Origin of the sequence: Nonomuraea dietziae (genome assembly GCF_014195505.1) — a bacterium.
In the GTDB taxonomy this organism is placed as follows: Bacteria; Actinomycetota; Actinomycetes; order Streptosporangiales; family Streptosporangiaceae; genus Nonomuraea; species Nonomuraea roseola.
The window spans coordinates 1,730,735-1,786,105 of sequence record NZ_JACIBV010000001.1; the positions used below are offsets into that span (position 1 = coordinate 1,730,735).

General features: G+C 71.8%; 54 protein-coding genes, 2 tRNA genes and 2 pseudogenes (2 of these 58 only partly in view). 29 read left to right on the forward strand and 29 right to left on the reverse strand.

Translation table 11 applies throughout. The features are described 5' to 3' along the window. The 10 genes from FHR33_RS49970 to FHR33_RS08505 all read right to left on the reverse strand — a co-directional run. Positions 1-85 carry the 5' portion of a carbohydrate ABC transporter permease gene (locus FHR33_RS49970; RefSeq protein WP_221241012.1) on the reverse strand. It extends 851 nt beyond the left edge of the window, so the window shows 85 of its 936 coding nt (coding positions 1-85); it begins with the start codon at positions 83-85; its stop codon lies beyond the left edge, outside the window. Next, complete coding sequence (locus FHR33_RS08465; protein WP_183645417.1) at positions 82-1,176, reverse strand: ABC transporter ATP-binding protein; 1,095 nt, start codon at positions 1,174-1,176, stop codon at positions 82-84. Before FHR33_RS08465 ends, FHR33_RS49970 begins: the two co-directional genes overlap by 4 nt. Continuing rightward, a complete protein-coding gene (locus FHR33_RS08470) occupies positions 1,169-2,260 on the reverse strand; it encodes an ABC transporter ATP-binding protein (protein WP_183645418.1) in 1,092 nt (363 codons plus the stop codon). The genes FHR33_RS08465 and FHR33_RS08470 overlap by 8 nt, the downstream gene beginning before the upstream one ends. A 110-nt stretch (positions 2,261-2,370) precedes the next feature. Then, positions 2,371-3,399 (reverse strand): 2-hydroxyacid dehydrogenase, encoded by a 1,029-nt coding sequence (locus FHR33_RS08475; RefSeq protein ID WP_183645419.1) that lies wholly within the window; start codon positions 3,397-3,399, stop codon positions 2,371-2,373. After that, positions 3,396-4,001, reverse strand: a complete 606-nt coding sequence (locus tag FHR33_RS08480) for a histidine phosphatase family protein (protein ID WP_183645420.1) — start codon at positions 3,999-4,001, stop codon at positions 3,396-3,398. The genes FHR33_RS08475 and FHR33_RS08480 overlap by 4 nt, the downstream gene beginning before the upstream one ends. Next, complete coding sequence (locus tag FHR33_RS08485) at positions 3,998-5,461, reverse strand: FGGY family carbohydrate kinase (protein WP_312895421.1); 1,464 nt, start codon at positions 5,459-5,461, stop codon at positions 3,998-4,000. Before FHR33_RS08485 ends, FHR33_RS08480 begins: the two co-directional genes overlap by 4 nt. Beyond that, positions 5,458-6,885, reverse strand: a complete 1,428-nt coding sequence (locus FHR33_RS08490) for an FGGY-family carbohydrate kinase (protein ID WP_183645421.1) — start codon at positions 6,883-6,885, stop codon at positions 5,458-5,460. Before FHR33_RS08490 ends, FHR33_RS08485 begins: the two co-directional genes overlap by 4 nt. Before the next feature lie 14 nt (positions 6,886-6,899). Beyond that, the gene (locus FHR33_RS08495; RefSeq protein ID WP_183645422.1) at positions 6,900-8,138 is read right to left on the reverse strand and encodes a sugar ABC transporter permease; all 1,239 of its coding nucleotides are present in this window, start codon (positions 8,136-8,138) and stop codon (positions 6,900-6,902) included. Continuing rightward, entirely contained in the window at positions 8,135-8,902 is a 768-nt protein-coding gene (locus FHR33_RS08500) for an ATP-binding cassette domain-containing protein (protein WP_183645423.1), read from the reverse strand. The genes FHR33_RS08495 and FHR33_RS08500 overlap by 4 nt, the downstream gene beginning before the upstream one ends. After that, complete coding sequence (locus FHR33_RS08505) at positions 8,903-9,964, reverse strand: substrate-binding domain-containing protein (protein ID WP_183645424.1); 1,062 nt, start codon at positions 9,962-9,964, stop codon at positions 8,903-8,905. Between the two features lie 179 nt (positions 9,965-10,143). On the opposite strand from FHR33_RS08505, the gene FHR33_RS08510 reads away from it, so the two are divergent. Continuing rightward, positions 10,144-10,929, forward strand: coding sequence for a DeoR/GlpR family DNA-binding transcription regulator (locus FHR33_RS08510; RefSeq protein ID WP_312895422.1), 786 nt, complete (start codon positions 10,144-10,146; stop codon positions 10,927-10,929). Between the two features lie 517 nt (positions 10,930-11,446). Here the strand turns inward: FHR33_RS08510 and FHR33_RS08515 are convergent. Then, entirely contained in the window at positions 11,447-13,207 is a 1,761-nt protein-coding gene (locus tag FHR33_RS08515; protein WP_183645425.1) for an alpha/beta hydrolase, read from the reverse strand. Positions 13,208-13,365: 158 nt separating this feature from the next. Between FHR33_RS08515 and FHR33_RS08520 the strand changes: the two genes are divergently transcribed. The 3 genes and pseudogenes from FHR33_RS08520 (at position 13,366) to FHR33_RS49975 (ending at position 15,166) form a co-directional block, all read left to right on the forward strand. After that, positions 13,366-13,998, forward strand: coding sequence for a DUF2278 family protein (locus FHR33_RS08520; RefSeq protein ID WP_183645426.1), 633 nt, complete (start codon positions 13,366-13,368; stop codon positions 13,996-13,998). 234 nt (positions 13,999-14,232) lie between these two features. After that, positions 14,233-14,520 (forward strand): annotated as a pseudogene (locus FHR33_RS53205) (hypothetical protein); the annotation flags it as partial. Positions 14,521-14,617: 97 nt separating this feature from the next. After that, positions 14,618-15,166: a GNAT family N-acetyltransferase gene (locus FHR33_RS49975; protein ID WP_246451712.1), complete on the forward strand. Its 549-nt coding sequence runs from the start codon at positions 14,618-14,620 to the stop codon at positions 15,164-15,166. 127 nt (positions 15,167-15,293) lie between these two features. Here the strand turns inward: FHR33_RS49975 and FHR33_RS08530 are convergent, their stop codons facing one another. From FHR33_RS08530 to FHR33_RS08545, 4 genes are all read right to left on the reverse strand, one after another. After that, entirely contained in the window at positions 15,294-15,977 is a 684-nt protein-coding gene (locus FHR33_RS08530) for a 2OG-Fe(II) oxygenase (protein ID WP_221241014.1), read from the reverse strand. Positions 15,978-15,997: 20 nt separating this feature from the next. Continuing rightward, positions 15,998-16,486, reverse strand: coding sequence for a methylated-DNA--[protein]-cysteine S-methyltransferase (locus FHR33_RS08535; protein ID WP_183645428.1), 489 nt, complete (start codon positions 16,484-16,486; stop codon positions 15,998-16,000). Between the two features lie 88 nt (positions 16,487-16,574). Then, positions 16,575-17,417 (reverse strand): NAD-dependent protein deacetylase, encoded by an 843-nt coding sequence (locus tag FHR33_RS08540; RefSeq protein ID WP_183659952.1) that lies wholly within the window; start codon positions 17,415-17,417, stop codon positions 16,575-16,577. A 101-nt stretch (positions 17,418-17,518) separates the two neighbouring features. Beyond that, a complete protein-coding gene (locus FHR33_RS08545; RefSeq protein WP_183645429.1) occupies positions 17,519-18,073 on the reverse strand; it encodes a TetR/AcrR family transcriptional regulator in 555 nt (184 codons plus the stop codon). A 54-nt stretch (positions 18,074-18,127) separates the two neighbouring features. Here FHR33_RS08545 and FHR33_RS08550 point away from each other — a divergent pair, with 54 nt between their 5' ends. Beyond that, positions 18,128-21,238 (forward strand): bifunctional cytochrome P450/NADPH--P450 reductase, encoded by a 3,111-nt coding sequence (locus FHR33_RS08550; protein WP_183645430.1) that lies wholly within the window; start codon positions 18,128-18,130, stop codon positions 21,236-21,238. Here the strand turns inward: FHR33_RS08550 and FHR33_RS52485 are convergent. Beyond that, positions 21,217-21,837 (reverse strand): TetR/AcrR family transcriptional regulator, encoded by a 621-nt coding sequence (locus FHR33_RS52485; protein ID WP_221241015.1) that lies wholly within the window; start codon positions 21,835-21,837, stop codon positions 21,217-21,219. The genes FHR33_RS08550 and FHR33_RS52485 overlap by 22 nt on opposite strands. Positions 21,838-21,905: 68 nt before the next feature. On the opposite strand from FHR33_RS52485, the gene FHR33_RS08560 reads away from it, so the two are divergent. Next, positions 21,906-22,493 (forward strand): hypothetical protein, encoded by a 588-nt coding sequence (locus FHR33_RS08560; protein ID WP_183645431.1) that lies wholly within the window; start codon positions 21,906-21,908, stop codon positions 22,491-22,493. 18 nt (positions 22,494-22,511) lie between these two features. Here the strand turns inward: FHR33_RS08560 and FHR33_RS08565 are convergent, their stop codons facing one another. Next, positions 22,512-23,684 carry an MFS transporter gene (locus FHR33_RS08565; protein WP_183645432.1) on the reverse strand — a complete coding sequence of 391 codons (1,173 nt, stop codon included), beginning with the start codon at positions 23,682-23,684 and terminating at the stop codon, positions 22,512-22,514. Between the two features lie 108 nt (positions 23,685-23,792). Here FHR33_RS08565 and FHR33_RS08570 point away from each other — a divergent pair, with 108 nt between their 5' ends. Next, positions 23,793-24,488 carry a TetR/AcrR family transcriptional regulator gene (locus FHR33_RS08570; protein ID WP_183645433.1) on the forward strand — a complete coding sequence of 232 codons (696 nt, stop codon included), beginning with the start codon at positions 23,793-23,795 and terminating at the stop codon, positions 24,486-24,488. On the opposite strand, the gene FHR33_RS08575 is transcribed toward FHR33_RS08570, so the two are convergent. The 6 genes and pseudogenes from FHR33_RS08575 to FHR33_RS53210 form a co-directional block, all read right to left on the reverse strand. Next, positions 24,481-26,502 carry an acetate--CoA ligase family protein gene (locus FHR33_RS08575; RefSeq protein ID WP_183659953.1) on the reverse strand — a complete coding sequence of 674 codons (2,022 nt, stop codon included), beginning with the start codon at positions 26,500-26,502 and terminating at the stop codon, positions 24,481-24,483. The two genes, FHR33_RS08570 and FHR33_RS08575, sit on opposite strands and share 8 nt — an antisense overlap. A gap of 5 nt (positions 26,503-26,507) precedes the next feature. Continuing rightward, the gene (locus tag FHR33_RS08580) at positions 26,508-27,671 is read right to left on the reverse strand and encodes an acyl-CoA dehydrogenase family protein (protein ID WP_183645434.1); all 1,164 of its coding nucleotides are present in this window, start codon (positions 27,669-27,671) and stop codon (positions 26,508-26,510) included. Positions 27,672-27,682: 11 nt separating this feature from the next. After that, positions 27,683-29,053, reverse strand: a complete 1,371-nt coding sequence (locus FHR33_RS08585; RefSeq protein ID WP_183645435.1) for an aminobutyraldehyde dehydrogenase — start codon at positions 29,051-29,053, stop codon at positions 27,683-27,685. After that, on the reverse strand, positions 29,050-30,450 hold the full coding sequence (locus FHR33_RS08590; RefSeq protein ID WP_221241016.1) for an aspartate aminotransferase family protein: 1,401 nt from the start codon (positions 30,448-30,450) through the stop codon (positions 29,050-29,052). The genes FHR33_RS08585 and FHR33_RS08590 overlap by 4 nt, the downstream gene beginning before the upstream one ends. Positions 30,451-30,507: 57 nt before the next feature. Then, a complete protein-coding gene (locus FHR33_RS08595) occupies positions 30,508-30,888 on the reverse strand; it encodes a TetR family transcriptional regulator C-terminal domain-containing protein (protein ID WP_221241017.1) in 381 nt (126 codons plus the stop codon). A gap of 52 nt (positions 30,889-30,940) precedes the next feature. After that, positions 30,941-31,108, reverse strand: a pseudogene (locus FHR33_RS53210) (helix-turn-helix domain-containing protein); the annotation flags it as partial. A 116-nt stretch (positions 31,109-31,224) separates the two neighbouring features. Here FHR33_RS53210 and FHR33_RS08600 point away from each other — a divergent pair. The 8 genes from FHR33_RS08600 (at position 31,225) to FHR33_RS08635 (ending at position 37,943) form a co-directional block, all read left to right on the forward strand. Further along, entirely contained in the window at positions 31,225-32,604 is a 1,380-nt protein-coding gene (locus FHR33_RS08600) for an APC family permease (RefSeq protein WP_183645436.1), read from the forward strand. 14 nt (positions 32,605-32,618) lie between these two features. Beyond that, positions 32,619-34,235 carry an amidohydrolase gene (locus FHR33_RS08605; protein WP_183645437.1) on the forward strand — a complete coding sequence of 539 codons (1,617 nt, stop codon included), beginning with the start codon at positions 32,619-32,621 and terminating at the stop codon, positions 34,233-34,235. A 71-nt stretch (positions 34,236-34,306) separates the two neighbouring features. Next, positions 34,307-35,164, forward strand: a complete 858-nt coding sequence (locus FHR33_RS08610) for a polysaccharide deacetylase family protein (RefSeq protein WP_183645438.1) — start codon at positions 34,307-34,309, stop codon at positions 35,162-35,164. Between the two features lie 25 nt (positions 35,165-35,189). Further along, positions 35,190-35,262: transfer RNA gene (locus FHR33_RS08615), tRNA-Gly, on the forward strand. A gap of 12 nt (positions 35,263-35,274) precedes the next feature. Continuing rightward, positions 35,275-35,348: transfer RNA gene (locus tag FHR33_RS08620), tRNA-Ala, on the forward strand. 18 nt (positions 35,349-35,366) lie between these two features. Beyond that, positions 35,367-36,608 carry an SDR family NAD(P)-dependent oxidoreductase gene (locus FHR33_RS08625; RefSeq protein ID WP_312895424.1) on the forward strand — a complete coding sequence of 414 codons (1,242 nt, stop codon included), beginning with the start codon at positions 35,367-35,369 and terminating at the stop codon, positions 36,606-36,608. Beyond that, a complete protein-coding gene (locus FHR33_RS08630) occupies positions 36,602-37,723 on the forward strand; it encodes a leucine-rich repeat domain-containing protein (protein ID WP_183645439.1) in 1,122 nt (373 codons plus the stop codon). The genes FHR33_RS08625 and FHR33_RS08630 overlap by 7 nt, the downstream gene beginning before the upstream one ends. 46 nt (positions 37,724-37,769) lie before the next feature. Further along, entirely contained in the window at positions 37,770-37,943 is a 174-nt protein-coding gene (locus tag FHR33_RS08635) for a hypothetical protein (RefSeq protein ID WP_183645440.1), read from the forward strand. 13 nt (positions 37,944-37,956) lie between these two features. On the opposite strand, the gene FHR33_RS08640 is transcribed toward FHR33_RS08635, so the two are convergent. After that, a complete protein-coding gene (locus FHR33_RS08640) occupies positions 37,957-38,106 on the reverse strand; it encodes a hypothetical protein (RefSeq protein ID WP_183645441.1) in 150 nt (49 codons plus the stop codon). Between the two features lie 64 nt (positions 38,107-38,170). Between FHR33_RS08640 and FHR33_RS08645 the strand changes: the two genes are divergently transcribed. The 5 genes from FHR33_RS08645 to FHR33_RS08665 all read left to right on the forward strand — a co-directional run bounded on the left by FHR33_RS08645 (position 38,171) and on the right by FHR33_RS08665 (position 44,108). Continuing rightward, positions 38,171-39,220: a sigma-70 family RNA polymerase sigma factor gene (locus FHR33_RS08645; RefSeq protein ID WP_312895425.1), complete on the forward strand. Its 1,050-nt coding sequence runs from the start codon at positions 38,171-38,173 to the stop codon at positions 39,218-39,220. 59 nt (positions 39,221-39,279) lie between these two features. Further along, on the forward strand, positions 39,280-39,912 hold the full coding sequence (locus tag FHR33_RS08650; RefSeq protein ID WP_183645443.1) for a dihydrofolate reductase family protein: 633 nt from the start codon (positions 39,280-39,282) through the stop codon (positions 39,910-39,912). 158 nt (positions 39,913-40,070) lie between these two features. After that, positions 40,071-41,726, forward strand: a complete 1,656-nt coding sequence (locus FHR33_RS08655) for a serine/threonine-protein kinase (protein WP_183645444.1) — start codon at positions 40,071-40,073, stop codon at positions 41,724-41,726. 84 nt (positions 41,727-41,810) lie between these two features. Beyond that, positions 41,811-43,511 (forward strand): carotenoid oxygenase family protein, encoded by a 1,701-nt coding sequence (locus FHR33_RS08660; RefSeq protein ID WP_183645445.1) that lies wholly within the window; start codon positions 41,811-41,813, stop codon positions 43,509-43,511. A gap of 75 nt (positions 43,512-43,586) precedes the next feature. Next, positions 43,587-44,108: a hypothetical protein gene (locus FHR33_RS08665; RefSeq protein ID WP_183645446.1), complete on the forward strand. Its 522-nt coding sequence runs from the start codon at positions 43,587-43,589 to the stop codon at positions 44,106-44,108. Between the two features lie 83 nt (positions 44,109-44,191). On the opposite strand, the gene FHR33_RS08670 is transcribed toward FHR33_RS08665, so the two are convergent. Further along, the gene (locus tag FHR33_RS08670) at positions 44,192-45,382 is read right to left on the reverse strand and encodes a DUF418 domain-containing protein (protein ID WP_312895426.1); all 1,191 of its coding nucleotides are present in this window, start codon (positions 45,380-45,382) and stop codon (positions 44,192-44,194) included. A 335-nt stretch (positions 45,383-45,717) separates the two neighbouring features. On the opposite strand from FHR33_RS08670, the gene FHR33_RS08675 reads away from it, so the two are divergent. Continuing rightward, positions 45,718-46,191 carry a hypothetical protein gene (locus tag FHR33_RS08675; protein WP_183645447.1) on the forward strand — a complete coding sequence of 158 codons (474 nt, stop codon included), beginning with the start codon at positions 45,718-45,720 and terminating at the stop codon, positions 46,189-46,191. Positions 46,192-46,204: 13 nt separating this feature from the next. On the opposite strand, the gene FHR33_RS08680 is transcribed toward FHR33_RS08675, so the two are convergent. Continuing rightward, positions 46,205-46,795, reverse strand: coding sequence for a TetR/AcrR family transcriptional regulator (locus tag FHR33_RS08680; protein ID WP_183645448.1), 591 nt, complete (start codon positions 46,793-46,795; stop codon positions 46,205-46,207). An 87-nt stretch (positions 46,796-46,882) separates the two neighbouring features. Here FHR33_RS08680 and FHR33_RS08685 point away from each other — a divergent pair, with 87 nt between their 5' ends. Both FHR33_RS08685 and FHR33_RS08690 read left to right on the forward strand, forming a co-directional pair. Further along, positions 46,883-47,917, forward strand: a complete 1,035-nt coding sequence (locus FHR33_RS08685) for a saccharopine dehydrogenase NADP-binding domain-containing protein (RefSeq protein WP_221241018.1) — start codon at positions 46,883-46,885, stop codon at positions 47,915-47,917. After that, positions 47,914-48,747: an NAD(P)H-binding protein gene (locus FHR33_RS08690; protein WP_183645449.1), complete on the forward strand. Its 834-nt coding sequence runs from the start codon at positions 47,914-47,916 to the stop codon at positions 48,745-48,747. Before FHR33_RS08685 ends, FHR33_RS08690 begins: the two co-directional genes overlap by 4 nt. On the opposite strand, the gene FHR33_RS08695 is transcribed toward FHR33_RS08690, so the two are convergent. After that, entirely contained in the window at positions 48,687-49,640 is a 954-nt protein-coding gene (locus tag FHR33_RS08695) for a LysR family transcriptional regulator (protein ID WP_183645450.1), read from the reverse strand. The two genes, FHR33_RS08690 and FHR33_RS08695, sit on opposite strands and share 61 nt — an antisense overlap. Before the next feature lie 72 nt (positions 49,641-49,712). On the opposite strand from FHR33_RS08695, the gene FHR33_RS08700 reads away from it, so the two are divergent. From FHR33_RS08700 to FHR33_RS08710, 3 genes are read left to right on the forward strand one after another with little or no spacing between them, the layout of a single operon-like run. Continuing rightward, complete coding sequence (locus FHR33_RS08700; protein WP_183645451.1) at positions 49,713-50,558, forward strand: NAD-dependent epimerase/dehydratase family protein; 846 nt, start codon at positions 49,713-49,715, stop codon at positions 50,556-50,558. After that, complete coding sequence (locus tag FHR33_RS08705; RefSeq protein WP_183645452.1) at positions 50,549-51,391, forward strand: aldo/keto reductase; 843 nt, start codon at positions 50,549-50,551, stop codon at positions 51,389-51,391. Before FHR33_RS08700 ends, FHR33_RS08705 begins: the two co-directional genes overlap by 10 nt. Before the next feature lie 52 nt (positions 51,392-51,443). After that, positions 51,444-51,836: a hypothetical protein gene (locus tag FHR33_RS08710; RefSeq protein WP_183645453.1), complete on the forward strand. Its 393-nt coding sequence runs from the start codon at positions 51,444-51,446 to the stop codon at positions 51,834-51,836. A gap of 4 nt (positions 51,837-51,840) precedes the next feature. Here the strand turns inward: FHR33_RS08710 and FHR33_RS08715 are convergent, their stop codons facing one another. Next, positions 51,841-52,206 carry a YybH family protein gene (locus FHR33_RS08715; RefSeq protein ID WP_183645454.1) on the reverse strand — a complete coding sequence of 122 codons (366 nt, stop codon included), beginning with the start codon at positions 52,204-52,206 and terminating at the stop codon, positions 51,841-51,843. A 71-nt stretch (positions 52,207-52,277) separates the two neighbouring features. On the opposite strand from FHR33_RS08715, the gene FHR33_RS08720 reads away from it, so the two are divergent. The 3 genes from FHR33_RS08720 to FHR33_RS08730 all read left to right on the forward strand — a co-directional run bounded on the left by FHR33_RS08720 (position 52,278) and on the right by FHR33_RS08730 (position 54,365). After that, positions 52,278-53,195: a LysR family transcriptional regulator gene (locus FHR33_RS08720; RefSeq protein WP_183645455.1), complete on the forward strand. Its 918-nt coding sequence runs from the start codon at positions 52,278-52,280 to the stop codon at positions 53,193-53,195. Further along, entirely contained in the window at positions 53,192-53,875 is a 684-nt protein-coding gene (locus FHR33_RS08725) for a class I SAM-dependent methyltransferase (protein ID WP_183645456.1), read from the forward strand. The genes FHR33_RS08720 and FHR33_RS08725 overlap by 4 nt, the downstream gene beginning before the upstream one ends. Positions 53,876-53,936: 61 nt before the next feature. Then, the gene (locus FHR33_RS08730; protein ID WP_183645457.1) at positions 53,937-54,365 is read left to right on the forward strand and encodes a hypothetical protein; all 429 of its coding nucleotides are present in this window, start codon (positions 53,937-53,939) and stop codon (positions 54,363-54,365) included. 70 nt (positions 54,366-54,435) lie between these two features. On the opposite strand, the gene FHR33_RS08735 is transcribed toward FHR33_RS08730, so the two are convergent. Then, on the reverse strand, positions 54,436-55,371 hold the final stretch of the coding sequence (locus FHR33_RS08735; RefSeq protein WP_183645458.1) for a discoidin domain-containing protein. It continues 2,205 nt past the right edge of the window; only the last 936 of its 3,141 coding nucleotides appear in the window; its start codon lies beyond the right edge, outside the window; it ends in the stop codon at positions 54,436-54,438.

Genomic DNA, 55,371 nt, shown 5'->3' on the forward strand with positions numbered 1-55,371 from the left:
TCGGCTTCAGGTCGGCCTGCCTGCCGCGGGCCTCCTCTCGTGGTGAGGTCTCGGCGCCGGCGTCCTCGGCTAACTGGCTGGTCACGCTCCCTGGCCCCCTTCGAGCGGCGCTATGGACCCGCACCTCACCTCGTCCCTGAACAGGAACGCCCCGTCGGCGGCGAAGTGGAAGAACTCGACCGCGCCAGGCGTGTGGTGGGAGCCCGCGTCCACCTTGGCGACCAGGTCGTGGCCGTCCACGTCGGCGCGGACCAGGTGGTAGGCGCCCATGCGGTCCACGCCCTTCACCCGCGCCTTCACGCCGGGCGTCTCCCGCGCGGCGCTGACGCGCACGAACTCGGGCCTGACGCCGACGCGCACGGGACCTGGCGGCAGCTCGCCGACCGCCCTGCCGATCACCGCCTCCCCCACTCTGACCAGCCCGCCGGCGACCTCGGCCGGCAGCACGTTCATGCCGGGCGATCCGATGAAGTGGCCGACGAACTCGTGGGCGGGCGACAGGAACAGCTCGGCGGGCGTGCCTGACTGGACGACCTCTCCGTCCTTGAGCACCACCACCTCGTCGGCGAAGGTCAGCGCCTCGGTCTGGTCGTGCGTGACGTAGATGAGCGTGTGGCCGGTGTCGCGGTGGATCTCCTTCAGCTTGCTGCGCAGGGTCCACTTCAGCGCGGGGTCGATCACCGTGAGCGGCTCGTCGAGCAGCACGGCGGCGACCTCGGAGCGGACCAGGCCCCTGCCCAGGCTGACGATCTGCTGCCGGCCCGGATCCAGCCTGCGCGACCTGCGGTGGAGATGCTCGTCGAGCCCCAGCAGCTGCGACACCCTGCGGACGCGCTGGTCGATCTCCGCCTTGGGATACCTGCGGTTGCGCAGCGGGAAGGCGAGGTTGTCGTAGACCGACATCTGCTCGTACAGCACGGGGAACTGGAAGACCTGCGCGATGTTGCGGCCCGCCGTCGGCACCGAGGTCACGTCGCGGTCGCCGAACCAGATCCGCCCCACGGTCGGGGAGAGCAGGCCGGAGACGATGTTCAGCAGGGTGGTCTTGCCGCACCCGCTCGGCCCGAGCAGGGCGTAGGCCCTGGCCTCCCGCCAGGTCCAGGTCATCGGCTTGAGCGCCCAGGTTCTGCCGCCGTCGTAGCTGTGTCCCACGCCCTCGAGGCGGATGTCAGCCATGCAGATCGACCTCCGCCGTCGACGAGGCCAGCAGGTCCCCGCCGGCCTCGTCGAAGACCAGGACGTGGGCGGGGTCGACGTAGGCGGTCGCCTGCTGGCCGGGGGTGAACAGCCGGGTGCCCGGCAGCTGGGCGACGAGGTGGGTGCCGCCCCGCAGCAGCAGGTGCAGGAAGGTCGCGCTGCCGGTCACCTCTGCCAGGCGGATCTCCGCCGGGAAGGCGAGCGCGCCGGGCCCGGCCCCCTCGATGCTCACCTGGTGCGGGCGGACGCCGAGGACGACGCGCTCGGCCCGGGCGTGCGCCCGCGGAGCTTCGAAGGAGGCGCCCATGCACTCGATCCATCCGTCGCGCACGACGCCGGGCAGGAGGTTCAGCGGCGGATCGCTGAGCGTCGCGGCGACGGCCAGCGTGGGCGGCCTGTCGTACATGTCCGCGGCATCGCCGACGTGCCGTACCCGGCCCTCGCCGAGGACCACCGTGGGCGCCGCGAAGCCGAGCGCCTCCGCGGGATCGGACGTCGAGTAGAGCACCACGCCCTTCGACTGCCCGAACATGCTCTTGAGGTCGCCCCTGAGCTGCTCCCTGAGCTTGTAGTCGAGGTTGGCGAGCGGCTCGTCGAGCAGCAGCACGTCCACGGGCCTGGCCAGCGCCCTGGCGATGGCGGTGCGCTGCTGCTGGCCGCCCGACAGCTCGGACGGCCTGCGTGGCAGCAGGTCGCCGATGCCCATGAGCTCGGCGACCTCGCCCACCCGCCGGTCGACCTGGTCCTTGGGAAAGGCGCGGTCGAGACGCAGCGGGGAGGCGATGTTCTCGTGGACCGTCAGCGAGGGGTAGTTGATGAACTGCTGGTAGACGAAGGCCACGGAGCGTTTTCGCACCGAGATCGAGGCGACGTCTTTTCCGTCGACAATGACCCGGCCCGCACCCGGCGGGTGCAGGCCTGCCACGACCCGCATCAGCGTCGTTTTCCCCGCGCCCAGCGGGCCGATGAGCACGGTCATTCCGCTGGATAATTCGAGGTTTATGTCGTCGAGCCAGATCTCGTCACGTTGTCGTACGCAAACACCGTCAAGAACCAGCGCCATCGAGCCCGGTCCTCTCTCCCGGTGCAAGATTGTTTACTGGGTGCCGCTCCTCCATCTAACATGACAAGCAAGTGCGTGCCTAGAGTAAATGTCTGGCGCGAAATCTCCGGTTAACTGAGCCGGAATACCTCCGGGTTGGCGCAGTGGGCGAGCGGCTCTCCGCGCAGGTAGCGGCCTACTTCGGCGGCCACGATGCGGGCGGCGTTGCCCGCCGTCTCCTTGCTCGCCCCCGCCAGGTGCGGCGTCATGACCACGTTCGGCGCGGTGAGCAACCTGGAGTCCTTCGGCAGCGGCTCCTCGGGGAAGACGTCGAACGCCGCGGCGAACAGCTGTCCCGACTCCAGCGCGTCGCACACCGCCTCGTAGTCGACCAGGCTGCCCCTCGCGCAGTTGACCAGCACCGATCCTCTGGGCATGACGGCCAGCTGCCTCGCGCCGATCATGCCGGCGGTCTCGGGGGTGGCCCTGGCGTGCAACGACACCACCAGCGACCTCGACAGCAGCTCCTCCAGCGACGCGACCCGCTCGGCCGGGCCGTCCAGCTCGGCGTAGGGGTCGAAGACCAGCACCCGCGCGCCGAACCCGGCCAGCATCCTGGCCACCCTGCGGCCGATGGCGCCGTAGCCGACCAGGCCGACCGTCGCGCCTTCCAGCTCGGGGCCGACGCTGTCGTAGGTGTAGTAGTCGCCGCGCCAGACGCCGGAGACGAGCTCGCCGTGGGTGGCGGGGATGCGCCGGATCGCGGCGAGGATCATGCCCATCGTGTGCTCGGCCGTGGCGGTGGCGTTGCGGCCCGGGGCGTAGCAGACGGCGACGCCGTGCCTGGTGGCCGCCTCCAGGTTGGCGTTGACCGGCCCGCCTCTCCCCACGCAGAACAGGCGCAGCTCCGGTGAGGCGGCGAGGATCCGCTCGGTCAGCGGCGCCATCTGGGTGAGGCAGATCTCCACCCCGCGCAGCGCCTCGATGAGCTCCTCCTCGCCTCCCGACGCCTCGCGCACCTCGGCGACCGGGCCGAACGGCTCGACCGGCCACGGCAGGGTCAGCTCGGAGATCTCCAGGTCGCCGACGCCTTGGAGAGCTTCGGAAAACAGGCGGTTGAGGACGAAGTGGTCGCCTGCGGCGAGGACACGGGTGGTCATGAGAGGGCTCCGTTGAACTGGAGGAGGGCGATGTCGCCGTCGCGGAGGGCGATCTCGGTCAGGGCCCCGTTGCTCAGGAACGGGAACAGCCGCCGGTACTCGCGCAGCGGCACCCCGATGAGCCCGCACAGCGCCAGCCTGATGATCGTGGTGTGCGCGACCACCAGCACGCGGCCCTCGGGATGCTCGGCGGCGATGTCGTGCAGGCATTCGGTGAAGCGCTGGGCGGCCTTGACGGGGTCCTCGCCGCCCGGCAGGTGGTGGGCGACGGGGTCGGTGGTGAACGCCTCGCGCGCCTGCGGGAAGCGGCTGCTCATCTCGGCGGCCGTGAGCCCCTCGGCCTCGCCGAAGGCCAGCTCGCGCAGCCGCTCGTCGACGCGCAGCGGGACACCGACCGCCTCGGCGCACGGCTCGGCCGTGAGCCTGGAGCGCGACAGCGTGGAGGCCCACACCGCCGACAGCTGCGCGCCCCCGGCCCATGCGGCGAGCCTGGCGGCCTGCCGTACGCCCAGCGGGGTCAGCGCGATGTCACTGATGCCCGCGTAGCGGTTCTCGGCGTGCCACACCGACTCTCCATGACGGACCAGGACCAGGCGGGTCATCGGGTTGTCCTCTCGTGTGCGTGCGCGGCGACCTCGGCGGGCAGCCACTGTCTGCGCGCCAGCTCGTCGACCAGGCGCAGGTAGGCCTCGTCGAAGCGGTCGGCAGAGCCGGGGCGGGGGTCGATCGTGTCGCGGACGCGGACCATCTCCGCGGCCACGTCGGCGACCCTGCGGCCTGGCGAGGCGGCCAGCACCGCCATGCCGAGCGCGGGTTCGGCGTTCTCGGGGAGCGTGACCTGCCTGCCCAGCACGTCGGCGCGCAGCTGACACCAGTACGCGCTGCGCGTCGCGCCGCCCGTCAGGGTGAGCGCGCCGTCCACGGGAGCGCCGAGCTGGTCCAGGTAGTCGAAGCAGAGCCGTTCGACGAAGGCGACACCCTGCAACAACGCCGCGAAGTGCTCGGCCTCGTCGGCCACCTCGCCGAGGAGGAACTCTCTGGCCTGCGGCGCGACGAAGGGGAAGCGCTCCCCTGCCGAGACGAGCGGGTAGGCGAGCGGCCCGGCCGGTTCGCGTCCTGCGGCCGCGGCGCTCAGCTCGTCGAGGTCGCGGCCGGGGAAGTCACGGGCGATCGCGCCCGAGCCCGTGCTCGACGCGCCGCCCGGCAGCCAGGCGCCGTCGGGGGCCCTGTGCGAGTAGACCGCGCCCAGAGGGTCGCGGACCAGCTCGCGGGTCACCCCCTTGATCACCAGGGTGGTGCCGAGCACGGAGTTCCAGCTGCCGGGGGTGAGCGCGCCCGCGCCGAGCTGGGCGGCGCAGCCGTCGGTCGCCCCCGCGATGACGGGGGTGCCCTCGGGCAGGCCGGTGAGCTCGGCCGCGGCGGCGCAGACCGTGCCGAGAACCGTGCCCGAACGGACCAGGAAGGGCAGCGTCTCGCCCGGCACACCGAGGGTGGCGAGCACGTCCGAAGGCCAGTCCTCCTCGATCAGGTGCGCTCCTGTCTTGAGCGCGCTGCTGAGGTCGGTGGGCACCTCGTGGCCGACCAGGCGGCGGTTGACGAAGTCGCTCTGGTGCAGCAGCCTGACGCCGCTCCAGCCGTACTCGTCGAGCAGCCAGAGCAGTTTCGGCAGCGCCCACGCGGCCTGCATGCGGCGGTAGCCGAGCTGGGACCAGACATGGCCGCCCACCTCGTTGATCTTGTCCACCTGGGCGGCGGCGCGGGTGTCGTCGTACATCAGGCCGGGCGTGAGCGGGCGGCCCTGCGTGTCGGCGAGCAGGACGGTGCCGGAGGTCGCGTCCACCGCCACGCCGCGCACCTCGGCGTCCGGCACGTCGGCCAGCGCCTCGGCGCAGGCCAGCGCGGTCGCGTGCCACCACTGCTCGGGGTCCTGCTCGTGCCGCTCGCCTTCGCGGTGGCTGGTCAGCTTGCGCGTGCCCATGCCCGCGACCCTGCCCTCGCCCGTGACGGCGAGCGCCCTGACGCTCTGCGTGCCGAGATCCAGCCCGACCCAGACGCCGCTCACCTGCCGCTCCTGACGCTCTCCCTGACGCGCAGGAACCGGTCGAACAGCTCGTCGTACGGCCCCGCGGCCGGGTCGAGCGCCTGCCGTACCCGGGGTTCGGGCACCTTGGCCAGCGCACCGGTGGCCAGGCCGCCCATGACGTAGGCGCCTCTGGCGCCGGCCTCCTCGTCGGCCGTGCGGAGCACGGGCAGGCCCGTGACGTCGGCGATGAGCCGCGTCCACACCTCGCTGGCCGCGCCGCCTCCGCAGACGCGCAGCTCGGTGGGTCTGACGTGGGAGGCGGTGAGGCAGTCTCTGATGACCATGCTGAGGCCTTCCATGACCGCGCGGGCCAGATGCTCGCGGCGGTGCTCGAAGGAGAGGCCGACGAACGCGCCTCTCGCGAACGGATCGAGGAAGGGGGCGCGCTCTCCGGCGGGCGACAGATAGGGAAGGAACACCAGACCCTCCGCGCCCGCGGGCGCCAGGGTGGCCAGCTCGCCGAGGTCGGCGGGATGGCTCAGGCCGAGCATCTCGCAGGCCCAGCCGATCACCTCGCCGCCCGCCAGCGTGGGGAAGGCCCGCAGGTGGAGCCCGGGCAGCCCGAGTGCGACGGTCAGGCCCGAGGCCCGCTCCCCCAGCTCCACCCGGTCGGTGACGATCTCCGTGCACAGCGTCGTGCCGAGGATCGTGCACGCCTGACCTGGGGTGACGGCGCCGACGCCGACCGCGGTGGAGGCGATGTCGTAGGAGGACAGCACGACGGGGGTGCCCGCGGGCAGGCCCAGCCCCTGTGCGGTCAGCGGCGCGGCCCTGTCCTCGTCGTCGAGCTGCTCGGGCAGCAGCGGGGCGGCCCACTCCAGGTCGTAGAGGGCCAGCAGCTCGGCGGAGTAGCGCCCCGTGGCCAGGTCGGTGAAAGGCGCGGAGGCGTCGGAGCTGTCGACCGCGACCCTGCCGGTGAGTTTGGAGAACAGCCAGCCGCCGCAGGTCAGCGCGGTCGCCGAGCGGTCGAGCCGCTCCGGGTCGTGCAGGCGCAGCCACGCCAGCACGGCGTTGGGCAGCCCTGCGAAGGTCAGCGAACCGTTGCGGTGAAAGGCCCGCTTCAGCACGCCCGCCTCGGTCCAGTCCGCGACGAAGGCGGCCGCGCGGGCGTCGTTCCAGAGGATGGCGGGCCCCGTCGGCTCGCCGTCGGGGCCGACCAGCCAGCAGCCGTCGCCCTGCGCGGTGACCGCGACGTAGTCGACGGGCCCGGCCATGCCCTCGACCACCTCGCGCACGCAGGAGACGACCGCCTCCCACACCGCGTTCATGTCCTGCTCGGCCCAGCCGGGACGGGGCCTGGTCACGGTGGTGGCCCTGCGCGCCACCACGGCCTCGGCGCCCTCCTCGTCGTAGCCGACCGCCTTGATCATCGTGGTGCCGGCGTCGACACAGACCACTGCCATCGCTCGCTCCCCCCCTACGCCCTGCCGTGGGAGACCCGCGACCTGCGAGCCACCGAGTCCACGGCCACCGCGAGCAGCAGGACGGCGCCGGTGACCATGAAGCGGAAGGAGGAGTCGAGGTTGAGCAGGGTCAGCCCGCTGGAGATGGACTGGATCACCACGATGCCCAGCAGCGCGGCGAAGGCCGTACCCCTGCCGCCGAACAGGCTGGTGCCGCCGATGACGGCGGCCGCGATGGCGTTGAGGTTGACGTCGCCGCCTCCGCTGCTCTGGTTGACCGCCGCGAGCCTGGCCGCGGCCAGCACGCCGCCGACGGCGGCGAGCGTCGTGCACAGCACGAACGCGGAGGTGTAGACGGCCCTGACGTTGATGCCCGCGCGCCTGGCCGCCTCGGCGTTGCCGCCGACCGCGTAGATCGACTTACCGAACTTGGTACGGCCCAGCACGTAGTGCATGACCAGCACCAGCGCGAGGAACAGCACGAACATCCAGCCCACGCCGCGGGTCTGGTTGAGATACCAGACGACCACGCCGAGGCCGATGAGCACCAGGACGCTCCTGGCGACCAGCAGCTGGGTGGAGACCGCCGACAGCGAGGCCTTCCTGCGCCGCCTGGCGTGGGCGTACCCGCTGGCGAACAGGCCCGCGGCGGCCACCACGACGAACACGTACGACAGCCACACCGGCACGAAGGCCAGCTGCGCGAAGGCGACCAGGCCCGAGTCGAAAGGCAGGTTGATCGAGCCCTTAGCGCCCAGCATCCACAGCTGCACGCCGAGCAGGCCGAGCAGTCCCGCCATGGTGATGACGAAGCTCGGCACGCCGAACCTGTTGAAGATCTGCCCGTAGACCCAGCCGATCGCGCAGCCGATCACGATCGCGGCCAGGATCGCCAGCCAGACCGGCAGCCTCCTGTCCACGAAGAACACCGCCATGACCGCGGAGGTCAGGCCGCTGACCGAGCCGACCGACAGGTCGATCTGGCCGACGAGCAGCACGACCACCACACCCAGCGCGATGATGCCGACAGGGGCGCACTCCAGTGTGAGGTTCACCAGGTTGACGCTGGACAGGAAGATCGGGTTGAGCGCCTGGAACACCGACCAGATCACGATCAGCCCGATGACGACGGGCAGGACGCCCAGGTCGCCGCCGCGGACCCGGTCGAGCAGGCCCTCGGCGGCGCCGCGCAGGCCCTGCCTGCCGATCAGCCGCTCGTCCTTCAGGTCCGTCGGAGTCTCGAGATCGGTCATTGGCGGAGCCTTTCCTGCGATTGCGCGCGGCGGGTCACCACGTTGTCGGTGGCGCCGGTGATCGCCGCGATGATGTCCTCCTGGGACACCTCGCCGACGGCGAAGGTCCCGTTGTTACGGCCGAGCCGCAGCACCGCCACCTTGTCGGCGACGGCCTTCACGTCGGCCATGTTGTGGCTGATCATGATCACGCCGAGACCGCGGTCGCGCAGCCGTTCGATCAGGTTGAGCACCTCCGCCGTCTGCGCGACGCCCAGCGCGGCCGTCGGCTCGTCCAGGATGACCACCTTGGGATCGGCCAGCAGCGACCTGGCGATGGCCACGGTCTGCCGCTGTCCGCCCGAGAGCGAGGCCACGGGGGTGCGCACCGAGGGGATCTTCGCCGAGAGCTGGCGCAGCAGCTCCCACGAGCGGACCTCCATCGCCACGTCGTCCAGGCGCAGCGCGCGCAGCTCCTGGCCGAGGAAGAGGTTCTCGATCACGTTGAGGTTCTCGCACAGTGCCAGATCCTGGAAGACCGTGGCGATGCCGAGACGGTGGGCGTCGGCGGGGGTGGCGATGTGCGCCTGCCCGCCCTCGAAGGTGATCGTCCCTGAGTCCGCGGCGTGGACACCGGAGAGGATCTTGACGAGGGTGGACTTGCCCGCGCCGTTGTCGCCGACGATCGCGACGACCTCACCGGCTTCGACGTCGAGGTCGATGCCGGTGAGCGCGGCGACGGCGCCGAAGGTCTTGGTGATGCCGCTCAGGGACAGGATGGGCATCTACTTGATCCCGAGCTTGTCACAGGCGGCCTTGTAGTCGGGGGTGCACACCTCCGACACCTTGAGCGCGCCGCCGGGGCCGAGCAGTTCCTTCGCCACGTTCTCCTGGGTCACCACGGTCGGGGTGAACAGCTCGGAGGGGGTGTCGAACAGCGTGGTCTTACCCGCCGGCTTCTTGCCCTGGGCGAACTCGTTCGCGACCACCGCCGCCGCCTCGGCCACGATCTTGATCGGCTTCGAGATGGTGTTGTACTGGTCGCCGTTGATGATGCGCTGGACCGCGGCCAGCTCGGCGTCGTTGCCGCTGACCGGCGGCACGGGAGTGTCGGCGGCCTTGAACGCGGCGATCGCGCCGCCGGCGGTGCCGTCGTTGGCGGCGACGACTCCGCCGATCTTGCCGGGGAACTGGGCGATCTGACCGCTGACCCACTCCTGCGCCTTGTTCGGCTGCCACCCTGGGGTGTCGTACTCGGCCAGCAGCTTCAGGCCGCTCGGGTCGACCGCACTGTGGATGCCCTTCTTGATCAGCTGGGCGGCGGCGTCGGTGGGCGAGCCGTTCACCACGAGCAGGCCGCCGTCCCCGCCCTTCTTCTTCACCTCGTCCACGAGGGACTGGGCGATGAGCGAGCCGATCTTCTCGTTGTCGAAGGAGACGTAGTAGTCGGCCTTGGCGGCGGGGATCGGCCGGTCGTAGGCGATGATCGGCACCTTCTGCGCCTGCGCCGACTGGACGATCGTCGCGGCGGCGGCGGAGTCGACGGGGTCGATCACGATCGCCTTGACGCCCTGGGCCAGGGCGGAGTTGGCCTGCTGCTGCTGCTTGGCCGCGTCGGCTCCGGCGTTCTGGTAGAGCACCTCGCAGGTCGGGCAGAGCTCCTTCATCTTCGCCTTGAACAGCGGCGCGTCGTAGAGCTCGTAGCGGGTGGAGGCGATGTCCGGCATGAGGAAGGCGATCTTCGCACCTTGGGCGGCGCTCTCGCCCTGCCCTGCCGACGTGGTGGTGGACGAACAGGCGGTGGCCGCCGCCAGCGCGACGGCGACCGCGAAGGTGACCCTCTTCATGACTGCTCCTTGGCTCATCGACGAGAGGTCTGGGTGTGTGTTGTGGTGTGAGGAACACAACACCCGATGGGCCAAATATGTCAAGAGTCTGATAACTACAACATGCGGACATGTGAGAACTTACGGCGACATCTCGTGTTACCTTTAGCACCGACTTCACACTGATCAGGAGGCGACTCGTGGCAGACGGCGACCCCGCGCTCGGCCCAAGGGAACGCCGCGACCAGATCCGCCAGCTCGTCGCGAGCGAGGGCTTCGTCCGCATGGAGCAGCTCGCCGAGGCCCACGGCGTGAGTCTGATGACCATCCACCGTGACCTCGACGTACTCCAGAGCGAGGGATGGCTGCGCAAGGTACGCGGCGGCGCGACGGCCCAGCCGTCCGCGCTCTACCACGGCGACGTGCGTCATCGCGTGCAGGCGATGTCCGAGGCCAAACGGCTGCTCGCCGAGGAGGCGGTCACGCTCGTCGAGCCCGGCGCCTCGGTCATGATCGACGAGAGCACCACAGGTCTGGCCGTCGCCGGACTGCTGCCGGCCAGGGGGCCCGTCACGGTGATCTCCAACTTCCTCGCGGTGGTCAACCTGCTGGCCGGCGAGGCCACCATCGACCTCATCGCGCTGGGCGGGGCCTACTACCCGGCCTACGACGCCTTCCTCGGCATGCGCACCACCGAGGCGATCAGGTCACTGCACGCGGACGTGCTGTTCATGTCGACCACGGCGGTGACCAACGGGCACTGCTACCACCAGTCGCAGGAGACGGTGGCGGTGAAGCGGGCGCTGATGGAGTCGGCGAGCAAGAAGGTGCTGCTGATCGACCACACGAAGTTCAGCAAGCGGGGGCTGCACCAACTCGCGCCGCTGACGGCCTTCGACCTGGTGATCGTGGACAGCGACGCCCCCGAATCCGACCTCGCCCCACTACGCGCAGCCGGCGTCCCCTTGAAAATCGTTTCGAACTGAACTTCATGGGTTCAGTGCTCTTGGTGTGTCAACGATCGGCCGGCGCAGGCGTCCCATCGGGCCAGACGCAGGGAGAGGTTGCCGCCAGGTAGAGATCATCTCCCTCCGCCCAGATAAGGCCCAAGAGATACCCGTCAGGCCTCGACTCGCCATGGATTGTGGGCGCTCCGGCCTGGAAGCCGCCCATTGCGGTGATCACATGGCCCTGTTCCACCCAGCGAGCCCGAACTTGGTGAGCAATGCTCATGTTCGCGCTCTGGGGAACACCTCGCAGCCAGTAGGCCCTATGAATCACCACCTGCTTCTCCGACCCCCCCTTGGCCAGACAAGTGTTGGGAGCAACCGACGAAGGAAGGAGCTCCAGCCGAGGCTGAGGCTGCAACGCGGCAGCAGTTTCGCGGATGAGTTGCTCGACCCGGCTGAGAGCATGCGACTGGGTGATAGTCGGTTGGTCCACAGTGCAGCCAATCAGAGAAACGAGGGCGAGAGCGAGCACGAGAGCGCGGAGCAATGTGGATCACCTTTGCGGGCGGAGCGCCAGGTCGGGGGCAAGTTCAGGCATCAACGGCTGTGGCTGAGCGTTGTGCGACTCTGGGGCGGCCACCTTGTCGTATTGCCCATTGATGATGCGGCCCATGTTCGCCAATGAGACTGAGGCGGGGTCCCAGTAGCTGCTGTGAGCTCTGGTGTAGACGTCTCTGCCTACGGGGAAGTGTTGGGCGCCGAAGGAGGCGTTTCCTGGGTCGGCGCCGAAGCGGCCGAGGGCGGCTACCGGGTCGTTGCCTGCCTCGCCGACCCACACATGTCCCGGAGCCACGCCCAGTTCCCTGGCGTGGTCGACGCCGACGCCAGGGCTGCCGACGAAGATGAGGTCGTCGGCCAGCCGTCCGGGGCGGAGGGTGGCGGCTTTGCCGGTGGTCAGCGACCCGTAGCTGTGGCCGACGATCACGGCGCGGGCCGTGGAGGACGGTTCGTGGGCGGCGCGCAGGCCGTCGGCGAAGGAGGCCAGGGCCGTGGCGCCCTTGGCGGCGGCGTGGCCGAAGGCGACCGACTTGGCGGGGTCGAAGATGCCCGGGTCGATCTGGGGCGCGTCGTAGCCGAGCCACGTGACGGCGGCGATGCTCCGCGAGCCACTGGTGGCGGTGGCCTGTTGCCAGAGGGCGCGGGAGCGTTGGAGGTCGCCTGGGGCGGCGTCCAGGCCTGAGGTGAGGCCGGAGACGGAGGTGACCGTGGTGTCGGCGGTGTCGGGGTCGCCCCAGGAGACGATGAGTCGTCCCTGTCCGTTCACGTCGAAGGCCAGCAGCAGGGGTGGCGGGTGGCCGGCGACCGGCTGGAGTTCCCTTTCGATGTTCTCGATGCGGCGGAGCTGGTTGGCGAGGCGTTCCCAGCCGCCGAACAGGGTGGGGTCGTCGAGGCGGTCGAGTTCGGCGGCGGCGGCGTCGAGCCGGCGCTTGAGCGCGGTCTTCTGGCTGGCGAGCCCCAGCCGGTTCGAGCGGTCGCGGACGCTCGCGGGCAGGCCGTTGAGCAGGCCGAGCCCCGGCAGGCGGATCAGCTCCTCCCGGCTGCCCTGCGTCAGCGTGTGCCACCAGGCGTGGACGCGGGCGGCCAGGCCGGGGTCCCCGCCCTGGTCCTGGAGGTCGAGCAGCCGGGTGACCGCGTCTCCGTCGCCGCCGGCGAGGCGGGCGAGCAGAGCCTGGGCGGCGGCGGGGTCCGTGGCGTGGGCGGCGAACAGGTCGTGGGCCGCGAGACCGGCGGGCAGTGACGTGCCGGGGACGGTCTGCTGGATGCGGGTCAGGCGGCGACGCAGGTCGGCGCCGTGGGTGGTGGACCAGTCGGCGATCCTGCCGAGGGAGTGCCCGGGTTCGGCGGGCAGGCCGTGGGCGGAGAGCTCCGCCGCCAGGCGGGTGCCCGCCGCCGAGAGGGTCTGGCCCGCGTGTTCGAGCGCCGAGATCAGGGCGGACATCGCCAGGGGGTCGATGCCCTGGAAGGTGCCGAGGGTAGCGCTCATGGTGGTGACCGAGGTGGTCAGCAAGGGGAGGGCGGGGGCGGCGCCGCCCTGCCGTACGACCAGGTGGGCCAGGGTGGTCAGGGCGACGGTCAGCGAGGACTGCAGGCCGGCGCGGTGGCGGGCGAGGGCGGCGGTGAAGGCTGGGGCGCCGCCGCCGACCCAGGCGTGCGTCCGCATGAGGCGCATGGCGGTGTCGAGGTGGGTGTGGTGTTCGGCGGCGAGCGCCGCTGCTCGCCCGTACGCCTCGAGGGCCGCCGTGTGATCCGCCATGACGCGGTCCAGGATGGCAGGACGGCGGGCCGCCTCTCAGGTGATCGTCGACTCACCCACATTGCTGGCGAAATGCGGTGAGTACGGCGTACTCAGGCGCGGGAGCGGTCCTGGCCCGATACTGCTGCTGAACCGTCGAGAGGAAAGGACGTGACGGCGTGCCACTCGACCGGTACGGCGTGCTCGTGGGGACCGTGCGCCGCCACTTTCGCGACAGGCCCGACACGCAGGGCCGCTGGTTCCATGTGAACATCGAGGTCAGCGCGCCGCTCGGCGTCCACCGCTGCGCGGTCGACGTCGACAGCAAGCAGTCGGCCACCGGCGTCCGGTGGAGGACGTTCACGATCTCGCCCGGCGCGCTGGGACCGGCGGCGCACCTGGCGGCGGGCTTCCACGAGCTGGCCCGCGACCGCGACTCGGGGGCGCTCGACTACTACCGGCACCCGGCCCTCGTGGAGGGCGGCGGGTCGTGGGTCTCGGGGACGAACCTGGACGCCGCGCGGGCCCTGGAGCCCCTGCTCACTCCAGGGCGGCGCGTGCTGATCTTCGGCGAGCCGTTCGACGAGGGCCTGGGCGTGCACAACATCCACCAGAACCAGGGCGACCCGTACGGCTCGCAGTGGTGGGACGAGAACGGCATCTGGCAGGACGGCGCCACACTGACCGAGCGGCCCGACGGCGGTTTCGACGTCTTCGTCTCCAGGTTCTCCACGCAGTCGGACCGCACCGACGAGGAGGGCCACCCCGTCCCGAGCGATCTCAGGCCAGCAGGACGCTCCCTGCCAGGGTGAGGTAACCGGCCGACAGGCCGACGGCGGCGCTCCAGCGTGGACGGGGGCATCGTGGTGGACCCGCTGCCCCTCGACAGCAGAGTCGCGATGGTCGACGAGCCGGGCGTGCCCGTCGTGACCATCGGCAGGGACGTCGCGCGCGCGGAGGACCCGTGGTGGGTGGCGGCCGACAGCGCGGGCAGCACGGCGACGGTGCTCGACCACCTCGCCGGGGCGGGGGCGCAGAGCATCGCGATGCTCTCCGTGGGCATCGGGTGGTCCTGGTTCGCCGATGCCCAGCAGACCTACAGGGAGTGGACAGCCGACAAGGGGATCGAGCCGATCCTGGTGCTGGCGCGGCCGGACAAGCTCGAGACGAGCGCGGTCTCGGCCGCCGCGGAGATCCTCGATCACCGCCCAGACGCCGTCTACGTGCCGCCGCAGTGGCTGGCGTCAGGCCTGCTGCGGGTGGCGCGGGAGCGTGGGTCGACGTGCCCGGCGCCCTGCTGGTCGCCGTCGGCGTCGACAGCCATCTGGCCCGCACCAGCGCCGCCGCTCACAGCGGTCGACCTCCACCCCGCGGCGACGGCGGGGCAGGCCGTCGCTCGGGGGCCGCGGTCGTCTGCTGTTGACTGCCGGGATGAACATCGACTCGACGGGCACGAGCACGCGGGAATCGGTCCAGGTGCGGCGCTTCCACGAGGGCGACTCGGTGGAGGAGGTGACCCTCCTGCTCCACCGTGCGTACGCGGACCACGCCGCTGCCGGGCGGATCTTCTTCGCCTCCTACCAGTCTCCACAAGACACCCGGCATCGCCTGAGCAAGGGCGAGTGCTGGATCGCCGTGAGAGATGACGCGCTGGTCGGGACCGTCACCGTGTCCGCCCCCCACACCGCTCCCACCGGCTACCCCGCACCCGAAGGAGCGGGGTCGTTCTGGCAACTGGCGGTGGATCCGTCGCAGCGGGGAAACGGGCTGGGACACCGGCTTCTGACACTGGCGGAGGCCAGGATGGCCGCCCTGGGTTCGACACACGCCGTCATCGACACCTCCGCGACAGCGGAAGACCTCGTGGCCTGGTACCGCCGGCGCGGATACGTGCCGATCGGGACGTGGCGGTGGGACGTCACCAACTACGACAGCGTCGTCCTCGCCAAGATCCTGCCGACGAAGCCGGATACTCCCTGAGAACCATCGTCTGGACTCGCGAGCGGCCACCGCGCTTCGGTGACCGGTCCGGCAGTAACGGCTCGATCCGCGCCCCCTGCGCATCAGTCACAGGCACATCCCGAAACAGCCGGCCTGGCCGTGGTGGTCAGGCCGCGTCGTGGAAGACCAGGCCGAGCGTGTGCCGCAGGCCCCGCCGCACGGTGCTGACGCCGTGCCGTACGGGCGCGGCAGACCAGCCGCGCGCCGAGCGCACGGGCCTGTCACGGGTGGTGAAGACCAGGCCGTGGCCCTGCCGCAGGAGCGTCACCGTGCCGCGGGACTGGGCGCGCGGACGCTGCTCCACCAGCAGGAACTCACCGCCGTCGTAGTCGTCGCCCGGCCTGTCCAGGCCGATCACGACCTGCAGAGGGAAGACCAGGTCGCCGTACAGGTCGCGATGCAGGGCGTTCCAGTCGCCCTCGCGGTAGCGCAGCAGGATCGGGGTGGGCTTGGTCTGTCCCGCCGCGTGGCACATCTCCAGCCACTCCTCCAGGCTGTCGGGCCAGGGGGCTGGCTTGCCCAGTCTCGCGGCCCAGTCCCTGGCGATGGGCAGCAACCTCGGGTAGAGCGTGCTGCGCAACTCCTGGACAAGGTCGGGGAAGGGCTGGGCGAAGTAGCGGTACTGCCCCCTGCCGAACCTGTAGCGCTCCATGTCGACCGTCGACCGGAACCGCGCGACCTCGTCGTACAGTCCGGCGATCTCGCGGCACTGCGCCTCGGTGAGGAGCGGGCCCGTGGGCGCGCATCCGTAGGCGTCCATCTCCTGTGCCCATGCCTCAGGGTTCATCATGGTCGTCCTTCCGTGGAGGGTCACACGAACAGCGGCTGGAGCGCGCCCTCGTGGGTGAGCAGGAGCCGCTTGCGCTCCAGTCCGCCCGCGTAGCCGGTCAGCGACCCCGTCGCGCCGATGACGCGGTGGCAGGGCCTGACGATCAGCAGCGGGTTGGCGCCGATCGCCGCACCGACGGCGCGGATGCGGTCCCTTGGCGCGCCGATCCGCTCGGCGAGCTGCCCGTAGGTGATCGTGGTGCCGTAGGGAACGCTCTCCACCGCGCGCCAGACCTTCTGCTGGTACGGGGTGCCCTCTCCGGCCAGGGGCAGGTCGAAGTCGCGCAGGTCGCCGTCGAAGTAGGCGCGCAGCTGGCCGGTGATCGCGGCCAACGCCGCCGCGTCCTCGGTCCACCCGGGCTGGACGGCAGCGGCCCACGTCAGCGACGTCAGCCGTACGCCGTCGGTGTCCTTGTCCCCGGTGAGCAGCAACGGGCCCAGCGGGCTCTCGGTCGTGGTGTAGACGGTCATCTCTCCTCCTCGCCTTGTATAACGCGATTCCAGCCGCCGACCTCGGCGGTTTTCGGACCTCGCGCTGGGAGGCGGGAGAGGTGACGGGCTAAGACAATCCGGCGACGCCCCCGAGCGATCCCGGCTCGCAGCCGAACCTCGCCAGCAACGCGGTGAGGGTGGGGCCGAGGGGGGCGTCGAGGGCGAGGTGGGCGTCGCCGTCGCCGCGTGTGGGGCCCTGGTTGACGATCACGACGGGGACGCCGTGGTCGGCCGCCCGCCGTACGAACCGGTAGCCGGACATCACGGTCAGCGAGGAGCCCAGTACCAGCAGCAGGCCGGCCTGTTCGGTCAGCTCGTAGCACTCCGCGACGCGGGGGCGCGGCACGTTCTCGCCGAAGAAGATGACGTCGGGCTTGAGCAGGCCGCCGCAGCCGGCGCAGTCGACGATCTCGAACGCGCCGATCTGGTCGTCGGCGAGGACGGCGTCGCCGTCGGGGTTGATGGCATCGGCGGCGCCGAGCCAGCCGGGGTTGGCCGCGTTCAGCCGCTGCTCGAGCCACTCCCTCGAGGTGCGCTCCCCGCACGACAGGCAGACCACGCGGTGCAGGCTGCCGTGCAGCTCGACCACCTGCTCCGCGCCCGCCGCCTGGTGCAGGCCGTCCACGTTCTGCGTGATGATGCCGCTCACCAGCCCCATCGACTGCAGGCCCGCGACGGCGCGGTGGCCGGCGTTCCAGCCCGCGTGCGCGATGTGCCGCCATCCCAGGTGGCTGCGGGCCCAGTAGCGCCGCCTGGCGGCGGCGCTGCCGACGAAGGCCTGGTAGGTCATCGGCTCCGCCCTGCGCCTGCGGCCTGTCTCGCCCCGGTAGTCGGGGATGCCCGACTCCGTCGACAGCCCGGCTCCGCTCAGGACGAGCACCCCGCCGTCGCCGACGAGGTCGACCAGCATGTCGAACGCGGGGACCGCCCGGCCCGCCTCATCTCGCACCGCCTGCGTCACCCTTCCATGGTGCCCGAAGGCTCGGCTCACCTGCGACGCGGCGTCCAGGCTCAGCGGTGGGTGCGCAGGCCTGCGGTGATCAGGTTGATCGCGGTGTCGAAGGCGGGCTCGCTCTCCTCCTCGGCGATGTGGCCCAGGTTCTCCGCCAGCACGAAGCCCGAGACGAAGGCGTGCAGCACGTCCGCCGTACGCTCCCGCTCCTCCTCCGGCGTCCCCGCGTCACGCAGGATCCGGTCGAGGACGTCCCACAGCCCGCCCTGTCTCGGCATGGTGACCTCGGGGTGGTGGTGCACGTATCGCCACAGCGACGGGTGGGTGCGGGCCAGCCTGCGATAGGCGTGGGCCAGCGCGCGCAGCTGGTCGGGCCACGGGGCGCCGTCGTCGGGTGGCAGCTGGAGCAGCGGCGCCACGTTCAGGCACAGCGTCCTGATGAGCTCCGTCTTGTTGGCTACGTGGTGGTAGAGGGACATCGGGTTGACGTCGAGCTCGGCGGCGAGCTTGCGCATGGACAGCGACTCCACGCCGCCCGCGTCGATCAGCCGCAGGGCGGTGCCGAGGATCTCCTGGAGGGTCAGGGGCGTCCCCCGCCGTGCGCTCACTGCCATACACCGTATGGTAGCGTCAACCATACGGTGTATGGCTACTCCTGGGGAGTGCTCATGAAGACGATTCCGGCCCCACAAGGGCTGCCGTTGCTCGGCAACACGCTGCAGGTGCCCGCGCACGCGCCCGCCCTGTACTTCGAGCAGGTCGCGAAGAGGTACGAGGAGGGCATCTTCCAGCTCGAGCTGGTCGGCCGCCGCGTGCTGTTCGTCTACGACCCCGACCTGGTCGCCGAGGTCAGCGACGAGACCCGCTTCTACAAGGGCATCGATCCCCCGCTGAGCACGGTCCGCGACTTCGCCGGTGACGGGCTGTTCACCGCCAGGCACGACGAGCCGGTCTGGGGTCACGCGCACCGCATCCTCATGCCGGCCTTCAGCCAGCGCTCGATGAAGGCCTACTTCCCGCAGATGCTGGAGGTGGCCGAGCAGCTGACCGAGTCGTGGGCGGGCCGCCAGGGCCGGGACCTGCCGGTGACCGACGACATGACCAGGCTCACGCTCGACACCATCTCCCTCACCGGGTTCGGGTACAGGTTCCGTTCCTTCGACTCTCCCGAGCTGCACCCGTTCCTGCTGGCGATGGGCGGCGCGCTGACCGAGGCCATGCTCCGCCTCCAGCAGCTGCCCATCGTCACCAAGATGAGGCGCAGGCAGGAGCTGGCCTACCGCGACGACATCGCCGTCATGCAAGAGCTGGTCGACGAGGTGATCAGGCAGCGCAGGGCCGAAGGCGGCGGCGGGACCAAGGACCTGCTCGGTCTCATGCTGGAGGCCTCCGACCCGCAGACGGGCGAGCGGCTGTCGGACGAGAACATCCGCAACCAGGTCCTGACCTTCCTCATCGCCGGCCACGAGACGACCAGCGGCCTGCTCTCCTTCGCGATGTACAACCTGCTGCGCGACCCGCACACGCTGGCTAGGGCCTATGACGAGGTCGACAGGCTGCTGCCGGGCGACGAGCCGCCCACCTACGAGACGATCATGAAGCTCGAGGTGATCCCGCGCATCCTGGAGGAGACGCTGCGGATCTGGTCGCCGATCCCCGCGTACGGCGTGAACGCCTACGAGGACACCACGATCGGCGGCTACCCGGTGCCGAAGGGTCAGAAGATCGTCGTGCTGCTGCCATCGCTGCAGCGCCACCCCAAGGCGTGGGAGCGGCCGGAGGAGTTCGACATCGACCGCTGGCTGCCCGAGAACAAGAAGAACCACCACCCCGCCGCCTACAAGCCGTTCGGCAACGGCGAGCGGGCCTGCATCGGCCGGCAGTTCGCGCTCACCGAGGCGCGGCTGGCGCTGGCGATGATCCTGCGCCGTTTCGCCGTCTCCGACCCCGCCGTCTACCGGATGGAGATCAAGCAGACGCTCACCCTCAAGCCCGACGGCTTCACGATCAGGGTGCGCGAGCGCAGGCCGCACGAGCGCTCGGCCGTCCACGTTCTGCCCGCCGAGCAGGCCGACCAGCACGACATCGCGGTCACGGGCGTGGCGCTCACCGTCGCCTACGGCTCCAACCTGGGCACCTGCGCCGACATCGCCGAACGGCTCGCCGAGCGGGCCGGCAGGTCCGGCTTCGCGACCACGCTGACCAGCCTGGACGACCTGGAGCCTCCCTCCGAGGGGCTGCTGCTGGTGGTGGCCTCCTCCTACAACGGCAAGGCGCCCGACAACGCCCAGCGATTCGACGCCCTCGAGGACCTTCCCGACCTGTCGGAGGTACGGCTGGCGCTGCTCGGCTGCGGCAACACCCAGTGGCCCACCTACCAGGACTTCCCCCGCCGCGCCTTCGACAAGCTCACGGCCGCGGGCGCCGTCCCGCTGGTCGAACGTGGAGAGGCGGACGCCGACGGCGACTTCGACGGCGACGTCTCGGCGTGGACGGCGAAGCTGTGGGCGGCGCTGGCGCAGGAGTACAGCGCCTCGGCGGCCGACGCGGGGCCGCGCTACGAGATGGAGGTGCTCACCGAGGCCGAGGTGCGGCCCGCCGTGGTGTCGGAGCGCGCCGTCCCGCTGACCGTGGTCTCCAACAGGGAGCTGACCGGCGACCCCACGGGCCTGTGGGACTTCTCGCTGGAGCAGCCGCGTCCAGGCGTCCGCTCGATCGTGGCCGAGCTGCCCGAGGGCGTGGAGTACGAGCCGGGCGACCACCTGGCGGTGTTCGCCAAGAACGATCCCGAGCTGGTGGAGTGGGCGCTGCGCTGCCTGCGCGTCCCGCGCGACAGGGTCGTGCGGCTGCGCGCCCACGGGCACACCCACCTGCCGGTGGACACCCCCGTGACGGCGGGCCTGCTGCTCACCGACTTCGCCGAGCTGCAGGAGGTGGCCACCCGCTCCGACCTGGAGGCACTGGCCGCGCACACCGGCTGCCCGTGGACCAGAAGCCAGCTGGCGGCGCTGACCGCCGACTACGCCGACGAGGTGCTCGCCAAGCGGCTGTCGGTGCTCACGCTGCTGGAGCGCTTCCCCGCCGTGGAGCTGCCGCTGCCGGTCTTCCTCGAGCTCGCGGGACCGATCAGGCCGCGCTACTACTCGATCTCCTCCTCGCCGCTGGCCGAGCCCGGCAGGGTGCGGATCACCGTGGGGCTCGTGGAGGGGCCGGCGTGGTCGGGCGGCGGCGCCTACCGCGGCATGTGCTCGGCCTACCTGGCGGGGCTGGCCGAGGGCGAGGTCTTCTACGGCTACATCAGGGTGCCCGCGCCGCCGTTCAGGCTGCCTGACGACCCGGCCACGCCGGTCGTCCTGGTCGGGCCTGGCACCGGGTTCGCGCCGCTGCGCGGCTTCATGGAGCAGCGGGCGCTGACCGGGGCCCAGGGCAGGGCCGAGGTGTTCACCGGGTGCCGTCACCCCGAGCACGACCTGCTCTACAAGGAGGAGGTCGAGGCGTGGGCCGCGGCCGAGGGGGTGCGCGTGCACACGGCGTTCTCCGCGGTCGAGGGGCATCCCTACCGGTTCGTCCAGGACGCCGTGGCGGCGCAGGCCGACGCGGTGTGGGAGCTGCTCCAGCAGGGCGCGCACGTCTACGTCTGCGGCGACGGGCTGCGGATGGCGCCGGCCGTACGGCAGGCGCTGCTGGCGATCCACCGCGAGAGGGCGGAGGGCGACGCCGAGGCGTGGCTGGCGGGGCTGGAGGCCGAGGGCCGCTATCAGCAGGACGTGTTCGCCTGATCGCGCAGCCCGAAAAGGAGGGCGCGCACGCCTTCGTCGAGCACCCGCTCGCCCTCCTCCCGCGAGTCGAGGAACCAGCCGGGCAGCGGGCTGCGCAGCGCGTGGGTGAGCTCGATGCCGACGATGCCGTGGATCGTCGTCCACACCAGGTAGGCCGCCCTGTCCGGCTCTCCCTGGCGGCCGAGCCCCGCCGCCTCCACCGCGTCCGCGAGCAGGTGGAAGGTCAACTCGAGCGCCTCGCGCCGCAGCTCGGGCGAGGGGTCGAAGTCGGGTAGCGGCCGCTCGAACATCAGCGCGAAGAGCGAGGGGTCGGCCAGGGCGAACGCGCGGTAGCCCGCCGCCACGGCCATGACGCGGTCGACGGGGTCGCCGCAGGGCGCCAGAGCGGTGGTCAGCGCGTCGCGCAGGGCGTGGAAGCCGTGCAGGTAGATGGCTTCGAGCAGCCCGGCGCGCCCGCCGAAGCAGGTGTAGATGCCCATCGTGGACGTGCCCGCGGCCTCGGCCACCCTCCTCAGGGTCAGGTGCGCGGCCCCCTGCTCGCGAAGGACGCGCACTCCCGCGTCGAGGAGTTCTTTCGAGGTTCTTACGGCCTGGCCCACCCTCTCACCCTAACGGTCAATAACACGGATGATAACGAGCGTTATGACCGAGAGAAGGGACCTGCGCCATGCAGCTCTACCGGGTCACGGCGGTGGCGGGCTTCGCCTGCGCCGTCCTGCTGATCGTCAACATCGCCCGCAGGGCGGGCCTGCTGCCCGAGACCGCTTTCACCCACGCCGTCGCCCCCTTCGCCCCGCTCACGGGGCTGTTCGCGATCACCGGGGTCTACCTGCTCATCCGCCGTACGGCAGGCGGTCTCGGCCTGGCGGGCTACCTGCTCAACGCGGCGGGGCTGGCGGGCGCCTTCGCCATCGAGTACACCCTGCACTTCGTCTTCCCGCTGCTGGCTCCCGGCGTGGTGGCAGGGCTGCTGGCAGGAGGGACGGGGCGGGCCTTCCTCGTCACGTCCGTGGTCCTGGTGGCGGGGGTGCTGGTGTTCGCGGCGGCGGCGCTGAGGGCCGGGGCGCCGCCGGCGATCGCGGTCGTGCTCTACGCCGCGGGGATGGTGCCGGGCTCGCTGCGCAACGCCGTACCTCTGCCGGTCTATCTGGCGGGCCTGGTGCTGGCCGCCGTCGGCGTGGCCTGGATGGCCTCCAGGCTGTGGTCGGGCGAGCGGGCCGCCCTGGCGCGGCCCGCCGACGCCCTCCCGTCGTAGCGCCCAACGGCTGGGGCCTCACACGGGGGCGACCGGGTGCCGCTCCGCTCCCGCCTCGCCCCTGATCGCGCCGGACCTGCGGGCGACGGCGACGAGCGGGATCACCACGGCGCAGCTGACCGCGACCAGGACGGCCGACAGCCCGCCGATCCCGCCGGCCGACAGGATCCCGGTTCCCGCGACGGGCCCCAGGGCGGTGCCGAAGCCGAACGCGGCGTTCGCCAGCACCGCCCATCGTCCTCTCGCGTCGAGGGTGGCGGCGATGGCGATCATGTAGGTGAGCGCCCCCTGGTAGGTCAGGTTCCACAGGAGCTGGCCCGTGGTGTAGATCGCGGGGGCCCCTCCCGCCGCGATCATCACCTTGGAGGCCACGCCGAGCAGCAGGAACACCGCCAGCGGCACGGCCCTGCCGTACCTGTCGCCGATCACCGCCACCACGCCGCCGCCGATCAGCCCGGCGAACAGCGACCCTGAGAGGATCAGGTTGACGACGCCCTCGTCCATGCCGATCTCGTCGACGCCGATCGTGCCCGTGACCGCCCACAGGGCGTACTCGCAGGCGCCCCAGAGGCAGATGCCCGCCACCAGGACCAGGCCCGCCCCTCTGGACCCCAGCGGGCCGGCGGAGGCGGCGCTCTCCACCGGCGCCTCCGGCATGTCGCGCATGAAGGGGACGGTCGCGGCGCACACCACCGCGATCGAGCCGACGGTCACCGCCAGCCCTCCGCCGAACAGCGGGAGCGCCATGTAGATGCCCGAGCCGATCACCGTGCTGGCGATGAGCCCGACCCCCGTGGCCCTGTCGGGGTTGGCCATGGCCGCGATTCCCGCGCTGGCCAGCGACAGGACCGCGCCGCCGCCGACCCCGCCGAGCAGGATGCCGGCGATCGCGAGGGCGGGCACGGGGACGAGCACGGCGGCCAGGAAGCCCGTGACCATCGCCGTGAGACTGACGACGGCCGCCCGTGCCCTGCCGGGTCTGGCGGCACGTCGGGTGATCAGGACTCCCGTCACCGCGGAGGCGAGCAGGGCGCCCGTGCCGACGAAGCCCGCGCCCTCCATGCTCAGGCCGAGACCGGAGCCGAGGGTCTCGATCAGGGTCGGAAGCATCGTGGGAACCATGTAGGCGGCGGTGAGAGCCATGGAGATGGCGGCCAGCGCGAACGCCGGCGACCTGGGGGGTGTGGTCACGCCGGACTCCTCAATCTGCGGAGGCTATCGATTGATAGTTGAACCTAAGCGCTGGGCCTGGCTCCCGTCCAGAGCCATTTACTATCGGGTGATATCCTCGGCCCCCATATGAGCGCGAAGCCGAGCACCGAGAGCCGTCCGGATTTCACCCAGCTCAGAGCGCTGCCCCGCGAGCGCTGGCCGCGAAGGGAGCAGATCCTCTGCGAGGCGGCCAGCCTGTTCGCCCAGCGCGGCTACCACGGCACCTCGACGAGGGACATCGCCGAGGCGCTCGGCATCCGCCAGCCGTCGCTGTACAACCACTACCCGTCCAAGCTGGCGATCCTCCAGGACCTGTGCGCCTACGACATCGGCGTCCCTGAGGAGCGGGTCAGGTGGCTGGCAGGAGCGGAGGCGAGCGCCTCCGCCAGGTTGTACGCCGCGGTCAGCCTCGACGTGGAGTACTGCCTCGAGGCGCCCATCGACATGCGCGGCCTGCCCGACGACCTGATCCGCGAGCCCGGACTCGAGTCATGGAACCGCAGGCTGCGCGCCTGGTACGGCACGGTCCGCGCGCTCGTCCGCGAGGGCGTCGAGGAGGGCGAGCTCGCCCCCATCGACCCCGAGTTCGCCAGGCAGGCGATCTGGGGCGTGGAGTGGGAGGTCATCAGGGTCTCCCACGGCGGACGCCGCCGCAGGGCCGGCAGCAGGCCAGACGACACCGCGACCTTCCTGCTGCGCGGCCTGCTGGCCGACCCCGGCCGCGTCGGCGAGGTCAGGCGGGCCGCCGCCGAGGTGATCGCCGCCTACCGCGCCGCTACGTGAGCCCGCTCGGGCCCGCGTAGCCGACCAGGGCGTCCACGGCGAGCACCCCCTCGACGCCCACCCTGACCGGGTTCACCTCGACCTCGGCGACGTCGGGCCGTTCGGACAGCAGGCGGGAGACCGCCACGATCACCTCGGCCAGGGCGCCGACCGCCAGCGCGGGCCCTGCCCTCCATCCGGTCAGCAGCCGGTGGCAGCGCAGGCCGCGCAGCATCTCCGTCGCCGCCCGCGTGGTGACGGGCGCCAGCGCGGTCACCGTGTCGCGCCACAGCTCGACCTCGGTGCCGCCGAACCCCGCCACCACGACGGGGCCGAAGGCGGGATCCCTGCGCCCTCCGACGAGGATCTCCACGACGTGGTCACGGGTGTCCATCTCCTCCACGACGTAGCGGCCAGGACCCAGCCGCCGCGCCATCTCGCGCCTGGCGCGGCCCAGGGCCGCCTCGTCGGGGAGCCCGACCACCACTCCGCCCGCCTCGCTCTTGTGCTCGAGCCAGTCGGCCTTGAGCACGTACGGCGCGCGCAGCCCTTCCACGCCCTCCTCGGCGAGCCGTCCGGGAGGGAACGGCACGCCGTATCCGGCCAGCAGCTCCCTCGCCGCCCAGTACCCCTGCGCCGGCGGCGAAGGAGCGAGAGGCCGCAGGGGCGGACAGGGCCGACGGGCCGGGGGAAGGGCGGCCGCCCGTCCGAGGGCCCAGGCGGCGCCGTCCACGCGGTCGTAGACGGGCACGCCGCACTCCCTCAGCGCCGCGAGCGCCTCCGTGCCCCTGCCCATGCTGTCGACGTGGACGGCCATTCCACGCGCCACCTCGGCGATCCGCCCCGCGACCGACACCTCCGTCCTGTCCAGCGCGGGGTTGTCGCCGCCCCACGCGCCGAAGTAGCCGGTGAGCAGGACCGCGTCCGCCTCCCCGCTGCCGGCGATCACCTCGACGACCCTGGCGTAGCTCGTCATGTCGCGCTCGCCCGCTCCCGCCAGGTCCACCGGGTTGGCCGTGGCGGCGGCCGGTGGCAGCAGGGCGGCCAGGCGCGCGGCGAGCCCCGCGGAGAAGGGCGGCACGCGCAGCCCTTCGGCCTCGGCCAGGTCGGCCGCGAGCGCGCCCTGCCCTCCGCCGTCGGAGACGACCGCGACCCTGCGTCCGCGAGGAGGGGCGGGGGCGGCCAGCGCCTGGGCGAGGTCGACCAGCCGTCCTGGCGAGGCGACCCTGATCGCGCCGCCTGCCTCGCAGGCGGCGTCCACGACCTCCATGGCCGAGGTCAGCGCTCCTGTGTGGGAGCGCGCCGCGGCCCTCGACGCCTCGCCGCCGCCGACCGTGAGGACGATCACGGGCTTGCCCGCCTCGCGCAGGGCGGCGAAGGTCTCCACCAGGGCGCGGCCGTCGCCGAAGTCCTCGGCGTACAGGGCGACCGCCCTGGTGCGGTCATGTCCCGCCAGGTCGGCCAGCGCCTCGGCCGCGGTGACGTCGGCCTGGTTGCCGAGCGAGACGAACCTGGACACGCCGAGGCCCGCGTCGGCCGCCAGCGTGCCGAGCGCCAGACCGAGCTGACCGCTCTGCGAGACGATGGCCAGGCTGCCAGAGGTGAACGAGCCCCAGGCCAGGTGCAGCTCGGTGGCCGCGTCGTACAGGCCGAGGCAGTTGGGGCCGAGCAGTCTGGCCCCCGCGGCGGCGATCCGCTGCGCGAGAGCGCGCTCGGCTCCCTCGCCCAGCGCGAGGTCGAGCCCCGCCGTGATGCCGACGAACCCTCGCGCGCCCATGCCGAGCGCCTGCTCCACCACTCCGGGCACCGCCCCCGGCGGCACGCACAGCGCGACCAGGTCGGGCGCGCTCGGCAGGTCGTGGAGCGAGGACAGGCACCGCACTCCCTCGACGACCGCGCCCTGCCGTCCGACCAGGTGGACCTCGCGCCGGTGCGCGCCCTTGATCGCCCCTCGCGCCAGCCAGTAGCCCCACTTGGCGCGGTCGGCCGACGCGCCGACCACCGCCACCGACCGGGGGTCGGCGAAGACCCGCATGCCGTTCACGACCGCAGGGACCTGGAGATGATCAGCCGTTGGATGTCGGAGGTGCCTTCCTCGATCTCCTCCAGCTTCGCGTCGCGCATCCACTTCTCCACCAGGTACTCGCGGGAGTAGCCCCAGCCGCCGTGCGTCTGGACCGCCGCCCACGTGCACCACATGGCGTGCTCCGACGCGGTCAGCTTGGCGACGGCCGACTCCTGCGTGACGCTCTCACCCGCGTCGAACAGCCTGGCCGCGCGCATCGTCACCAGGTGCGACACGTCGACCTTCGCGGCCATGTCGGCGAGCCTGAACGCCACCGCCTGGTGCTCGATGATCTTCACGCCGAACTGCTCCCGCTCGCGCGCGTAGGCGAGCGTCGCGTCGAGGGCGGCCCTCGACAGCCCCGTGCAGGCCGCGCCGATGAGGATGCGCGAGGCGTCGAAGGTGCGCATCAGCCCGCGGAAACCCTGCCCCTCCTCCCCCAGCCTGTCGGCCACGGGGACCCTCACGTCCTCGAGGAAGAGCTCGGCGCAGGCGATGCCGCGCTGCCCCATCTTCGGCATCGGCCTGCCGACCGTCAGCCCTCGCGCGCCGCGTGGGACCACGAAGGCGGTGATCCCCTTCGACCTGGTGCCGGGGGCGACCGTCGCGAAGATCACGAACAGGTCGGCGTAGGGACCGTTGGAGATCCACGCCTTCTGGCCGTTCAGGACGTAGGAGTCGCCGTCTCGCACGGCTCGCGTGGTCAGCGAGGCCGCGTCCGAGCCTGCTCCCGGCTCGGTGACCGCGAGGGCCGTCAGCGGAGGCAGACCAGAGCAGAGCGGGGCGAGGAAGCGGCGCTTCTGCTCCTCGCTGCCCAGCTCCAGCACCGGAGCGGCGAAGAAGCCCGCCGACGTGGTCAGGTTGCCGATGGAGACGTCGCCGTGGCACAGCTCCTCCTGCACCAGGCACTGCGTCACCAGGTCCGTCACCCCGCCGCCGCCGTACTCCTCGGGGATCATGAAGGAGGTCAGGCCGACGGCGGCGGCCTTCTCCCACACCTGCGAGGGCAGCGCGTGGTCGGCCTCGTCCACCTCGCGCGCCCTCGGCCTGATCTCGGCGGCGGCGAAGTCGCGCGCCAGCCTGACGAACGCGGCCTGCTCCTCCGTCATCGCCAGCCCCCCGCGCACCTCGCGCGTCATCGGCCCTCCTCCTACCATCGGATCGTCACCTGCTTGGGCTCGGCGTAGTGGTCCAGCGCGTACGCCGACATGTCCTTGCCGTAGCCCGACTGGCCGAAGCCGCCGTGCGGCAGCTCGGAGGCGGCGGTCATGTGGTCGTTCACCCAGACCGCCCCGTAGCGCAGCTCGGCGGCGGCCCTCATCGCCCTGCCGACGTCGCGCGTCCAGACGCTGGCCGCCAGGCCGTACGGCACGTCGGCCGCCATCGCGAGGGCCTGCTCGTCCGAGCCCGCCCGCTGCACGGTGAGCACAGGGCCGAAGACCTCCTCCTGCACGATCGGCCAGCGCTGTTCCACCCCGGTCAGGACCGTGGGCGGGTAGGAGGCGCAGGGACCTTCGGGCACGGTCCCTCCCGCCAGGACCTCGGCGCCGGCCGCCACGGCGGCGCCGACGTGGTCGGCCACCCTGTCGCGGTGCTCGCGGGTGACCAGCGGGCCCATCTCCGTCGCGGGGTCGGCGGGCGGGCCGACGCGCAGCGACCGGGCGCTCTCGGCCAGCGCCGAGGCGACCTCGTCGAAGCGCTCGCCCACCACGATCACGCGGGTGGCGGCCGTGCAGTCCTGCCCCGCGTTGGCGAAGGCGGCCACCCGCAGGCTCGCCGCCAGCCGGTCCACGTCGGCGTCGGGGAAGACCACGACGGGGGCCTTGCCGCCGAGCTCCAGGTGGAGCCGCTTCACCGTGCCGGCCGCGGCGACCGCGACGGCCCTGCCCGTCGCGGTGGAGCCGGTGACCGAGACCATGTCCACCCCCTGGTGCGAGGACAGGAACGCCCCCGCCTCCCTTCCGCCGGTGACGACGGTGAAGACGCCCTGGGGCAGCACCCGCGAGGCCAGCTCGGCCAGGCGCAGCGTGGTCAGCGGTGTCTGCCTGGAGGGTTTCAGCACGACCGCGCAGCCCGCCGCGACGGCGGGGGCCATCTTCCACACGGCCATCATGAGCGGGTAGTTCCACGGCGCGATGCCCGCGACGACGCCGACGGGCTCGCGGCGGATCATCGACGTGGCGTCGGGGAGGTACTCCGCCGCCGCCCTGCCCTCGCAGGTGCGCGCGGCGCCGGCCAGGAAGCGCAGGTTGTCGGCGCAGTAGGCGATCTCGCCTGGAGCGCCCGCCATGGGCTTGCCGACGTTGCGCGACTCCAGCTCCGCCAGCTCGGCGGCGTGCTCGGTGACCAGGTCCGCGAGCGCGTGCAGCGCGTCGGAGCGCTCGGCCGGGGTGGTCCTGCGCCACCCGTCGAAGGCGGCGCGGGCGCCGGCGACCGCCCGCTCCAGCTCGGCCGGCGTGGCGCGCGGCACCTCGGTGATCGTCTGCCCCGTCGCCGGGTCGACCACGGCGTCGGAGCTCATCGGCTCTCCCCGCGTACGGCCGCGCAGAGCGTCTCGAAGTTGGCCACGAAGCGCCGCGCGTCCTCCATGGTGTGCTGGACGGAGAGCGTGAACTGCTCGGTCTTGCCCCACGGCGGCAGGAAGATCCCGCCGTTGATCTGGTAGAGCCAGTGGGCGTGACCCCACTGGTCGGCGTAGCGCAGGAAGTCGCGGTAGTTGCGCAGCCGGTCGGCGAAGATCACCGATCCCTTCGCGCCGGCCGAGGCGACGTAGCCGGGGATCTCGTAGCGGGACATCAGCTCGGTGACGCCGTCGGCCATGTGGGCGCGCATCGCGTCGAGGTGGGCGTAGGCGGCGGGGGTGAGCACCTCCGTGAGCACGGCGCGCACCGCGGCCATCGTGAGCGGGTTGCCGTTGAAGGTGCCGACCTGCTGGTAGGTGTTGTCGGCGACCAGCTCCATGAGCTCGGCGGTGGCGCCGATCGCCCCGCAGGGCACGCCGCCGCCCAGGGCCTTGGCCAGGCAGACGATGTCGGGTGTGACGCCGTACAGCTCGGTGGCCCCGCCGGGCGCGACCGCCAGCCCCGTCTTGACCTCGTCGTAGGTCAGGTAGGCGCCGTGGGAGTGGAGCAGCGCCTTGAGCTCGGCGTGGTAACCCTCGTCAGCGGTGATCATGCCGATGTTCATCATGATCGGCTCGATGATCATGCCGGCGACCTGACCCTGGTGGGCCTCCAGCACCCGCCGCACGGCGTCGAGGTCGCCGAACGGCACCACCAGCGTCAACTCGACGACCTCGCTGGGGTAGGCCGGGCCGAAGGCCACCGAGCGGGGCGCGTCGTCGGGGCCGATGTCGCCGTCGGCGGAGTAGGTGGAGACCTGCACCGAGTCGTGGTGGCCGTGATAGGAGCCCTCCACCTTGATGATCTTCTTGCGCCCGGTGGCGACGCGCATCAGGTGGACGGCGTCCATGGTCGCCTCGGTGCCGGAGTTGCCGAAGCGCCAGACCGGCAGGCCGAAGCGCTCGCGCAGCAGCCTGGAGACGGCGATGAGGTCCTCGGTCGGCTGCCCGAAGTGCGTGCCGAGGCGCGCCCTGCCGGTGAGCGCCTCGACCACGGCGGGGTGGGCGTGGCCCGCGAGGCCGACGCCGAAGCCGCCGTGCATGTCGACGTAGTCGTTGCCGTCGACGTCGCGGATGCGCTGGGCCCTGCCGTACTCGATCCAGATGGCGCCGGGCACGGAGTCCTGCCAGGAGGAGGCCACGCCTCCGGCCAGGGTCTCGCGAGCGCTCTCGCGCAGCTCGAACGAGCGGCTCATCCTGGAGACCAGGAGACCCTCCTGCCGGGCGATCAGCGAGTCGAGCGTGTCGAGATCTCGGGTGTGCCGCACCAGGGCGTGCGTCATGGCTGTCCCCTTCACGTCCGGAAGCTATCGATTGATAGCTTGCAGGACGCCCACGGACGGACACAAGGGGGTTCAGCTATCGATCGATAGTGCCTCGCGGGAGTAGCCCATGGCGTGCGCCGCCAGTCCCCGCCGGTCGACCCCCGGCACGCCGATGACGATCTGGGTGCTGAACCCGTCGAGCATCGCGCGCAGCCGCACCGAGAAGGCCTCGGCGTCGAGCGGGGCGAACTCGCCCGCGGCCACACCGCTCTCCACCAGGCGCACGAGGTCCTCGTGCCAGCTCCGGTCCAGGTCGGCCTGGGTCTCGCGCAGCTCGGGCACGGCGATCGTGCGACTCCACACGTCCACCCAGAGCAGCCAGCGCGGATCGGCGGCGCCCGTGGGCAGATAGAGGTCCACGTACGCCGCCAGCCGCTCGATCGCGGGGGGCCGCACGCCCGACGAGCTCACGCCGCCTGGGCGCGAGCCTGTCCTCGCTCCAGCGCAACGTCTCCAGCAGCACCTGATCCTTGCTGCCGAAGTAGTAGAGGATGTGGCCCCCGCTGGTGCCCAGTCGCCTGGCGAGGCCGGCCATCGTGAGCTCGGCCAGGCCGTTCTCGGTGATCGCGGCCATGGCCGCCTCAAGCATCTGCTCCCGCGGGCGATCCAGCCTGCGACGCTCCCGTGCCATTGCTCACCTTGCGATAACGGTCGTTGACATGTCTTGACGGACCACAGTACGGCAGTGCATTTTGAATGCCATTCAATACTTTGAACGGCATTCAAAGTCCGTTCCGAGGAGTCCCGATGATCCAGCCGCACACGGCGCCCCCCTCCGCCCCCGCCCCTCCGTCCCTGTCCAGGGTGCTCGGCCTGTTCGGCGCGGTGCTGCTCACCCTGTCGTGCATCACCCCCGCTTCCTCGCTGTTCATCATCGTTCCCGAGGTGCTCGCGGGGCAGGGCTCGGGCGCGGTGCTCACGCTGCTGGCCGGCGTGGCCGTCTCGATCGCCGTCGGCTGTTGCTACGCCGAGCTCGGCACGCTCAAGCCCAGCTCGGGCGGCGAGTACGCCATGGTGACCGCCATGCTCGGCCGTCTGAGCGGCTGGCTCACCTTCGGCCTGTCCATCACCCTGCTGATCGTGATCCCGCCGGTCATCGCCCTGGGCACCGCCGACTACCTGAGCGACCTGTTCGCCGTGGACAGGGCGCTGGCCGGCGCCGTGGTCATGCTGGCCGCCACCGCCTTCGCGGTGCTCGACATCCGGTCGAACGCGCTGATCACCGGCGTCTTCCTGGCCATCGAGGTGCTCGCCGCCGCGGTGGTGGCCTTCCTCGGCTTCGCCCACACCCAGCGCGGCGTGGACGCCCTGGTCGCGCCCGTCGTCCCCGACGGACAGGGCGGCCTCTCGCCGTTCGGGCTGGCCGCGCTGATGGCGGGCCTCACGGTGGCGATGTTCGTCGTCAACGGCTTCGGCACCGCGACCTACCTGGCGGAGGAGATCAAGGACCCGCGGCGCAACATCGCCCGCACGGTGTTCTGGTCGCTGGGACTGGCCGCCGTCGTCATCATCGTGCCGGTGACCGCGACCGTGATGGGCGTCGGCTCCCTCGACGACCTGGTCAACCGCTCCTTCTCCGACTACGTGAGGCAATGGGGCGGCGACGGCGTGGCGACCGCGGTCAACCTGGGCATCGCGATCGCGATCCTCAACGCCGTCCTGGTGATGGTCCTGCAGAACGGCCGCGTCGTGTTCGCCTCCGCCCGCGACCGCGCCTGGCCTGCGCCTGTCAGCAGGGCGCTCACCCGCATCCACCCGCGCTGGGGCTCCCCCTACGTCGCGACGCTGGTCATCGGCCTGCCGGGGGCCGCGATGGCGTGGCTGCTCGACATCGAGCAGCTGCTCGGCCTCACCTCGGTGATCGTGACCGTCGTGTCGCTGCTGCTGGCCGCCGCCGCGCTCCGCTCCCGTACGGCGGCGCACCGCGCGCTGCGCGCCTGGCGGATGCCGCTGTGGCCGCTTCCCCCCCTGGTCGTGATCGCCGCCCTCGGCTACGCCCTGTTCGAGCAGAGCGCCACCGACCTCCTGGTCGGGGCGGCGATCGTCGTGCTGTTCACCGCCTACTACGCCTTCTACCTGTGGCCGCGCCGCGCGACCCACTGGATCGTCACCGCTCCCGAAGACTGAGAGACGAGCTCCTGATGACCGCCGACCTGATCGTCCGCAACGCCCGCATCCACACCGTCGACGACGCCCTTCCCCGGGCGGAGGCGATGGCCGTCAGCGGCGGCCGCATCGTGTGGCTGGGCGACGACGCCGACGCGCCCGAGGCTGCGCGGACCATCGACGCCGCGGGCCGCCTCGTGCTGCCCGGCTTCGTGGACGCGCACAACCACGTGAGACTCGGCTCCGACGCGGCCTGCGTGCAGCTCGCGGGCGCCGCAGACCTGGCCGAGATCGGCCGCAGGATCGGAGCCTGGCGGGCCGCCCACCCCGAGGCGAGGTGGATCGAGTGCGAGGGCTTCGACTACTCCGCGCTCCCCGGCATGCCCACGGCCGCCGATCTCGACCCGCTCACCGGCGACCTTCCCGCGATCGTGTTCAGCTACGACGTGCACACGATGTGGGCCAACACCGCCGCGCTGCGCCGCCTCGGCATCGACGGCGACCACACCGACCTGCCGTTCGGCGTCGCCCAGGTCGACGGGGCGGGAAGGCCCACCGGCTTCGTCACCGAGTTCGCCGTACGCGGCCTCTCCCGCGACGGGCACCGTGCGCTGGCCGCCCTCGGCGTGCCGTGGGCGGGGGCCGACCGGGCCTACACCCGCCTGCTCGACAGCCTCGACATGGCCACGGCGTTCGGCATCACCACGATCGTCGAGCCGCAGAACTCGGTGGACGACCTGGCCCTCTTCGAGCGGGCGAGATCCGAGGGACGGCTGCGCTCCCGCCTGATCGCGGCGCTGTTCCACCCGAGGGGGACCGGCGCAGGCGATCTGGCCGAGTTCGCTCGGGCCGCGGCGACCTACGACGACGAGTGGCTGAGGGCGGGGCCGCTCAAGCTCTACATCGACGACGTGGTGGAGCCCCACACGGCCGCGCTGCTGGAGCCGTACTGCGGGCACGGCGACCACAGGGGTGACACCTTCTACCCGCCCGAGGAGTTCGCGGCCCTGCTGACCGAGCTGGACGCCGCCGGCTTCCAGGCGTTCGTGCACGCCACGGGCGACCGGGGCATCAGAACCGTCCTGGACGCCGTGGAGCACGCCAGGCGGGTCAACGGCCCGCGCGACGCCCGCCACCAGGTCGTGCACGTGGAGTGCCTCGACCCCGCCGACGTGCCGCGCTTCGCCGAGCTTGGCGTCGTCGCCTGCATGCAGCCCAGGCACTGCTCCCCCGACATCGCCGGGCCGGGACGCGACTGGGCGGAGGCGGTCGGGCCGTCCCGATGGTCCAAGGCGTGGCCGATGCGGTCGCTGCACGAGGCGGGCGCGGTCCTGGCCTTCTCCAGCGACTGGAACGTGGCCGAGATGGACCCCATGGTCGGCATCTACACGGCCGTCACCAGGCGAGGTCTCGCCGGAGGCCCGGCCTGGATGCCCGAGGAGTCCGTCGACCGGGCGACCGCGATCCGCGGCTACACGATGGGCTCGGCCTACGCCAACTTCTGCGAGCACGACAGGGGCTCGCTGACGGTGGGCAAGCTGGCCGACTTCACGCTCCTCTCGGAGAACCTGTTCGCGATCCCCGCCGAGGCGATCCCCGGAGTGCGCACGGACCTCGTGGTCGTCGGCGGCGAGGTCGTCCACGAAGGCTGACCTCGTGTGGCCGTGACGCCCACCCCTGAAAGGGTTGGACACCTCCTGCCCTGTGCCTCCAGGCTCGGGGCATGGACGTACCTGATCACGAGCCCCGGCCGTCGAGCCTCGAGCTGCTGGGCCTCCCCGCGGACGCCAGGGTGCTCATCGTGAACAACGACGACTTCGGCATGGACGAGGCCATCAACGACGCCGTCATCGCCTCGATCGAGGAGGGCGTCGCCGCCTCGTGCAGCCTGATGCCCCCGTGTCCGGGAGCGTCCCACGCCATGGACCTGATCAGGCGGCGGGAGATCCCCTTCGGGATCCACCTCACGCTCGTCCGCGACGCCGGCCACTGCCGGTGGGGCCCGCTGACCGCGAAGGAGCACGTCCCCTCGCTGCTCGACGAGGAGGGCGAGCTGTTCACGCCTCCGCGCATCCCCGACCTGCTGGCCGGGGCCCGGCTCGACGAGGTGGAGCGGGAGTTCCGCGCCCAGCTCGGCGCCGTGCTCGACGCGGGCCTGACGCCCACGCACCTCGACTGGCACTGCCTGGCCGACGGCGGGCGCGACGACATCTTCGACCTGACGGTGGCGCTGGCCGACGAGTACGGCCTGGCGGTGCGGGCCTGGCTCGCGCCAGGACGGGAGAAGCTGCGACGGCGCGGGCTGCCGGTCGTCGACCACGACTTCCTGGACAGCTTCTCGCTCGACCTCGACGGCAAGGCCGAACGCTACGCCGAACTGCTGCGCGCCCTGCCGTCCGGGCTGAGCGAGTGGGCCACGCACCCGAGCACGGGCGACTCCGGAGCGATCGACGACGGCCGGCGGGTGCGCACGACGGACCACGACTTCCTGACCTCACCGCGAGCCCGCGACATCATCCGTGAGGAGGAGATCACCGTCATCGGCTACGAACCCCTCCAACAAGCGTGGCTCCAGCGCTGATCATCACCGGTAGATTTGCCCGGGTGGGTCCATAGCGCAGTGGCCGTCGCGCCGCCTTGCCAAGGCGGAGAACGCCGGTTCGAATCCGGCTGGACCCCTCACTTCGCAGGGAGCCCGTAGCGCAGGTGGCCGTCGCGCCTCTACCGCATAGAGGAGGACGCTGGTTCGACTCCAGCCGGGCTCCACCCGAGGGAAGGACAACGTGGACGTCTCGACGATGCTGCGGAGCCTCGGACAGGCGCGGGAGCTGCCGCTGGACGATCCCGACCGCCTGCGCCTCGAGCACGCCGCCCTCGCGCTGGTCCGCGACGGACAGCGCCGCCGCCGCAGGGAACGTGAGCGGTCCGCCGCGCGAACCGACGCGCGAGCCATGGCCGCCACCGCCATGGGAGCACCCGACCGCGTCCCCGACGCGCCCGTCATCCCGCCCGAGAACGCCACCGAGCTCCGGCTGAGCAGGACACGGACCTGCTACATCTGCAAGGCCGGGTACGACCGGGTTCACGGCCTCTATCACCTGCTGTGCCCGGCGTGCGCCTCCGTCAACGCCGCACGCCGTACGGCTCGAACGAACCTGAAGGGACGACGCGCGCTCGTCACCGGCGGACGCGTGAAGATCGGCCACCAGCTCGCGCTCAAGCTGCTCCACGACGGCGCCCACGTCACCGTGACCACGCGCTTTCCCAACGACGCCGCCCGCCGCTTCGCCGAGGCGGGCGACTGGAAGGGCCGCCTGCGGATCATCGGCCTCGACCTGCGTGACCCGCGCCAGGTCATCGCGCTGACCGACCGATTGCTGGAGGCCGGCGACCCGCTGGACATCCTGGTCAACAACGCCGCGCAGACCATCCGCAGGCCCGCCTCCTCCTACGCGGCACTGGCCGAGGGCGAGCGTCCTGACGCCGTCCTTCCTCTCACCGAGCCCCTCGCGGGGCTGCCCGACGTGTCCGGGCTGCTGCCCGACCTGTCACCCGCGAACTCCTGGTCGGCCAGGATCGGCGACGTCGACCCCGTGGAGCTGCTGGAGACCCAGCTGGTCAACGCGGTGGCGCCGTTCCTGCTCATCGACCGGCTGTTGCCGCTCCTGCTCACCTCACCGGCCCAGCGGCGCTACATCATCAACGTCTCGGCGGTGGAGGGCCAGTTCGCCGTCCCCAACAAGACCGGCCGCCACCCGCACACGAACATGGCCAAGGCCGCTCTGAACATGCTGACCCGCACCAGCGCCGCCGATCTCGCGCTGCAGGGCGTGCACCTGTGCAGCGTGGACACCGGGTGGATCACCGACGAGCAGCCCGCACCCGTCAGGGAGCGCCTGGACCGCCGCACGCCGCTGGACGTGATCGACGGCGCCGCCCGCCTCTATGATCCGATCGTGCGCGGCGAGGCGGGTGCGCCCTTGCACGGCGTCTTCCTCAAGGACTACCAGGTGGCGCCATGGTGACGCCCCCTCTTGGCGACCTGCTGGCGTGGCTGCGCGATGGCGAGCCCGTGGCGTGCCGTACCGACTTCGCGGCGGGTTCGGCGATGCCCGACGGGCGGCTCGACCTGTGCAAGCAGGGGCTGGGGCCGTACGGCATGCGCCTGGTCGCCGACGCCCTGCCGGTCGGCGGGCCCGCCCGCCACCTGCTGCTCGGCACCGACGGCCTCGGTGACGAGGGAGCGGAGATCGCCGCGGCGGGCGCGGCCCGTTCGGGGACGGCGACCCTCTATCTCGGCTGCAACGCCATCACCGCCGCGGGGGCCTGCAGAATCGCCGACCGCCTGATCGCCTCGCCGGGGATCGTGCGAGGGCTCTGGCTCAAGCGCAACCCGCTGGGCCCCGACGGCGGCCGGATCGTCGCGGAGACCGTCGACGCGGGCCTGCGCACGATCGACCTGGTCCAGACGGGCCTGGACGCCGCGGGCCTCGCCGTCCTGGTCGACCGTCTGCCGACCGCGGGAGAAGCGGGACGGCTGTTCGTCAGCGGCAACCAGCTGGGCCCCGAGGGCGCCGAGCAGCTGGCCCGGCTGATCGCCAGCGACGGAGCCGAGGAGCTCTATGTCTCCGCGGCCGGTCTGGGCGACCAGGGCGCGTCGGTCGTGGCCGGCGCGCTACGTCCTGGACGGCTGCGGCGCCTGTCGATGGCCAGCAACGGCATCGGCCCTGCCGTACTGGCCGAGCTCGTCGCGGGGGCGGCGCGGGCCGGTGTGGAGATGCTCGACCTGGGACGTGTGCCCGCCGCGGGGCCCCTCCACGCTGCGGACAACCGCCTCGACGAGCAGGCGGCGGCCCTGATCGCCCAGGCGCTGTCGGAAGGGCCGCACCGGCTGGCCCACCTCGATCTGCGCCACACCGGACTCACCAGTAGAGGGGCGCTGCACCTGCTCGCCGGCGCCGGGCGCGCCCTGTCCCCGACGAGGTACACGCTGGGCGGCGGCATCGCCTCCCGGGTGAAGCGCGACCTCAACGAGCTGGCGGCGGCCGTGCCCGGCCTCCGCCCCCATCCTGATGTCGCGGCGGTCCGCAGCGTCCACAGGGGCGCTGATCGCGCGGCCCACGAGGTCAGGCGTCCGTAGGGTCGGTTCATGTCGTCCCCCGACAGGCGCCGTCCTCCTGTTCCCGTTGTCGTCCCCGTCGTGCTCGTGGCCGTGGCGGCTCCTGCAGGGGCTGGGCACGCTGAAGACCGTCACGGCCGATGCCCTTCCCGCCGTGGCCGCGACGGTGCTCTCGGCGGCGCTCGTCGCGCCGCTCGTCGTTCCTGAGGCCTCCCGCGCGTGGTTCGCGCGGCGCCGCTGACGCGTTGCCCGACTCAGTGGCGACGCGAGCGGAACCGCTCGAAGAAGCTCTTGGCCTTCTGCTGGTTGTGCGGGTCGCGGGCCATGCGCTTGGCCTTGTCCATGGTCTGTCTGCCCGAGGGGCTGCGCAGGTACGCGCGCACCCGATCAATGATCGTTGACATGCCCATCCCCTACCCCCCACATTCGCCTCGATGCGCGACGGGACACCGCAGTAGGCTCGATCCGGTGGAGAGCGCTCGAAGGAACGAGGCAGAGCTGCTGGCCAGGGCTCGCGGCGGCGACGCGGCGGCCTTCGACCTGCTGGTCGCCGAATACCGGAGCGAGCTGACCGCGCACTGCTACCGGATGCTCGGCTCGCCGCAGGACGCCGAGGACGCCGTCCAGGAGTCGCTGCTCAGCGCGTGGAAGGGGCTGGCCGGGTTCGAGGGCCGCAGCTCGCTGCGCACCTGGCTCTACCGGATCAGCACCAACGCCTGCCTGCGCATGAGCGCCAGGCGCCCCCGGCGGCTCCTCTCTCCCGACCAGGGTCCCGCGCGGCGAGACACCGCCGATCTGGGCGAGCCTGTGACGGGCCCGGTCTGGCTCGAACCGTGGCCCGACGACGTGCCCGCCGACGAGCCGGACCCGGCGGCGAGCTATCTGCGGCGCGAGGGCGTGGAGCTCGCCTTCGTCGCCGCGCTGCAGCATCTGCCCGGCACCCAGCGCGCGGTCCTGATCCTGAGGGAGGTGCTGGAGTTCTCGGCAGCCGAGGTCGCCCACCAGCTCGACACCACCCCCGCCTCGGTGAACAGCGCCCTGCAGCGCGCCAGGAAGGCGGTCGAGCAGCGCGTCCCCCCTGTGAGCCAGCGGGCCGAGCTGGCCGCCCTCGGCGCCGAAGGACGCCGTGAGCTGGTCGACGCCTTCGTGTCGGCCTGGGAGAGGGCCGACGTGGACGGCATCGTGGCCATGCTCGCCGACGACGCCAGGTTCACCATGCCGCCGCTGCCCGCCTGGTTCGACGGCCGCGCCGACGTCGCCCGCTTCCTCACCGAACGGGTCTTCGCCACCGCGTGGCGGCTGAAGCCCATGTGGGCCAACGGCCAGCCCGCCCTGGCCTGCTACCAGCAGAGCCCCGACGACGGCCGCTTCCTGCTCGGGGCGATCAACGTGCTCAGCCTGCGCGACGGACGGATCACCGAGCTGACGGGCTTCCTCGACCCTGAGGTCCACCGCCGGTTCGGCCTGCCACGAGAGCTGCGGGAAGAAAATGCCGGCCAGTTCTCGCCAGAGCGATGAATCAGCGACGGCCGAGGTCTCTCCCCTCCTGAAGCGCCTTTCACGACAGGAGAGTTCCGATGCGCAAGCTGATCGTCACCAACATCATCTCGCTGGACGGCTACCACGAAGGGCAGGGCAACGACGTGATGGCCCTGCCGATGGACGCCTTCTTCGACTCCCACAACGCCGAGCGGCTCCGCGCGGCCGGCACGCTGCTGCTCGGGCGGAAGTCGTACGAGCTGTTCAGGGACTTCTGGCCGTCGCTGGCCGACGACCCCGAGAAGGTGTCCACCTTCACCGACGACCCCGAGCAGCGCGAGGTCATCCGTGAGATCTCACGCCTCAACAACGCCATCGAGAAGGTCGTCGTCTCCGACGGCCTCACCGCCGACAGGACCGCGCCGTGGACCGCGACCACCCGCGTCGTCGCCCGTGCCGAGGCGCACCAGCGGATCGCCGAGCTCAAGCGCGGGCAGGGCGGCGACATCCTGGTCTTCGGCAGCCGCACCCTGTGGAACGACCTGCTGGCCGCGGGGCTGGTCGACGAGCTGCACCTGATGATCGGCGCGGCCGTCCTGGGCGCGGGCACGCCCGCGTTCGCCGACGGCAAGACGCCGCCGCTGCGCCTGCTCGGCACGCGGTCGCAGGAGGGCTCGGACAACCTCCTGGTCCGCTACGCCGTGGGGTCCGGGGACGAGCGCCGGCGCTGACGCGCCGACGGGATGCCCGCCGTACCGCGACAGGGTGCGGTACTGCGGGCGGTCCGCGCCAGATCTTGCGCCCATCCGGCACAATGAGATCCACGCTCCTACCCGCTCGAAGGCGAGGTCTCCGTCCGCATGCGTCGTGACCGATCCGAGAGCTCCTGATGCGGCGGATTCCGCCCCTGCGATCGACCGATCCCCGGCAGGTCGCCGGGTTCACCCTGCGCGGGCGGCTCGGTCAGGGCGGCCAGGGCACGGTCTTCCTCGGCGTCTCCCCCACCGGGGAGCAGGTGGCGGTCAAGCTCCTGCACGCCGCCTTCGGCCAGGACACCGAGGCCAGACGCTACTTCGACAGGGAGCTGGCGGCGCTGCGGCGGGTGGCGCCGTTCTGCACGGCCCGCGTCCTGGCCGCCGAGCCCGACGCCGACCCTCCCTACGTCATCAGCGAGTACATCGACGGCCCCTCGGTGCAGGACGCGGTCCGCGACCGCGGGGTCATGGCGGGCGCCGAGCTGACCCGCCTGGCCATCGCGACCGCGACGGCGCTGGGCGCCATCCACGCGGCGGGGGTCGTCCATCGCGACTTCAAGCCGGCGAACGTGCTGCTCGCCGCGGACGGCCCGCGCGTCATCGACTTCGGCATCGCCCGCCCGCTCGATGCCACGGCCGCCACGGTCAGCGGTGTCGTGGGCACCCCCGCCTACATGTCGCCCGAGCAGCTGGCGGGCGACCCCGCGGGCCCGCCCCTGGATCTGTTCGCGTGGGCCTGCACGATCGTGTACGCGGCCGCCGGCCGTCCGCCGTTCGGTCATGAGCCGCTTCCCGCCGTGATCAACCGCATCCTGAACGCCCCGCCCGACCTCGGCCCGCTGACCGGGACCTTACGCGCCCTCGTCGCCGCCTGCCTGGAGAAGGACCCGTCGCGGCGGCCGACAGCCCAGCAGGTGCTGCTGGGGCTGATGGACGAGCGGCCCGGCGCCCCGATCCCCCCTCTACCCGGCCCCGTCGATCCGCGGCCGCCCGCGGCCCGCTCCTGGCCCCCCGCGCCCCCGCCACCGGGACCGCCCTCCTGGCAGAACGCCGCCCCGCCGTCCTGGCAGACCTCGAAGCCGCCTGCGGGGCCGCCCTCGACCCGGCCCAGCCGGATGAAGGGCAGGGCGGTCGCCGGCGCGGCGCTCACCGCGGGCCTGGCCGTCCTGACGGTGCTCGCCGTCGTCATCGCCAACGTCATGCGACAGCCGGACACCACCTCAGGACCGACGACCTCGCCCTCCACCGCCACCTCGCAGGGGACGCCCGCGGGGCAGCTGGCCCGCTCGCCCCGCCTCGGGCTGGAGTTCTGGCAGGACGGCGCGCCCAGCCTCCTCACCCTGACCGACCTCGAACGCCCCGTCACCACGGTCGCCATGAAGCGGGCGCCGTTCGAGCTGCGCTTCCCCACCCTCCCCAAGGACACCCCTCTGCAGATCTGCGCGTGGACGGACGCCTCCGTCTTCTCCGTCACCGACGGCGGCAGGACCGACGATCACCCCTGCTTCGCCCCTGGCACCGGCATCGCCGACTACGAGCACGGCTCGGGCACCCTGTACCTGAACAACGCGGGCCACAACCACCTGGTCGGCAGCCGCGTCGCCGCTCACTCCGCCACCCAGGACAAGGTCCTGTTCGCCAGCCTCTTCCACGGCGGCGCCGCATCGCCCGTGGCCCAGCGGCAGGGTGAGCTCTACCTGACCGTCTTCGTCGACCTCGACGGCGACGGAGCCTTCAAGCGGGCCGGCGAGGGCGAGTACGAGTATCTCGTCCTCGACTTCCCCTCCTGATCGCGTGGCACGGCGGGTTGACTCCTCGCGTCCCGGGCGGTGTGGTGGCGGTACCGGGTAACAGAACGAGATTCGGAGGCCGTCGTGCCGATTCCGCGCTCCATCCTCACCAAGGGTGACCTCCCCGACCTCGATCTGCGCGTCGTGCGGGGCGCCTGGCCCTCCGACATCTCGGGCCACCTGGTGATCAGCACCTCCGACCAGCGCACCCATCCCGTCCACGCCTTCTTCGGCGACGGCGTCATGGTCAGGCTGGCCCTCGAGCCCGGCACCGACGGCGCGGCACCCGACCGCTTCGCCTGGCGGCCACGGGTCATCGACACCCCCTCGGTACGGCTGCGCCGCCGCCGTCCCGAGGTGTTCACCGCCACGCGGCTCGGCACCACCTCCCCCTTCGGCACGCTCAACGCGGCCAACACCGCGCCCCTGCCGTGGGGCGACCGGCTCTTCGCCACCTGGGACGCCGGGCGACCTGTCGAGATCGACCCCGTCACGCTGGCCTTCGTGGCGGAGGTGGGCCACCGTGACGACTGGGCGCCCGCGCTCGACGCGCCCGTGCTGCCGCTGATCGCCACGACCGCGCATCCGGTCATCGACCCGGAGCGCGGCTGCCTGTGGTCGGTCACCCGCGACGTCTTCAGCGGCGAGCTGTCGGTCGTCCGCTACGACGGCTCGGGCAGGCACGTCAGGAGATGGAGGGTCGAGGGCGTGAGCTTCCCCCAGGCCACGCACACGATCACGCAGACCCGCGACTGGCTGGTGCTGGCCGACACCGCCTACAAGGTGGACCTGGCCGACGACCGCACGGTGACCAACAACCCCGACGGCCCGCTGGTCCTGGTGCGCAAGGACGACCTGGAGTCGGCGGGCGACGGCGGCGCCGTGCGGGGCAGCGTCTTCAGGCTCGCCCCCGAGGTCAACCACTTCTACGCCGCCTACGACGACTCGGCGGGCATCCGCGTCGTCATGGAGCACACGCCGGGGGTCGACATCGGCATGTACCTGCGGGAGGACGACGTGGACGCCTTCGGCCGCCCGATCGACCCCGCGCTGCGCGGCATGTACTGCCACGGCATGAGCCCCGCGCTCACCACCGTGCTGGAGTTCGACCCCGTCAAGGGGACCGTCACCGATGTGGCCAGGCTGTACGACCCTTCGCGCTACTGGCAGGCCGAGCTGTCTGCCATGGACTGGTCCTTCGAAGGTCAGCTCGCGCCCACGCGCCACCACCTCGTCTTCCAGGGCTTCCACCCCGAGGCGATCAACCAGCGGGCGCTGCGGAACTACGAGGGCAGGGTCGACCCTTCGCTCTTCCCTCGCGAGGAGACGCCCTCCGTGCTCGCCTCGCTGGAGCGCGACTCGCTCAAGCCGCTGTCGGAGTGGGCGTGGACGCTGGAGGACTACCCGACCTCGCCCGTGTTCGTGCCGCGGGCACCCGGCGGCCCCGGCAGGTCGCGGTACGCGGGCCGCGACCCCGGCGGGCACAGCGGGTACCTGGCCGTCGTCGTCCACCATGACGACGGCTTCCGCGTCGAGCTCCTGGACGCCGCCGACGTCTCGCGCGGGCCCGTGGCGGTGCTCGCCCCTCCGGGCGGGGAGGTGATCCCTTTCATGATCCACGGGGCGTGGCTGCCTCGCGCGGTTCCCGCTCCGCGAGACCTCGAGCGTCTCTCCTTCGCCGACGACCTGGACGACAGGCTCTCGAGCCTCGATCCCGGCCTCCAGGCCGCGGCCAGGGCGGTCGCGGCCGACCTGATCCAGGAAGGCGAGCACCACCCTGAGTGAAGTCACGAAAGCCGACCGTGACATTCGCCTGCGCGCCGCCCGGCCATGGCCGCTCTCTCGCCCTACCGTGGGAGGGTGAGCGCCAACCACAACCTGCCGGCAGGCGCGGCCGGGACCACCGAGACGGCGGACGCGGCCGCCCTGGTCATCAGCGAGTGCGCCCGCTTCGGCGCGTGCGTGCAGATCCTGGCCCGCCGGCTCGGCGACGCCGACGCCGACCGCGACGAGCTTCAGCAGGCCGTCATGTACGTGCACGCCGTGCTGGCCGATCTGATGGCCGTCGTCAGGCCGCTGCACCATCAGGACCTGCGGCGGATCCTGCACGACCGCGCCGTCGGCCGTACCCGCTGCGCGGGCGGCTGCCGTCCCCACCCGCCGGGTGAACGCGCCGACTCCGATGCCGACTCCGGGACCGCGCTGTGCGCGGGCTGCGGCGGCGCGGCCTGCGCGCGATGCACCTACCCGGTCCCTCTGGACGGCCCCGCCCTGTGCTGGCGATGCTCCGATCCCGGCGGCGAAGGCCAGGACGGCGCGAGCCTCCCGCCCGGCAGGGAGCACCGCCATGGCGGCGACCTGCCCTGGGTGGCCACCGCCTAGATGGTTGATGCGATTCATCACCGTCCTGAACAAGATCCGAATCCTCTGGACCAGACCACCGTCAATGCTGGCTGGGGCGAGTTCTAGCCGGCCTTCGGCGGCGTTGAAGGACCCGCCGTGGACGGTGGCGTCTTCCTCGACGTTTGGTCGGTCACTTCCGCACGCTTGGCCCATGGCGCCTGGTAGGCCCACTGCCAGGCCAGCTCGAGGGGCCCGCGCTCGAACCGGCGCAGCCACAGCGAAGTCAACATGACGAACAGCAGGCAGATCCCGGCCCACGCCACGGGCACCCACCAGGGGCGCAGCCAGTCGAGCTCGGCGGCCAGGCCCAAGCCCCAGCCATAGCAGAGCGCGCCGGCGACCAGGTTCTGGAAGACGTAACAGGACAGTGCCATGCGCCCGACGTTCGCGATGGCCGTGCGGACCACGCCCGGCGAGCCACGCATGCCGAGGACGATCGAGCTGATCAGCCCCAGCAGGCCCAGCGCGACCAATGGCGCCAGGATGTAGCGGTCGACGGCGAACCAGGCGAGCCCGGCGAAGGAGGTGAGCAGGTTCAGCGGCGCGGCGACCCCGAGTCCGACGAGGATCAGCTTCCTGCGCAGGCCCGCGCCGCGTTCGTCGAAGACGCCGGCGCGCAGCAGCCGTGAGCCGAGCAGGAACAGCACCACGCCCAAGGGGACGATGAAGACCAGTTCCAAACGGTAGAGGAGGAACTGCTGGAGGCGAGAGGCGACCTGGTCGGTCCAGCCGTCCTGGGTGTAGAGGGTGGTGGCGGTGCTGGTGAAGGCTCTGCCGCCCGAGGCCAGCAAGCCCAGTGTCAGCAGGCCTACCAGGGAGACGAGCACCGTGCCCGCGGCGATCATCCAGATCCGCGCGATGCGATCGCTCCTGCCGATCAGGTACGCGACGATCATGGAGGTGATCGCGTAGCCCATCAGCACGTCGAACTCGAAGATCAGGATGTAGTGCAGCGCGCCCTCGGCGAACAGCAGGGTCGCGCGCCAGAGGTATCTGCCCGGCCAGGTCATCCCCTTGCGCACCGCGCTGCGGTACTGCAGTTCGAGGCCGATGCCGAACAGCAGGGTCAGCAGGCCGAGGAACTTCCCGTTGGACAGGAACCGCAGGAATGTCTCCACCACACCGATGTCGCCGCCGAGCCCCATCAGCTCCGCCGGGCCGCCGGGATTGGTGAAGATCCAGATGTTCGTCCCCAGCGTGCCCATGATCGCCACACCGCGTAACACGTCCAGTGCGTCTATTCGTCTTGTCACACGTCAAGCCTCGCCGCGCGAAACCCTGCCAGCCTCGTCCCACCAGCGGAAACGGCCGTACATCCATCGATGTACGGCCTTCCGCCTTTTGCCACGCACCGATGGTCCGAAGTATGCGGCGGGCAGGCACACCTCGTCCGACTCGCCCTCGAAACTGCCGACCGGGCCCAGGTCGTCGCAAGCGTCGTCGAGCACTGGGGCGGCATCGACATCCTCCTCGCCAACGCTGTGCTCTGGAGCGTGCGATGCAACTCCCGGCGAGGGCCCCGCCGGTCGTGGCGCCTCCCGCTCCTTCACCGTGGTGAAACGGTGACGGCGTGTGACAGGATCGCCGGGTGCGTATGACGCTGCGGATCCTGGTCGCGCTCGTCCTGGCGCTCGCGCCGGCCGGTCCCTCGACGGCGGCCGAAGAGCCGTTGGACGGCTTCGCCATCGAGCACGTCCCGCGCGGCGCGGGGCCGAGCGTGTCGGAGTTCGCCTACGAGCCCGACGAGGGAATCAGGTGCGCCTCGCGGGTCTGGGAGCGGGCGACAGGCGACGGCGGTCACAGCGTCGACCTGACCGTCGTGGTCCTGCGCGGCGCGAGCCTGACCTCGCTCGGCCGGCTGCGCTCGTTCATGGCGCGCCACCACGAGCGGGCACCCGGCTCCTGGAGCGAGGTCGTGGTCGGGGCGCGTCCGGGGCTGCGCGCGGATGGCCACGTGTTCTGGCTGATGGAGCCGGGCGTGGCCGTCTCTGTCACGATCGACACCGGTAGGTTCGGCCCTGGCGAGCTGACGGCCGTCGCCGAAGGCGTCAGGCCCGCCTGACGGCCGCCCTCCCTCACGGCTTGAGCGCCTCCAGCAGGCGCTCGGCCTCCGCCGCGAGGACGGGCAGGTCCGCCTCGGGGTCGGGCGAGCGGGCCAGCAGCATCCCGCCCTCGCAGAGCGCTCCGAAGACCAGCTGGGCCCTGGCGGGCAGGTTCCCTTCGGCCAGCAGCCCGTCGGCGGCGGCCATGCGCATGCCGTCGAGCAGGACCCTGAGCGTGTGACCGTACTCGATCTCCCGCACGGCCTCCCACCCCAGCACCGAGGGCCCGTCCAGGATGACGATCTGCCGGAAGCCCGGATCGAGACAGCGCTCGAGGAAGGTACGGCAGCCGCGCCGCAGCGCCGCCCACGAGTCGCCCTCGCCCATGGCAAGCCGCCCCAGCATGGCGGCGGTCTCCTCCTGCTCGCGGACGAACGCCGCCCTGAACAGCGCGGGCTTGCCCTCGAAGTGGTGGTAGGCCGCGCCCTTGGTCACCCCGGCCGCCGCGGCGATCGCGTCGATCGACGTCGCGGCGTAACCGTTCCTGCCGAACAGCTCCTGCGCGGCGCTGACCAGCTGTGACGTCGTCGCGTCCGAACGCTCGGCCTGGGTGCGGCGGCCCATCGTGCACTCCCCCATTGACTTACGTACTCGCGGTACGTAACTTCGACAGAAGTTACATACCCTCAGTATGAAACATGGAGGTGAGTTGTGTCCTCACCGCACATCGCCGTCTACGGCGCCACCGGTCACACGGGGCGCCTGGTCGCCGCCGAGCTGCACGCCCGAGGCAGGGAGGTCATCCTGGCCGGTCGCGACGGCGCGGCGCTCAAGGCGCTGTCCGACGAGCTCGGCGGCGCCCGCGTCCACCAGGCGGCTCTGGACGACCCCGCCGCGTTACGGGCGCTCGCGGCGCAGGCTTCCGTCCTGATCCACTGCGCGGGTCCCTTCACCGAGACCGGCAAGCCTGTCGCGCAGGCCGCGGTCGAGGCCGGCTGCCACTACGTCGACCACGGCCTGGAGCAGCACCACACCCGCTGGATGTTCGAGGCCATGCGGGAGCCCGCCCAGCGCGCGGGCATCACCATGGTCACCGCGATGAGCTTCTACGGCGGGCTGGGCGACCTGCTCGCCGGCGCCGTGGCCGAGGGCCTGACCGGCATCGAGCGGGTGACGGTCGCCTACGCGGTGACCGGATGGCGGCTGACCACGGGGGCGAAGAAGACCGCCGAGCTCCTGTTCGCCGACACCCAGCGGATCACCTACACCGACGGCGCCTTCCACATCGGCTACGTCGAGCCGCGCAACGCGGTCTTCCCCTTCCCTCCGCCGCTCGGCCCGCGCACGATGATCGCGCCGCTCCCCTCGTCCGACGTGGTGACCATCCCCAGGCACGTCGAGGCTCTGCGGGTGGAGGCGCAGCTGACCGCCGACACCTTCTCCGAGGAGCAGGTCTTCACCAGCGAGCACATCGACGCCGAGACCAGGGCGGGCTCCGACTTCACCGTGGCCGTCCAGGTGATCACCGCGGACGGCGGCAGGGCGGGGCAGGTGCGCGGGCACGACCTGTGGCGTGCCAGCGCCGTCGCCTCGGTGGAGGCGGCCCTGCGCCTGGCCGACGGACAGGGTCCCGGGTCGAGCGGCGTCCACGGCCCCGCCGAGGCCTTCCCCGCCGAGCCGTACCTGCGCGATCTCGAACGGCTCGGCCTGTTCACTCTCAGCATCCAGGGAAAGGCGGAACGATGATCCTCGTCACGGGCGCGGCAGGAGGGCCGCAGGGCTCGACAGGACGGCAGGTCGTCGACCTCCTGCTCGAGCGGGGCGAGGCCGTGCGGGCGTTCGTCCACTCCGACGACCACAGGGCCGAGGAGCTGCGCAAGCTCGGGGCCGAGGTGGTCGTCGGCGATCTGCGCGAGATCTCCTCCGTACGGCCTGCCGTACGCGGGGTGCGGCGGGCCTTCTTCACCTATCCGGTGACGGCCGGACTCCTGGACGCCACGGGCGTCTTCGCGGCGGCGGCCAGGGAGGAGGGCGTGGAGCGGGTCGTCGAGGTGTCCCAGCTGGACGCCGGCCCCGAGGCCGGCACGCCGCGGATGCGCCGCCACTGGGTGTCGGAGCAGGTCTTCGACTGGGCGGGCGTGGGCGCGGTGCACCTGCGGGCAGCGGTCTTCTTCGAGAACCTGGCCGTCGTGGCCGCCGCGGGAGAGGGCGGGGAGCTGGCCCTTCCGCTGGGCTCGAGGGACACGCTGCTGCCGCTCGTCGCGGCCGCCGACGTGGCCAGGGCGGGGGCGCGTCTGCTGCTCGAGCCAGGACCTGTCGACCCGATCTGCCTGCTCACCGGGCAGATGGCGACCATCGGCCAGGTGGCGGACGCCATGGGCCTGCGCTACGTCGATCTGCCTCCCGAGCAGTGGGAGGAGCGCGCGATGGCCGTCTACGGCGACCCTTACGCCGTCGAGCACCTGTCGCACCTGTGGGCGATCTTCAGGTTCATCGGCTCGGCCGACCACCCGCTCTACCGGGTCACCATCGAGCGGCCGGTGACCTTGGAGGAGTTCGTCCGCTCCGCCACCTGAGGCTCCACGATCTGCCGCGCGGCCTCGCGCAGCGCGCCGGTCATCGCCTCGACCAGCGGCGAGGGGTGCCTGCGCGAGGCGGCCACCCCGACGTACCTGGCCGGGCGGGGCGGCCTGACCGGCACGAGGGTGAGGTCCGCGGCGCCGGGATCGAGCCCGAGCTCGGGCACCAGGGTGACGCCCAGCCCCGCCGCCACCAGGGCCTGGGCGAAGAAGTAGTCGGTCGTGCTGCCCGAGACCCGCAGCTCGAACCCCGCCATGGCCGCGTAGCGGCGCAGGAAGCCCTCGGTCCTGGTGCATCCGATCACCCATGACTCGGCGGCGAGCTCGGCCAGGTCGAGCTCGGCTCGCCCGGCGAGCGGGTGACGGGGCGGGAGGACCACCGACATGGGATCGTCCATGAGCGGCGTCCACCGCAGGCCGGACGAGTCGGGCAGCGGCCCGTCGAAGTGGTAGGCGACCGCCAGATCGGCCCTTCCCTCCCGCACCAGCGACAGGCTGATCTCGGGCTCCCCCTCGACGACGTTGACCTCGACCTCGGGATGGGCGGCGACGAAGCCTTCCAGCGCGGACGGCAGCAGGCGGCGCCCGCCGCTGGTGAAGGTGGCGACGGTCAGCCTGCTGCGTCCTGTCGTGAGCCTGCTGATCTGCTCGCGGGCTCTGTGGAGCTCGGCGAAGATCGCCTCGGCCGACTCGACCAGCAGCCGCCCTGACTCGGTGAGCACCACGCCGCGGGTGCTGCGCTCGACCACCGGCGCGCCGACCGCTCGCTCCAGGGCGGTGATCTGCTGGGAGACCGCCGACGGCGTGAACAGCAGCACCGCGGCGGCCTTGCTGAAGCTGCCCTGCCTGGCCACCTCCCGCAGCACCCGCAGTCGCGCCACGTCGATCATCAGTTCTCCTTAATACGGGTTAAGCAAGCTGCCACTTCTGCTTAAGACCATAGCCGGGCAGGCTCGGTGCCCATGAGAACCGTCTGCGTCATCGGGGGCAGCCGATACTTCGGCCGCCATCTGATCGAGTCCTTGTCCGCCGTCGCGAAGGTCACCCTGGTCAACAGGGGATCCATGCCGGCGCCTCCCGGGGTCGAGCACGTGGTCGCCGACAGGGACTCCGCCTCCGCCATGACGGCCGCCCTGGGAGACCGCGGGTTCGACGTGGTGATCGACCAGGTCTGCTACACCCCCGACCAGGCGCGCACGGCGCTCGAGGTCTTCGCGGACCGTACCCCTCGCTACGTGATGACCTCGACGATCGAGGTGTACGCCGACCTGGAGCACAGCGGGCCCGTGGCGGAGACGGCCGTGGACCCGCTGACCGTGCCGGTACGGCACGGCCTGCGGGAGTACGCCTACGGCGACGGCAAGCGGCAGGCCGAGGCGGTCCTCGCCCGGGAGTCCGCCTTCGACTTCGTCAGCGTGCGCAGCACCCACGTGCTCGGCGGCCATGACTTCACCGGACGCCTCGCGCACTACAAGGAGCGCATCGCGGACGGCAGGCCGGTCGCCGTCCACGCCGACCCGAAGCCGACCTGCTTCGTCAACGACAGAGAGATCGCCGCCGTGCTCGAGTGGGCGGCGGGCGCGGACTTCACCGGCGTCGTCAACGCCTGCTCCCACGGCGAGCTGGACGTCCTCGCCCTGTGCGAGGTCATCGCCGCGAAGGTGGGCAGGCGGCCGGTGTACGAGCGGGGCGAGTCGCCGTACTCCTTCGAGCGCTACTACGCGATGGACAACAGCCGGGCCACGAGCCTCGGCTTCACCTTCTCTCACGTGAGCGACTGGCTGGAGGAGGCCGTGGCATGCGCCTGATCGGTCAGCACGAGGTCGGCGCGATCGGCATGGGCGCCATGCCGCTGTCCATCGAGGGACGCCCCGACCGCAGCAGAGCCCTGGCCACCGTCCGCGCCGCGCTCGACGCGGGGATCACCCTGATCGACACCGCCGACTCCTACCACTGGCACGCCGACGAGGTCGGCCACAACGAGCGGCTTCTCGCGGGCTTCTCGAGGGAGGCGATGATCGCCACCAAGGGCGGCAGGGGCCGTCCCGGCGACGGCTCGTGGACGGTGAACGGCACGCCCGGCCACCTCGTCCGCGCCTGCGAGGCCTCACTGGGGCGGCTCGGCGTCGAGGCCATCGACCTGTACCAGCTGCACAAGCCCGATCCTGAGGTCCCGTGGGCCGACTCGGTCGGCGCCCTGCGCACGCTGCTCGATCAGGGGAAGATCCGCATGGCGGGCATCTCGAACGTGACGGCCGAGCAGATCCTGACGGCCCGCGAGATCCTCGGCGAGGGGCTCGTCTCGGTGCAGAACCGCTTCTCGCCCGCCGTACGGGACAGCGAGCCCGAGCTGCGCCTGTGCGCGGACCTCGGCCTGGCGTTCCTGCCGTGGAGCCCGCTCGGCGGCATCTCCCGCAGTTCGCTGGACGGGCCTTCGGCCGACGAGGGCTCGCGCACGCCCTTCCACGAGATCGCCCGCGAGCGCGGGGTGAGCCCGCAGCGCGTCTGCCTGGCCTGGCTGCTCACCCTGTCGCCCACGCTCATCCCGATCCCCGGCGCCAGCCGCCCGGCGACCATCCGCGACTCGGCCTCCGCCACGACCCTCAGCCTGACCGAGACCGAACTGTTCCGCCTCACGTAGAGCCTGGAGATCATAAGGTGGCACTCCTCCACATCCGCCGCCAGGAGTCCCCATGGATCTCGCCAGGCACCCCCTGTTGCATCTCGAGGAGCGTCTGGTCGGAGTCGCCTTCGATCACGACTTCGCCCTCACCCACGTCGTCAAGTACCAATGCGAGCTGCAGCACCCCTGCGGCGTCGCCGTCTATCTCGACCGGCAGCGCACCCCGTTGAACGTCATCGCTGTCATGGTGCATCCGCAGACCGATCTGGCGCCGCTCCTCGCCGTCCCCGGGCTGCTGGTGTCCTCCGGCATACGGCACGGCTCGAACATGCGCCGCTTTCCGAAGAGGTCGCACACCGGCGCCAAGCCCATCACCTACGGCTACTCCGTGGAGTGCGCGGATCTCGGCGCCTTCGGCCGTCTGCTCGACCGGCTGGTCCGCATCGGAGCACCTGGCCGGTAGCGGCTCAGCGGGCAGGGGGTGTGAATTCGGGCTGGTCGAGCAGGCGTAGCCAGCTGCCGTCGGGCTGGCGGCGGACGACCTGGGCGCGGGCGCCCGCGCCGTCCCTCGGCGGGGTCGAGGTGAGGGCGAGGTCGCCGCTGATCAACGTCGGCAGCGGCTCCTCCGGCTCGAAGCGGGGACGGTTGGCAAGCACCTTCGCCCACAGCTCGCGGATCGCCTCGCGGCCCACCGTCTGGCTGCCCGGCGGATAGGCCAGCACCGCGTCCTGCTCGTACAGCTCGGCGACTCCCGCCGCGTCACCCGCGTTGGACCGTTCGACGAACAGCCTGGTGATGTCCTCGGGCCTCATGGCCTTCTCGTATTCCGTCATGTCTCCAGCCTCACCCCTCCACTGGCCAGAAGTCCAACAGATAGAACTACTGGGAACTAGAATCTCTGCTTATGGAACTGCGGCAGCTGGAGTACTTCGTCGCCGTCGCCGAGGAGCGGAACTTCACCAGGGCGGCCGAGCGGGTGCACATCAGTCAGTCGGGCGTCAGCGCCCAGATCCGTCAGCTCGAACGCGAGCTCGGCGCCGAGCTCTTCGACCGGTCGGCGCGCACCGCCACCCTCACGGTCGCGGGCAAGGCCGCGCTCCAGCACGCCCGCGCCGCGCTCGCCGCCGCGGGCGCGCTCGGCCAGGCGGTGGACGAGGTGAGCGACCTGATCAGGGGCAGGCTCACGGTCGGCATGGTCATCGGCTGCACCATCACGCCCCTGTTCGACGCCCTGGCGGCCTTTCACCGGGCGCATCCGGGGGTGGAGCTCTCGCTGCTGGAGGACAACTCCGACCGGCTCGTCGAGGGGGTCCGCGCGGGCGCCCTCGACCTGGCTCTGATCGGCGCCGCGACCGCCACGCCCGACGGCCTGGAGGCGCTGACGATCATCAGCGAACGCCTCGTGGCCGTGGTCCCCTCCGGGCACCCTCTGGCGGAACGGCAGGCGATCAGCCTGCGCGACCTCGGCGCGTACCCGATCGTGTGCATGCCGCCCGGCACCGGCCTGCGCACGGTGTTCGACCGCGCGTGCGCCGCGCAGGACCTCCACCCCGCGATCGCACTGCAGGCCAGCGCCGCGGACGCCATCGCCGACCTCGCCGTCCGGGGGCTCGGCGTCGCCGTCCTCAGCGAGTCGATGGCCGCGCACCACCGCGACCGGCTCACCGCCCTGCCCCTGGCCGACGTCGAGACGCCCGCTCTGCTCGCCCTGGTGTGGAAGAGCGCCCACGGCCCCGCGGTGCGTGAGTTCCTCCGGTACGGCAGGCGCGCCTTCGCAGGTCCAAGCCCTGCCGATCGGGCCGACCGCGAGGCCTCGTCATGAGCTCCGTGACCGGTCTGCTCGGTGACGAGGAGCTCGAACGCTCGTCGGTCGTGGCCAACTGCCTGATGAACCGCGAGCGCCGCCTGCCCGGCTACAACCGCGAGCTGGGTCTGGACATCGCCGCCCATCTCCGCGCCCGAACCGCCGAAGGGGCCAGGGTGCGGTGGCTGGACCTGTGCTGCGGAACGGCAGGCGCGCTCTTCGAGGCCGCCCACACGCTCCCCCCGCAGGTCGAGATGGTCGGCGTGGACCTGGTCGACTTCTTCGTGGGCCCGCAGGACCCGCCCAGGTTGCGGCTGATCACGGCCTCGGTCGCCTCCTGGGAGCCTGACGGCGTCTTCGACCTGATCACGAGCGTCCACGGGCTGCACTACGTGGGCGACAAGCTCGGCGTGATCGCGCAGGCCGCGCGCCGGCTCACCGACGACGGCCTGTTCGTCGCCAACTTCGACACCCGCGGCGTACGAGTCGAGGACGGCGCTCCGGCGGGAGCTCGCCTGACCCGCGACCTGCGGGCCGCCGGCCTGACGTACGAGCCGCGCACCAGGCGGATCAGCTGTCAGGGCCGACGAGAGATCACACTCCCCTACTCCTACCTCGGCTCCGACGACCAGGCGGGCCCCAACTACACCGGCCAGCCCGCCGTCGACTCCCACTATGCCCGCCGGCCGTCGTCCTGAGTCTGTCGGTGATGATCTCTATTGTCCTCGACCATGACGAGCGCGACACAGGTGCACGAGCATGGTTCACCCGCCCCTTCCTGGGCGGGATCAGGAGGCGGTGCCGCTGCTGCTGCGGATGGCGGCCCGTGGCGGCCTGCCCACCGGAGCGCTGGGCCGCCAGCTGGGGCTGCTGATTCGCCGCACCTGGTTCGAGACCCGTCCGGTGCTGGCCTCGCTCGCCGAGGCGGCTCAGCAGGGGGCGCAGGCGCAGGTCTGGGAGATCCTCATGGGCCTGCTGCCGGTCCTGCTGCCAGGTGAGGGCGAGCGGCCGACCGTCACGCATGCGGAGGCGGTCGCGCTGGCCGCCGACGTGGCCCTCTGGAGCGGAGCGCGGGGAGAGATCGCGGCCGTGTCCGCCCATGCGACAAGCGGCAGGAACAGCCGTTTCGCCCGCGAGTGCGCCCGCCTGCGCGACCGGCTCGCCGGGCACGACGCCTCCGCCGGGTGAACCCGCCCGCGCCCTGGGTTCTCACATCGACCAGTCGGCCATCGCTCTGCACGTCCTGTTCATGGTTCTCCTAGTGGACCTCGAGCTCGGCGAGCTGCATGTGGTACGGGGCGTCGCGGTGACCGGTGCCGACGACCCTGACGTGCCGCGCGGTGACGGGCGTGAAGGAGAAGGCCTGCGCGCTCGCGCCGGGCCTCGGGTACCCGGTCCTGGTGGCGACCGTCGTCCAGGAGGAGCCGTCGGCCGAGACCTGAACCGTGAAGTCCGCGGGGAAGCCGGAGCCGGTGTTCTCGCCGTCCGACCTGGCGTGGAGGTCGACCCTGGAGACCAGGCTCGGGCCGCCGAGGTCGACGACCGCCCATTCGGTACGGCCGGCCGTACCGGGCAGGCTGCTCCAGCCCATCGAGTACCAGAGCGCCGAGCGCGCGCCGTCGGTGAGGTTGGTCCGCAGCCAGCCCTCGTCGGTGTACTCCACCGAGCTGGACGCGGTGACCGGGCGGCCCGCCGCGAGGTTGCCGCCGACGGCCTCGATCTCGGCCAGCTGCATGTGGTGGTTGCCGTGCTGGTCGGGCCTGAGGTTCGTCCCCGTCACCCTGATGTGGCGGACCGAGGCGGTGGGGAAGGGGAAGGTCTGCGCGCCCGCGCCGGGCCGGGGGAAGCCGGTCCTGGTGGCGACCGTCGTCCAGGAGGAGCCGTCGGCCGAGACCTGGACCGTGAAGTCCACGGGGAAGCCGAGGCCGGTGTTGGGGCCGTCGGAACGGGGATGGAGGTCCACCCTGCTCAGAGGCCTGGCGCCGCCGAGGTCGACCTGGATCCACTCGGTGTGGTTGCCGCCCATGTTCGCGGTGGAGCTGCTCCATCCGATGCCGGCGCGGGCGCCGTCCACGACGGCGGGGGTGGTCCAGCCGTCGCCCTCGTAGGAGCTGGAGACGGTCACCGTACGGCCCTCGGCCGGGTTGGTCTCAGGGTTGACCCGCACGTTGTCGAAGCGGGCGCTCGCGCCGCC

What these genes read in the sequence shown, in the direction of transcription:
- FHR33_RS08465 (WP_183645417.1), bottom strand. Translation starts at nt 1,176, where the DNA reads ATGGCTGACATCCGCCTCGAGGGCGTGGGACACAGCTACGACGGCGGC.
- FHR33_RS08470 (WP_183645418.1), bottom strand. Translation starts at nt 2,260, where the DNA reads ATGGCGCTGGTTCTTGACGGTGTTTGCGTACGACAACGTGACGAGATC.
- FHR33_RS08475 (WP_183645419.1), bottom strand. Translation starts at nt 3,399, where the DNA reads ATGACCACCCGTGTCCTCGCCGCAGGCGACCACTTCGTCCTCAACCGC.
- FHR33_RS08480 (WP_183645420.1), bottom strand. Translation starts at nt 4,001, where the DNA reads ATGACCCGCCTGGTCCTGGTCCGTCATGGAGAGTCGGTGTGGCACGCC.
- FHR33_RS08490 (WP_183645421.1), bottom strand. Translation starts at nt 6,885, where the DNA reads ATGGCAGTGGTCTGTGTCGACGCCGGCACCACGATGATCAAGGCGGTC.
- FHR33_RS08495 (WP_183645422.1), bottom strand. Translation starts at nt 8,138, where the DNA reads ATGACCGATCTCGAGACTCCGACGGACCTGAAGGACGAGCGGCTGATC.
- FHR33_RS08500 (WP_183645423.1), bottom strand. Translation starts at nt 8,902, where the DNA reads ATGCCCATCCTGTCCCTGAGCGGCATCACCAAGACCTTCGGCGCCGTC.
- FHR33_RS08505 (WP_183645424.1), bottom strand. Translation starts at nt 9,964, where the DNA reads ATGAAGAGGGTCACCTTCGCGGTCGCCGTCGCGCTGGCGGCGGCCACC.
- FHR33_RS08515 (WP_183645425.1), bottom strand. Translation starts at nt 13,207, where the DNA reads ATGGCGGATCACACGGCGGCCCTCGAGGCGTACGGGCGAGCAGCGGCG.
- FHR33_RS49975 (WP_246451712.1), top strand. Translation starts at nt 14,618, where the DNA reads ATGAACATCGACTCGACGGGCACGAGCACGCGGGAATCGGTCCAGGTG.
- FHR33_RS08530 (WP_221241014.1), bottom strand. Translation starts at nt 15,977, where the DNA reads ATGATGAACCCTGAGGCATGGGCACAGGAGATGGACGCCTACGGATGC.
- FHR33_RS08535 (WP_183645428.1), bottom strand. Translation starts at nt 16,486, where the DNA reads ATGACCGTCTACACCACGACCGAGAGCCCGCTGGGCCCGTTGCTGCTC.
- FHR33_RS08540 (WP_183659952.1), bottom strand. Translation starts at nt 17,417, where the DNA reads ATGCTGGTCGACCTCGTCGGCGACGGCGGGGTGCTCGTCCTGAGCGGA.
- FHR33_RS08545 (WP_183645429.1), bottom strand. Translation starts at nt 18,073, where the DNA reads ATGGCAGTGAGCGCACGGCGGGGGACGCCCCTGACCCTCCAGGAGATC.
- FHR33_RS08550 (WP_183645430.1), top strand. Translation starts at nt 18,128, where the DNA reads ATGAAGACGATTCCGGCCCCACAAGGGCTGCCGTTGCTCGGCAACACG.
- FHR33_RS08560 (WP_183645431.1), top strand. Translation starts at nt 21,906, where the DNA reads ATGCAGCTCTACCGGGTCACGGCGGTGGCGGGCTTCGCCTGCGCCGTC.
- FHR33_RS08570 (WP_183645433.1), top strand. Translation starts at nt 23,793, where the DNA reads ATGAGCGCGAAGCCGAGCACCGAGAGCCGTCCGGATTTCACCCAGCTC.
- FHR33_RS08575 (WP_183659953.1), bottom strand. Translation starts at nt 26,502, where the DNA reads ATGCGGGTCTTCGCCGACCCCCGGTCGGTGGCGGTGGTCGGCGCGTCG.
- FHR33_RS08580 (WP_183645434.1), bottom strand. Translation starts at nt 27,671, where the DNA reads ATGACGCGCGAGGTGCGCGGGGGGCTGGCGATGACGGAGGAGCAGGCC.
- FHR33_RS08585 (WP_183645435.1), bottom strand. Translation starts at nt 29,053, where the DNA reads ATGAGCTCCGACGCCGTGGTCGACCCGGCGACGGGGCAGACGATCACC.
- FHR33_RS08600 (WP_183645436.1), top strand. Translation starts at nt 31,225, where the DNA reads ATGATCCAGCCGCACACGGCGCCCCCCTCCGCCCCCGCCCCTCCGTCC.
- FHR33_RS08605 (WP_183645437.1), top strand. Translation starts at nt 32,619, where the DNA reads ATGACCGCCGACCTGATCGTCCGCAACGCCCGCATCCACACCGTCGAC.
- FHR33_RS08610 (WP_183645438.1), top strand. Translation starts at nt 34,307, where the DNA reads ATGGACGTACCTGATCACGAGCCCCGGCCGTCGAGCCTCGAGCTGCTG.
- FHR33_RS08630 (WP_183645439.1), top strand. Translation starts at nt 36,602, where the DNA reads ATGGTGACGCCCCCTCTTGGCGACCTGCTGGCGTGGCTGCGCGATGGC.
- FHR33_RS08640 (WP_183645441.1), bottom strand. Translation starts at nt 38,106, where the DNA reads ATGTCAACGATCATTGATCGGGTGCGCGCGTACCTGCGCAGCCCCTCG.
- FHR33_RS08650 (WP_183645443.1), top strand. Translation starts at nt 39,280, where the DNA reads ATGCGCAAGCTGATCGTCACCAACATCATCTCGCTGGACGGCTACCAC.
- FHR33_RS08655 (WP_183645444.1), top strand. Translation starts at nt 40,071, where the DNA reads ATGCGGCGGATTCCGCCCCTGCGATCGACCGATCCCCGGCAGGTCGCC.
- FHR33_RS08680 (WP_183645448.1), bottom strand. Translation starts at nt 46,795, where the DNA reads ATGGGCCGCCGCACCCAGGCCGAGCGTTCGGACGCGACGACGTCACAG.
- FHR33_RS08690 (WP_183645449.1), top strand. Translation starts at nt 47,914, where the DNA reads ATGATCCTCGTCACGGGCGCGGCAGGAGGGCCGCAGGGCTCGACAGGA.
- FHR33_RS08695 (WP_183645450.1), bottom strand. Translation starts at nt 49,640, where the DNA reads ATGATCGACGTGGCGCGACTGCGGGTGCTGCGGGAGGTGGCCAGGCAG.
- FHR33_RS08700 (WP_183645451.1), top strand. Translation starts at nt 49,713, where the DNA reads ATGAGAACCGTCTGCGTCATCGGGGGCAGCCGATACTTCGGCCGCCAT.
- FHR33_RS08705 (WP_183645452.1), top strand. Translation starts at nt 50,549, where the DNA reads ATGCGCCTGATCGGTCAGCACGAGGTCGGCGCGATCGGCATGGGCGCC.
- FHR33_RS08710 (WP_183645453.1), top strand. Translation starts at nt 51,444, where the DNA reads ATGGATCTCGCCAGGCACCCCCTGTTGCATCTCGAGGAGCGTCTGGTC.
- FHR33_RS08715 (WP_183645454.1), bottom strand. Translation starts at nt 52,206, where the DNA reads ATGACGGAATACGAGAAGGCCATGAGGCCCGAGGACATCACCAGGCTG.
- FHR33_RS08720 (WP_183645455.1), top strand. Translation starts at nt 52,278, where the DNA reads ATGGAACTGCGGCAGCTGGAGTACTTCGTCGCCGTCGCCGAGGAGCGG.
- FHR33_RS08725 (WP_183645456.1), top strand. Translation starts at nt 53,192, where the DNA reads ATGAGCTCCGTGACCGGTCTGCTCGGTGACGAGGAGCTCGAACGCTCG.
- FHR33_RS08730 (WP_183645457.1), top strand. Translation starts at nt 53,937, where the DNA reads ATGGTTCACCCGCCCCTTCCTGGGCGGGATCAGGAGGCGGTGCCGCTG.